Genomic DNA, 57332 nt, shown 5'->3' with positions numbered 1-57332 from the left:
AGAATTCCTTTCTATAATACAAGCGATTTTTCATTCTCATTAGATTTAGATGAGCAATCAATTATCTCAAAGGGAATAAATAGTGAGCCTACTGCAATATTTACGGATGACTTCCCTTCTATCATGGGGGCTCTTGCAAATAATCGCTACTCCTTCCCCACAGCTAATGTTTATGCTTATAACGATAATAAACAGGATATTCAATATTATAAAAATATGCTCAACTATAAAAATTCAGAAATTGCTTACTCACCTGAAATAATTGAATTAATCATTTCAAAACTAAAAGTGGAAAAGATTCTTTATATTCCCGTTCGGGATATAGCTCCAAATGAACTGATTGATGCAATTTCACATCTTTGTGGTGAGCCTATTAAAGGTGAACATGGTGTCTATTTTTGGGATATTCCTAATATTGAGAAAAATTATGATCTTGAAATCTCGGGAGATGTCTGGGATATAGCTAAAATACTGCAAGGTGGTAAAGAGAATCAGCAATGGGTGGGGTATAAATGGAATATAATTATTCAGAGAGAAACGACAATTACTATATCAGCTCCTTCGGAAGAAATGTTGAGTAAGGGGGCTACTGTGGAGTATTTCGAACAGAACCAGGAAACTGCACAAAAAATATATTTAAATCCAAATGAAAGTATTGATATTCATTTAAAAGCAGGGTCATATTTATTTACATCTTTAGATACTTTTATCCCTCAAGAGAAACGAATTAATGATGACACTAGGCGATTAAGTGTTCTGGTTAGCGTTAAACGATGAATTGTTGAAACGAGGGGATAATTATGGACTATAAGAAAGCTACTATTTCTGTTGTAGCTCCAATGTATAACGAGGGTTCCAATATCCAATATTTTTATGAACGTCTATCTGCAGTATTGCTGAGGCTACATATGGAATATGAAATTATCTGCGTAAATGATGGGAGTAAAGACGATACCTGGGATCGTCTGAAACAGCTTTCTCTTCAAGATTCTCGGATAAAAGCCATTGATTTGTCTCGAAACTTTGGGAAAGAAATAGCAATGACTGCAGGCATCGACTTTAGTCGTGGAGATATAGTTGTGCCCATTGATGCTGATCTACAAGATCCACCCGAACTCATTCCCGATATGATTGAAAAATGGCGGGAAGGATATGATGTGGTTTACGCCACACGTATTAAAAGAGAAGGCGAAACTCGTATGAAAAAGCTGACCGCTCATCTTTTTTATAGAACAATAAGGAAGATGACAAAGATTGATATTCCTGCGGATACAGGCGATTTTCGCTTGATGTCTAGACCCGTCGTTGATGCGTTGAAACAGCTTAAGGAACATCATCGATTTATGAAAGGGCTTTTCAGCTGGGTTGGTTTTAAGCAAACAAGCATACCTTATCTAAGGGATTCGAGACATTCTGGGAAGAGCAGTTTCAACTTTTGGAAGTTATGGAACTTCGCCATTGAGGGGATAACGTCGTTTACTTTCGCCCCGCTACAGCTATTTACTTATTTCGGTGTAGCTGTTTCATTTGCAAGCTTCCTCTACGCGATTTTTATGATTATAAGGACAACACTGTACGGAAATCCTGTACCGGGGTATCCATCCCTAATGGTTGCTATTCTATTCTTTAGCGGAGTACAGCTTATGACTCTAGGCATAATTGGAGAATACATCGGACGAATATATAATGAATCCAAGAGAAGGCCTCTATATTTGACGAGAGAATCGGTAGGTATAAATGAAGAAGAATTCCCCCAGAAATTGAAAAAAGTTCAATAAACCTTAAGGAAAGGACTGAATTATCCTGAAAGGCATCATTCTTGCAGGCGGGACCGGCTCCCGCCTGTTTCCTTTAACCAAAGTCACCAACAAGCACTTGCTGCCCGTAGGCAAATACCCGATGATCTTCCATTCCATTGCGAAGCTGAAGGAAGCCGACATCAAGGACATCCTCATCGTCACCGGCAAGGATCATATGGGAGATGTCGTCAACCTTCTCGGCAGCGGCCACGAGATGGGAGTCAATTTCACGTACAAGGTCCAGGACCAGGCAGGCGGCATCGCCCAAGCTCTGGGCTTGGCGGAGCACTTTGTCGGAGATGACCAGATGATTGTCATTCTAGGTGACAATGTCTTCTCCGACACCATCGCCGACTACGTGGAGAACTTCCGCAAGCAGCGCGAGGGCGCCAAAATTCTTATCCAGGAAGTGCATGATCCGCAGCGCTACGGCGTAGCGGAGCTGGACCGAGAGCAGATCGTATCAATTGAGGAGAAGCCCGCGGCGCCGAAGAGCAGCTATGCGGTGACCGGCATCTACATGTACGATAGCCGGGTATTCGACATCGTCAAGACTCTCCGGCCATCCGGGCGTGGAGAACTGGAAATCACCGATGTGAACAATGCCTATATCTCTTTGAAAAGTTTGACATATGATATATTGGAAGGCTGGTGGACAGACGCAGGTACCCATGCCTCTCTGACGCATGCCAACGAACTCTCCAAAGAGATCACACTCGGAGAAGAGTTTGGAAAGCTCAAGCGTTAAGAGGGAAAAGAGAGGAGGGGGCACGGGATGAACGTGCATGACACCAGGCTGCCTGGCTTGAAGCTCATTCAGCCTGTCGTTCATGGAGACCATAGGGGCTTCTTTGTCGAGAGCTACAATGAGGAGCGATATGTCCAGATGGGCATAACGACGAAGTTCGTTCAGGACAACCATTCCTTGTCGGTCGAGGCAGGCGTGCTGAGAGGCTTGCATTACCAGCTGAACCCCAAGGCGCAGACCAAGCTGGTCCGCTGTACGGCAGGAGCCATCTATGACGTCGTTGTCGATATCCGCAAAGGATCTCCGACTTACGGTAAATGGCAGGGATTCATCCTGAGCGCAGCCAACCATCGCCAGTTGCTCGTGCCCAAGGGCTTCGCCCACGGGTTCTGCACGTTGGTCGCGTGCTCGGAGGTCCAATACAAGGTGGATGAGCTCTACTCGGCCGAGAACGACCGAGGCATCGCCTGGAACGATCCGGCGCTGGGCATTGATTGGCCAGCAACCAAGCCTGTCCTGTCGGACAAGGATGGAAAGCATCCGCTCCTGGCAGACGCCGAGACCAACTTCGTCTACGAATAAACGTTTCAGGAAGGAAAGGTGACCATGAAACTGCTCGTTACCGGCGGAGCCGGATTCATAGGAAGCAACTTCGTGCTTTATATGGCGGAGAAATACCCAGACTATGAGTTCATCAACGTGGATGCCCTGACGTACGCGGGCAACCTGGAGAATCTCAAGGCGGTCGAGTCCGCTGCGAACTACAGGTTCGTAAAGGCGGACATCACGAAGCGCGAGAATCTGGAAACGCTGTTCCAGGCCGGCATCGATGTCGTCGCCAACTTCGCGGCGGAGTCCCATGTGGACCGCAGCATCCTGGAGCCGGATGTATTCGTTCGGACGAATGTGCTCGGCACCCAGACGCTGCTGGAGCTGTCCAAGCAATACGGCGTTAAGAAATTCGTTCAGGTGTCGACCGACGAAGTGTACGGAACGCTCGGCGAGAGCGGCCTGTTCACGGAAGAGACGCCGTTGGCGGCGAACAGCCCCTACTCGGCCAGCAAGGCCGGAGCGGACCTGCTGGTGCGCGCGTACCACGAGACGTTCGGGCTCGATGTGAACATCACCCGCTGCTCCAACAACTACGGCCCTTACCAATTCCCGGAGAAGCTGATCCCGCTGATGATTCAAAACGCGCTGCAGAATAAGCCTCTGCCTTTATACGGCGACGGCCTGAACGTACGCGACTGGCTGTATGTCGAAGACCACTGCAGCGCCATTGATCTCGTCATCCACAATGGCGTGAACGGGGAAGTGTACAATGTGGGGGGCCGGAATGAGCGCACGAACATCCATGTCGTGAAGACGATCCTCGAGGAGCTTGGCAAGCCGGAGTCCCTCATCCAGTACGTGAAGGACCGTCTCGGCCATGACCGCCGCTATGCGATCGACGCGGACAAGATCCGGAATGAGCTCGGCTGGAGTCCAAAGCATGATTATGAGTCCGGAATTCGGATGACGATTCGCTGGTACTTGGACAACAAGGAGTGGATGGAAGGCGTCCTGAGCGGCTCCTACCAGGACTATTTTAAGACGCAGTACGGCGAGCGCCTGAGCCCGGAGGAAAGCTCGAAATGAGCGTCCGCGAAGAGACGCCTGCCCGGCTGAAGGTCGTCGTGACCGGAGCCGGAGGCCAGCTGGGATGCGAGCTGGCCCTCTGGTCGCCGTCCGATCGCTATGAGGTCGTGGGGCTGACCCGCCACGAGCTCGACATCACCTCCGAAGCCAGCTGCCGCAAGGTCATCGCCTCGCTCAAGCCGGATGTCGTCATCCACTGCGCCGCCTACACAGACGTGGACCAGGCGGAGTCCGACGAGGAGGGCGCCATGGCGGTCAATGCGGCAGGCAGCGGATTTGTCGCCGAGGCGGCGCAGGCTGCCGGAGCCAAGCTAATCTATATCAGCACGGACTACGTCTTTGGTGGCAACGGCACGAGGCCTTACCAGGTCGATGATCCTGTGGAACCTCGGACGATTTATGGCAAGTCCAAGCTCGCAGGAGAGACGATTTCGGCCGAGCGGAACGAGCGGACGTTCGTCGTCCGTACGTCCTGGGTATACGGCCGCTATGGAGCCAACTTCGTCAAGACGATGCTGAAGCTCGGCAACGAAAGGGACAGCCTTAAGGTCGTGAGCGACCAGAAGGGCTCGCCGACGTACACGAAGGACCTCGCCGCCTTCCTGCTGGAGCTGGCGGAGACAGATGCCTACGGCATCTATCACGCCTCCAACAGCGGCAGCTGCACGTGGTACGAGTTCGCCAAGGCGATCTTCGAGGAGAGCGGGATGGCGACGGAGGTCGTGCCCTGCACTTCGGAGGAGTTCGTGAGGCCGGCTCCGAGGCCGCGCTACTCGGTCATGGACCTCAGCCGCATCCGCGAGGAAGGTCTCAGCGAGCTACCGGAATGGCGTGAGGCGCTGAGAGCTTTCCTTCGGAAAGAGCAGGACTAGAGTAGAATACAGCAAAGGGACCGGCCATCTGCGGATGGCGCGGTCCCTTTTCATGTCTTGTAATTACGGAATGGAGTGCCTGCTCTCCGCCAGTACTTGCTCCAAGTACCTCAGCGTCTCGTCCCTGAGCTCAGGATGCTTCAGAGCATAGTGGATGGTCGTCTGGATGAAACCGTTCTTTTCGCCGACGTCATGCCTCAGACCCTCGAACTGGTAACCGTAGATGCTCTCCAGCCCCAGGAGCCGGGACAGCGCGTCCGTCAACTGGATTTCGCCACCGACGCCTTCCTGCTGCTCGAAGAGGATGTTGAAGATGGCTGGGGTGAGGATGTAGCGGCCCATGATGGCGAGGTTTGACGGAGCTTCGGCCGCGGGCGGCTTTTCTACGAGGCCCTTGGCTTTGTACAAGCGGTCGCCGGCCGGAGCGGCGTCGATGAGCCCATAGCGGGACACCTCGCTCCACGGCACTTCCTTGACCCCGACGACGGACGTCTCGTACTGGTCGTAGACATCTATAAGCTGACGGAGGCAAGGCTTGTCCGACTCGACGATGTCGTCCCCAAGCAACACGGCGAACGGCTCGTCGCCGATGAACTTGCGGGCGCACCAGATCGCATGGCCCAGTCCCTTGGGCTCTTTTTGGCGGATGTAGTGGATATCGGCCATGTTGGACGGCTTGGTGACAGAGTCCAGCAGATCCCATTTTTTTTTGGAAGCCAGATGATGCTCGAGCTCGAAGGAGTAGTCAAAATGATCCTCGATAGCGCGCTTGCCTTTACCGGTGACGATGATGATGTCCTCGATGCCGGAGGCGACCGCTTCCTCGATAATGTACTGGATGGTCGGCTTGTCGACGATCGGCAGCATTTCCTTCGGCATCGCTTTTGTGGCTGGCAGGAACCGCGTGCCGAGGCCGGCTGCTGGGATGATGGCTTTGCGTACGGGCATGGTTCAGGTCCCACTTTCATCTCGATTTGGAAAATTAAGAACTAGTATATCATATAAGTGGTTCGTGCTCATAAAGATAGAATCGTGAGGAAGGAACGGCGGCGAATCAGGGCAGGGTTTTCTTACGCGCCCGCGGGCTGAGAGACCACTTCAATTCGCGGGCCATGACCGTTAGGATAAGGATCAGCATGAGGACATGGGCGTACGCCAATCCCACGGCGAAAGCATGCTCCCAGCCGGACAAGGAGCCGTCTCCGTTGACGAATGGCGAGCCGCTTCCGTGCCTCCCGCCGCGGCTCGCCATGCGGCCGCGGTCTTCTTCCGCATGAAGCCACTTCCCCCCGAACCCTCCATTGAGCACCAACCAGATATTCAGCGCGGTCGACATCGTGAACAGCCCGGCTGAGACCCCCCAGAATAAACGCTCCCTCCCAGGTTTCAGCAGGAACGGAATCAGCAATAGGAATAACATTGCCGGTACTCCGTAGCGCTCATGGATCTCCGTCGGCAGCAGGAAGAAGGCGAGATTGACCATAGCGGCCGCTTTCAGGAGATGAATGGTTTTAAGATCCCGCATAATCAGGATATAGGCCGCCACGAACAGGCAGACAATCCCAAGCAGGATGAATCCGAAGGTCTTGTAACTGACGCCGCCAAAGAAGATCGTATCGTCATGGACGGACGGATTCGTAAAGAGGTGGTACCACAAGTTAAATGCGTTCAGGGAAAGCTGGGGATACATATCCGTCGCACTGAGGTACGCCATGCGGACCATGTCGTCCAGAGCGCCCTTCATAGCGAACCAGCCTGCGGTCAAAGCCGCAGGGATGGCGAAGCCGGCGATGAAGAGCAGCGGACGGCGCCAGTCGCGCCGCAGCAGCTGTCGGAGCAGCAGCGCCCCCAGGACGGGTGCAACGACGATCGCTTGGAACTTGCTAAGCAAAGCGACCGCAATGAGAACACCGGCGGCTAGCGGCTGGGTCAGCACGAGCAGCACGGATATGACCATCAGAGCGCTATGGAAGACATCGATCTGTCCCCAAACCGCTCCATCTGCGAGCAAGGCAGGATTGAAGGCGAGACAGGCGAGAAGCGCCAGACGGCGCTTGTAAGACCAGCGTCGGAATATCAGTAGCAGCGCTGCCATGGTGCCGAGATCGAACAGGATCGGAAGCATTTTGCTGCTCAGATGGGCGGTCCGGATCTCGATGCCGAGGAAGTTCAGGACATGCCCGTACCCTTCCAGAATAGCGATGAATACCGGCGGGTAATTCTGCATGTCGGAGTTGAGGTACGACCCGCGCATCCCATGATGCATGGCGGCTTCCATCCAACGGATGAAATACATCTGGTCTCCGACATACCCTTGGGTGTAGATCCCCAGCAGAATCCTGATGGCAAGTCCCCCTGCAAAAAGGGCGGCAACCGCTGCATAGAATTGCTCAGGCCTCATCCCCTCCGATGGAAGCACGGCCTTGTCTTTCCTGTACTTAAACTCGCTGTCCCGCGGTAGGCTGTCGCTCTTCATCCGTCGGCTCTCCTTTCAGTATCTTTTTTATTGATCCGTCTATCCTGCATGTAACATGCATGTCCGAGGTCTCTTCTTATTCAACTCTGTCAGCCGTTATTACTCCCGCTTGCGGTAGCTGCCTGGCGATAGGCCATAGCGATCACGGAATACCCGGTGTAAATAGGTGTAGGTTCCGAAGCCTGACTCGTCTGCGATCTGCTCCAGCGTCAGCTGGCTGTTGTCCATGAGCCTGAGCGCCATAGCGAGCCGGACCTGCTGGGCGTACTGCATGATGGAGCAGCCGATCTGCTGCTTGAACAGATGCACTGCGCGGGTTTTGCTGATGCCGGCATGGGCGGCCGCTTCATCCAGAGTGAAGGATCCGGTGGCATTGGCTTCGACAAAATGCTTGATTTTCAGCGCTTGCAACGCGGTCGTGCCGCTTTTCGCGGCGGGCGCCTCCGTGATGGCGCGGTCCAGCAGCAGGCAGAGCGCCTGCAGCAGAGCGGTCAGGATGGCCGGACTGCCTCCGTCGAGCCTGCGCCGCTCCAGCATGAGCTGCTGCCAGACGCTGTCGATCTTCCCGTCGTCCGCGATGCGGATCCGGGAAGGGCGTTCCCGCATCCGCCACCACTCATCCAGCCAAGGTCCCGTGGCCATGACGTAATAATCGGAGCTTGGACCGTAGCGGCTGCCGGGGCCGGGAGCCTCGATTTGCAGGTCGTAGGCATCGCCTGGACGATACATCAGCAAATCTCCTGGCAATACGGTCTTCATGGAGCCGCCGATGAGCGCGCGGGCCTCGCCTTCCGTCTGCAAGCGGAGAAGGTAGGTATCCAGGGTCCGGAACGATTGGCGAAAAGGCTGCAGATGCCTGGAGAAGTCGCATAAGGTCATCGTAAGGGGATGAGGATCCATTTAAAAGCACCGCCTCTCCTATTTAGCTTAATACGGAAAGATGAAGCTTGAATGAACGGGATGTTAGCAAATTTTGAACTTCTACAGCAGCTTGCTCGAAATCGGGAGGGATGAAGAGGACATCAATCCGAACGACCAGATCGTTGAGGTTCCTAGCCATATTGTTTCTTCATCCCGAAAGGCCTTTCCTTCTATAATAGAGTCAATTGTACAGGAAGGGATGAGGAGCATGAGCGAAAACTAATTCGACCCAAAGTTCTGTAAGCGCATACGCTTCACTGAAAGTCGGCACGGCAAGGGTGCAGACGAGACAGGACGATGTGGCCTATCAGTTGATTGAAGGCATCGGTGGCGCGCTTACGGAGGCATCTGCCGTTGATCGCCAAGCTGAGTCCGGCCAAGCAGCAGGAGATCATCGACGCGTATTTCGATCCGGAGCATGGATCGAAATACGCTGTGCCTCTCCCATATTCAGAGCTGCGATTTCTCGCTCGGCAATTACGCCTATGTAACAGACGGGGACGAGGGGATGGAAAGTTTCAACATTTCGAAGCTCTTTCGGCTATGCATGACCGTTTTCCGGAAGGCTCTGTTTCTCAGCTAAGGCTGTCAAAAAGGCGGCTTCCATCTCGGCTCCTGAAATACAGGCGAGCGCTACGGCCAGGAGGAACCAACCTCGACTGCTAGTATTCTACTCAATCGGAGGGACTTATATTGGCTAAAATTACTTTCCCCAAAAACTTCGTCTGGGGCACCGCTACCGCATCCTATCAAATCGAGGGCGCCTGGAACGAGGACGGCCGCGGCTTGTCCATCTGGGATACGTTTTCCCGCACGCCCGGCAAGGTCGTGAACGGCGACACGGGAGACGTGGCATGCGACAGCTACCACCGCTACGAGGAAGACATTGCCCTGCTCAAGAAGCTGGGCGTGTCTTCGTACCGCTTCTCCATCGCATGGCCGCGGATATTCCCGCAGGGCACGGGAGAGGTCAATGAAAAGGGACTGGACTATTACGGCCGCGTCATCGACGGCTTGATCGAAGCCGGCATCGAGCCGGCCGTCACGCTGTACCACTGGGATCTGCCGCAGGCGCTGCAGGATCAGGGCGGCTGGGACAACCGCGAGACGATCGATGCGTTCGTGAAGTATGCCGAGGTCGTATTCAAGGCTTTCGGAGGCAAAGTGAAGCAGTGGATCACGTTCAACGAAACGTGGTGCATCTCCTTCCTCTCGAACTTTATCGGCGTGCACGCTCCCGGCCACACGGATCTGCAGCTGGCGACGAACGTCGCCCATCACTGCATGGTCGCTCATGGCAGGACGGTCCAGCTGTACCGCAGCCTGGGGCTGCCCGGAGAAATCGGGACGACGCATAACCTGAGCTGGTCGGAGCCTTACACGACGAAGCCGGAGGATGTGGAGGCGGCACGCCGCTCGCGCGCCTGGGGCAACGAGTGGTTCCTCGAGCCGACGTTCAAGGGCACGTATCCACAGTTCCTGGTGGAGTGGTTCCGCGGCAAAGGTGTCGAAGTGCCGATCCTGCCGGGAGACATGGAGACGATCGCGCAGCCGATCGACTTCATCGGCGTGAACTTCTACACGGGCGGCTACACGCGCTACAAGGAGAACAACGGGCTGTTCGACAGCGAGGATGTCCAGGTCGGCTTCGATCAGACGCATATCGGCTGGAACGTCTATCCGGAGGCGCTCTACAAGGTGCTCAGCTGGCTGCATGAGGAATACGGCGATACTCCGATCTACATCACGGAGAACGGGGCTTGCTGCGATGACCAGCTGGACGCCGACGGCAGCGTCCATGACGCTGACCGGGTCGACTACTACCGCAAGCATTTCATTCAGTGCCAGCGCCTCATCGACTCCGGCGTGCCGCTTGCGGGCTACTTCGCCTGGTCGCTGCTCGACAACTTCGAATGGGCTGAAGGCTACGCCAAGCGCTTCGGAATTGTATACACGAACTATGAAACACTGGAACGCACGCCGAAAGACAGTTATTATTTTATTCAGAAGGTCATTTCGGAAGGCGGGTTCGAAGTATAAATGAACAACCAGGATCCAGCGGCGCATTCGTCGCTGTCTCCGGACAAGGGCGGCAGCGGGGCGTCAGGCTTCGCTGCCGCTCCTGTCCGGGGGACGGTGAGCGTCCATATCGTGACTTACAACAGTGAAGAGGATATCGAGGGCTGTCTGGACTGCGTCCTGGCGCAGTCGTATCCGATCGAGAAGATCGTCGTGCTGGACAATGCGTCGGGCGACAGCACGGTGGAGCGGCTCCGCCGTTATGAGGCGGGGATTGCACGTGAGCGTGAAGTAGAGCCCGGCGCGGCCGAGCTCGTCATCATCGAGAACGCGGTGAATACCGGCTTCGCCGGCGGCCAGAACCGAGCGCTCGCGGCGGCGGGCAGCGATTACGCGCTCGTCCTCAATCCGGATGTCAGGCTGCATCCGGATTATGTGCGCGGGCTGGCGGAGCGGCTGGATCGCATGCCGGCAGCCGGCAGCGCCGCCGGCATGCTGGTCCGCCAGCCGGAGGGAGGCGTCGGCATGCCTGCTGCCGAAGCTCCCGAAGCGGGCGGCATGGCCGCAGCCGAAGCTCCCGGAGCCGGCAGCATGGCCGCAGCCGAAGCTCTCGGAGCGGGCGGCATGCCTGCTGCCGAAGCTCCGGACGCCGGCCTGGCATCGCCGCGCCGCGCGCTGCCGCAGGCGGTCCGAGCCTGGCTGGACCGCCTGCCGCCGGAGGCGGTCATCGACAGCACAGGCCTGTCGATGGATGCCGCGCGGCAGGCCCGCGACCGCGGAGCCGGGGAGCCGGCCTCCCGCTGGCTGGACGGCGGCGAGGCGTTCGGCGTATCCGGCGCCGCCGCGATGTACCGCCGCCGCATGATGGAGCATGTCTCCATCGAGGGCGAATTTTTCGACGAAACCTTTTTCGCGTACAAGGAGGATGTCGATGCGGCATGGAGGGCAGAGCTCCTCGGCTGGAAGTCCCTCTACGCGCCGGAGGCGAGAGCTTTGCATGCGCGAGGCTGGAAGGAAGGCGGGCGCTCGGGAATCTCTCTGTTCGTGCGGAGGCATTCTTACGAGAACCGGTTCTATGCCTTGATTAAAAACGAGAGAAGCCTTTTGAATATTCCTGCTGTTATAGCGATAGAAATCCTCAAAGCGGGGTATATCATAGTGAAAGAGAGAGATTTGATTCCTTGCTGGAAATCCATCTGGAACCGGATTCCGGAGATGCGGCGCAAGCGGCGCGAGCTTCATTCGAAGCCGCGGCGCGATTAACTACCGGCCTGCAATAAGGTTCTCTCTCATTGCCTGCAACATTTTGCCGCGTGATGCGTCCGAATAGATAGCTGGCGTTCTCCTTTTTTGGTACAATTAGCGAGATAGCTAGACTTATAGATTTGCGGTGATGAATATGTTGAGAAGAAACCAGCGTTTTTTGACGCAAATATACATTTTGGCGGATCTGGTCTGCATGCTGGGCGTATTTCTGATCGCCTACTGGATCAAGTTCCATAGCGGACTGCTGCCGTCCTACGAGACGATTCCGTTCAAGACCTATCTGGTCTGGAGCACGGTCTATGCTTTCGCCGCCGTGCTGATCGGGTTCTATACGAGCTTCTATCAGCCCAAGCGCCGGATGAACTTCTCGCGCGACGTGCTCAAGATCTTCCAGGTGCAATGCCTGAGCCTGCTGCTTCTTTTGAGCCTCTTGTTCATCAGCAAGGAAGTACATATTTCCAGGGAATTCCTGGCCATCTTCTTCGCCTTCAACCTGTTCGCGATGATCGTGTACCGGTTCGCGGTCAAACGTCTGCTTACCGTGTTCCGCCGGCGCGGATTCAACAAGCGCTACGTGCTTATTTTGGGAGCGGGCAGCGTCGGCCGGAGCTTCCACGACCAGCTGCGTCTCTACCCGGATCTCGGTTATGAAGTGTACGGCTTTCTGGATGATTTCCAGGTGCGGCACGAATCTGAGGTGATTGCGAGCTATAATGCGGAGCCGCTCAGCCCGATCGTCGGCAAGCTTCAGGATCTGGAGCGGATGCTGGCGGACAATCCGACGATCGACGAGGTCATCATGGCGCTCCCGCTGGATGCCCACTCCAAGTACGGCTCCATCATCAAGATCTGCGAGAAGGCCGGCGTCAAAACGCTGATCATTCCCGATTACTTCGATTTGCTGCCGGCAAAGCCGTTTTTCGACAATTTCGCCGGCGTGCCGCTGATCAACATCCGCGACGTGCCGCTGGACGAGATGGGCAACCGGATCGCCAAACGAACCTTTGATATCCTGTTTTCCCTTTTCGCGATCATTCTGCTGTCCCCGATCCTGCTCGGGATCGCCGCCGGCATCAAGCTGACCTCCCCTGGCCCCGTGTTGTTCCGGCAAGAGCGGGTGGGGCTCAACCGCCGCAGCTTCCACATGCTGAAGTTCAGGTCCATGAAGGTCAGCGCCGGAGTCGCTTCCGATGTCACCTGGACGGTCAAGAACGACCCGCGCCGCACCCGCTTCGGCACGTTCCTGCGCAGCACGAGCCTTGACGAGCTTCCTCAGTTCTTCAATGTGCTCCGGGGAGAAATGAGCGTGGTCGGCCCTCGTCCGGAACGCCCCTTCTTCGTGGAGCAGTTCAAGGAAGAAGTGCCGCGCTACATGGTCAAGCATCATATCCGGCCGGGAATCACCGGCTGGGCTCAGACGAACGGCCTGCGAGGAGATACGTCCATCGACGAGCGGATAAGGCATGACCTGTTCTACATCGAGAACTGGAGCTTCTTCTTCGATATCCGCATCATTTTCAAAACCGTCGTGAAAGGACTCATTCATAAAAATGCCTATTAACAGCAGGGCCGATTCCCCGGCTGCCGGCCTTCCGCATTCGCGGAGTCTGAGTGACAGGGTCTCGGTTATCATTCCGACGCGCAATGCCGGCCCCGGATTCGGCGAGCTGCTGGATCGCCTCAAGCGCCAGACCCTTCCCCCTTGCGAAATCATCGTCATCGATACGGAATCGTCGGACGGAACGCCCGAGACGGCCCGTCGTGCAGGAGCCCATGTCCTGACCATCCAGCGCTCGGAATTCGATCACGGAGGCGCCAGGAATCGAGCTGCCGCGGAAGCAACGGGCTGCATCCTGCTGTTCATGACCCAGGACGCCATGCCATGCGACGACCGGCTGCTGGAACAGCTGACCGTATCGCTTCATGAGGATGGCATAGGGTATGCTTACGCCCGTCAGCTGGCCAGGCCCGAAGCCGATCAGCTGGAGCGCATGTCGAGGGAATACAACTATCCTCCGGAATCCCGGCAGAAGGGAAGGGAGGATCTGGGCGCGCTCGGCATCAAAACCTTTTTCTGCTCCAACGTCTGCTCGGCGATCCGCCGGGGCATGTTCACGGAGATGGGCGGATTCCAGGAGCCGACGCATTTCAACGAAGACCTTTTCATGGCGGCGAAGCTCGTGCTCAAGGGCTATCGGATCGCTTACAATGCCGAAGCCCGAGTCGTTCATTCCCATGACTATACGCCGCTGCAGCAGTTCAAGCGGTTTTACGACAATGGCGTCTCCATGGCGGAGCAATCCTGGATACTCCCTTACGCTTCCGTCGGCAAGGAGGGTGCCGGACTGGTCAAGGCCCAGCTCAAGTCGCTGGCGGAAGCAGGCAAGTGGCTGCGGATTCCCCGTCTTGCGGCAGAAAATGCGGCCAAGCTGATCGGTTATAAGCTGGGCATCCACCACAAGCGGCTGCCGCTCAAGCTTCAGCGCAAGTTCAGCATGTATCGCCCGTAGCCGGACTACAGTCCGCTTGCGGGCCTTCTCTTATTTTGGAGGGACATTGAATGGAACAGCAGGCAGTAAGGCATGCAGAGGAAAGAATACGCACGGAGCTGCTGCCTGGGCTGAGGCTCGAGAGCGGGAGCTTGCGCCATCCGGTGCAGGCGCGGGATATCCCTCCGGGCTGGGAGCTGCTCGGCTGCGGCAACTATGCCGCCGTGCTGGCTCATCCGGAGCTCGAGGGGCTGGCGGTCAAGGTCTATGCCCCGGACCGGGAAGGCTGGGAGGATGAAGTCGAGGTTTACCGCAAGCTGGGGGAGCATCCGGCCTATGGCCGCTGTTATGCATCCGGAGAGCACGAAGGAGCCCGGTATCTGCTCCTCAAGCGGCTGCGGGGAGTGACGCTGTACCGCTGTCTGCTGGAAGGACTTGTCATTCCGGAGCGGGCGATCGCCGACGTGGACGAAGCGCTCGCCTACGCAGCCTCGAGAGGACTGAACCCTCATGATGTCCATGGAAAAAATGTGATGGTCAGCGACGGAAGGGGAATCGTCGTCGACGTATCCGATTTCTTGAAGCCGGAGCCCTGCAGCATGTGGAGGGATTTGAAAAGAGCCTACTACGGTCTTTATCGCCCTTTGTTGTCCAAGCCGGATCGCTCGCTGCGCATTCCGCCCTGGATGATGAACGGAATCCGCCTCGGCTATCGCTTGGTCAGGCGGCAGTCGGGCCGCCGCCCGAAGGGAGCTCCGACCAGACGGTCCTCCCGAGGGACGCCGCCCGAATAGGGGCGGCATGACCTTGCGGACTCCGGCGGGAGCCGGCCCTGAGCCGCCATCAAGGGCCTTCGTCTCCGAAGGCGCCCGTCAGCTGGCGGACCCGCTCAGCTTCTTCGCGCCGGACAAGCAGGCGCAGGCTGCCGGCTTCCTCGCTCAGCTTCGTCTTGATTCCATGATCCCTGAGATAGGCCTGCAGGCGATACAGCCGGTCAGCCCGGACGCTGCTCTCCGACTTGGCCAGAACCCACCCTTTGCCTGCCTTGATGCTGATGAAAATGATTGCTCCCACAACCAGCACGACGATTGCAGCCCATACGAATGTCATCCCGACACCACCCTCGTTAAGTTAGGATGCTTTCGTGGTTATTCTATTCCTATGCGGCTGTCGGGCATGACAGGAAATGCAAGGCTTGCGGAAAGGAGAAGGAGAGCGATGATCACGATAGGACTTGCGGGCTGGGGGGATCACGACAAGCTGTATCCGACCAAGGAAAGCGCCCGGAACAAGCTCCATACCTACGGAACGCTTTTCGGAGCCGTGGAAGTGGACAGCAGCTTTTATGCGGTGCAGCCCAAGCGGAACATGGAGAAATGGACGGCAGACACTCCGGATGCGTTCCGCTTCATCGTCAAGGCTTACCAGGGCATGACGGGCCATTCCCGCGGAAAGATTCCGTATCCGGACGAAGACGCGATGTTCGCCGATTTCAAGCTTGCTCTGACGCCGATGATAGAAACAGGCAAGCTCGGCTGCGTCTTGTTCCAGTACCCGCCCTGGTTCGATTGCACGAGGGAGAACGTCGCCATGCTTCGCGAGGCCAAAGCCCGCATGGACGGATTGCCTTGCGCGCTCGAATTCCGTCATCAGAGCTGGTTCGTTCCGGGGATGAGGGAGAAGACGCTGGCATTCATGCGGGAGCATGGCTGGCATCATTCCGTCTGCGACGAGCCGCAGGCGGGGGAAGGCTCGGTGCCGATCGTCGAGGAAGCGACGGACAGCGGCTTCACGCTCGTGCGGCTGCACGGGCGCAACGTATCCGGCTGGCATGCATCCGGGCGTCCGAACTGGCGGGAGGTCCGCTATTTGTACCGGTATAGCACGGAGGAGCTGGAGGAATGGGCCGAACGGCTGATGAGGCTGGAGAAGCAGTCGGAGCGGATTGTCGTCATCTTCAACAACAACTCCGGCGGCGACGCGGCGGATAACGCCAGGGAGCTCATGACCCTGCTGGGGCAGCCGCTTCCTGCTCTTCCCGCCGATGCTCCCAAGGAAGCTGCGCCGGACGTGGAGCAACTGGAGCTGTTTTGAAGGGCGGATAAGGAACGATGCCGATTCTGATTCCCTTTGGGGATTGCAGGATCGGTTTTTTTTGAGCTCGAGTTCCCGACGGGGGCTGTCCGTTGATGAAGATGGCAGGAGGCTGAACCACATTGCCGGATGATTTCGACAACGATTGAAATTTTATAGGTAGAAATCGGGACGGCGTTTCGTGGTATCATAGCTGTTAGCTTGCAGAATGGAAATCAGCCTAACAGCCTAACAGATGGGTGGGTTCAATATGAATGCCAAAGTGACGATGCAGGATATCGCCGACCATGTCGGGATGTCGAAGTTCGCCGTATCCAAAGCCCTGTCCGGCAAGGGGGGCGTCAAGCCCGAGACGAGGGACCGTATCGTACAGGCGGCCATCCAGCTCGGGTACAAGTTCCCCGCGCGAGACGCGGCGGCCGCGGACGTCATCCAGGCGCCGGCCTATGAGGGCAAGTCCGTCAGCATCAACAAGCAAGTAATCATCCTCGTCCCGAACGTCCGCTTTCAGACCCGGCAGTCGTACTACTGGGGACGCATCATCGAAGGCGCCCAGGAGGAGCTGGACGAGCGCGGGATCGGCACGATGCTGGTGACGGAGCAGATTACGAGCCAGTTCTCCACGATGATCAATCCCAGAGGGGTGATGGGGCTGATCGGGGTCGGTCTCATCTCCTATCCAAGCCTGCTGGAGATCCGCAATCTCGGCATTCCGATGGTGCTGATCGACCATGAGGAGCCGCTTATCCCGACGGATGTGCTGTCGATGAACAACTTCGAATGGATGAGGCGCATCGTCCATTATGTGATCGGTCTCGGCCACCGCAATCTGCAGTTTGTCGGCAACCTGTCGTACTCGCGCAGCTTCTACGACCGCTGGTTCGGCTTCCGCTCCATGCTGGAGGAGCATGGGCTGGACGTCTCGGGCCAGCATGACGGACTGCTGACCGTGCGGGGACATAACCGTTCGGAAATGACGGAAGCGCTGGAGCCGATGCTGCAGGAGCTGGCGAGGGAAGGCAGGATGCCGACTGCATTTTCCTGCGCCAACGACTCCATCGCCATGTGCGTCATGACGCTGCTTGCCCGGATGGGGATTTCCGTGCCGGGAGACGTCTCCGTCACCGGGTTCGACGACATCCAGGATGCAGCGCTCTCGAGCCCGACGCTGACGACGGTCCATGTGCACAAGCACGGGATGGGACGGCGGGCTGTGGAGGCGCTCCTGCGCCGCGCGGAGCAGCCGGCAAACCCCGTGGAGAAGGTGCTGCTGACCGGCGAGCTGGTCATCCGCCGCTCGACGGCGGCATCTCCGAGGCTATGAGCGGCTTGCTGAGCCGCTTGAAGCTCCTGCTCGATCCCCTTTGGCATCGGATGGAGGCAAGGCTGTTCATCGTCTATGTTTTCGTCGTGCTTTTGCCGATCGCGGTCATTACGTATGTATCCGCATCCCACAATTTCCGCACGATCGAGAACAATACGATTACGTTCGCGTCCCAGATTTCCGGCAAAATGATGAACTCGCTGGACGACTACATCCACGATATGAAGCAGATTTCCATCATCCCGGCCTATCTCGACGAAATTCAGAGCGGACTCGAACAGTCCAATCTTTTTTATGAACATCACCGGGGGGAAAATCCGGACAGCGATCCTTCCTATCAGTGGGAAGAACGGAGCTTCAAGCTGAAGATCCAGCGCGAAATCGAAAGCAGCATTTATTTCATGAACAATCTCAAGGAAGGGTCCAGCAACGTGTATCTGTTCGACAAGCTGGGCAATCCCTATACCGCGGTCAAGAGCGGCGGCGTACGCAACGATCTGCGCGAGACCTACTCCCGCTGGAAGCAGCTTGCGCAGGCACGGAACGGAACTCCTGTGCTGGTCAGCACGCAGGCGGTGACGAGCAATTCGCACAACAAGCAATATGTGTTCACGGTCGTCCGGGACATCATCACGACTTCCTTCAACTCGGTGGGCCTCATAGCCGTCGACGCGAACATCGGGGTCATCGAAAACATGGTGACGGATCTCGACGAAGCGACCCGGGGCACGACGATCATCGCCGATGAAGAGGGCAACATCATCTACGACAGCGAGCGCCAGTTCCTGGCCCAGAACCTCGGGCAGACGCCGCTGCTGAAGCAAGCCAAGGGGGCATCGGGAAGCTTCCGGACGGAAGTGGCCGGGGAGGAGAACCTCGTCATTTACCGGCAGTCTCCCGAGACGGGCTGGAAGCTGCTCATTACCGTGCCGCAAAAGCATCTGGTGGAGGACGCGGCGCGCAACCGCATGTACAGCTTGGCCGCAGCCGGGCTGTCCATGGCCGCTGCGCTGGTCATCACGCTGGTTCTGATTCTGGCTCTGACCAAGCCGCTTCGTTCCATCATCGGCCTGATGCGGCAAGTGCAGGGAGGCAACTTCGACGTCCAGTTCCCGGTCAGGCGCCGCGACGAAGCCGGCATGGTCGGACACGCCTTCAACCGCATGGTCGCGAGAATCCGCGAGCTGATCGACAACATCTACCGGATCGAGAAGCGCCGGACGGAGGCGCAGCTGGAGAACCTGCAGCGGCAGATCAATCCGCATTTCATCTACAATACGCTGGAGTCGATCCGCATGACAGCGATTCTCAACGACGATGCGGAAGTAAGCCGCATGGTGCAGCTGCTCGGCGAGCAGCTGCGGTACAGTCTCCATGCGGGGGACAGCCTGGTATCCGTCGCCAGGGAGTGGGAGCATCTCGAGCAGTATATCGAGCTGATGAACCACCGCTACGGAGCCCGGTTCCGGCTGCACATCACGCCGGAGGCCCTGAATGCCGACACGAACGTCATGAAGCTGATCTTCCAGCCGATCGTGGAAAATGCGGTGCTGCACGGCTTCGACGACGAGCGGGAATGGCTGAACATCAAGATCGAGACGCGCATGGAGGGAGCCGACCGCCTGTTCATCATCTGTGATGACGGACGGGGTCTCACGGAGGAGGAGCTGGCGCTTGTACGCAGCCGGCTGCAGCCCGGGGAGCCGGAAGGCGAGCCTGACCCGTACGCGGGTGGAATCGGCCTGCGCAACGTGCAGGAGCGGCTGCAGCTGCGTTACGGACCATCCAGCGGACTTAAAGTGGACGGAGAGCCGTCCAATGGAACCTGCGTCACCATGAGAATTCCGGATACGGCGCATCTCGCGCCGGAGAGCGGAGCCGGAAGAGGGGAGGAAGAACCATGATCAAAGTAGCCGTCGTAGACGACGAGGAGAAGATCCGTCTTGGCTTGGCGAGGATCATCGAGCGGACCAGCTCCGCTTACAGCATTGTCGGCGTCTGGGGAAGCGCGAGGGAAGCGCTCAGCAGGCTGGAGGAATCCGGAGCGGACCTGCTCATCACCGACATCCGCATGCCGCAGATGGACGGCCTCCAGCTGGCTGCGGAGCTGCGCAGCCGGGGAAGCGCCGTTCATATCGCCATCCTGAGCGGCCACAACGACTTCAATTATGCCCGCGAGGCTCTTCGCTGCGGTGTGGAGGACTATCTGCTCAAGCCCGTCAATCAGGAGGAGCTGGAGCGGCTGCTGGAAAGGGTGGAGGGAAAGGTCGGCGAGCAGCGCGGACGACAGCCTGTCCAGCCGGAATCGCTGCTGGAGCTGATGCTGTCCGCAGACTCGTCGCGGATTCCGCGTCCGGTATGGCAGTCGGCATGCGACCAGCTCGACGAGCTGCCGCTGATCCGGGGCCTGTATGCGTTCATGGTGCTGCATGTCCTTCCTGAGCTGGACGGGGAGGAGCTGCGCCGAGCCGCGGCTGAGCTGCGCCGGGACAGCCTCGCCCTCGTGAGGGAGGGAGGAAACGTCGCTCTGCTGATCGGCCTGCGCAAGGGCGACCATGCCGATACGGCCAGAGAGCTTGCGGTGACGCTGCTGGGCAGGCTGCCGATCTCGCTGGAAGCCCGCATCGGGACGGGAGGCGTCTACAGCGGCGGATCCGGCTTGGGCCAAGCGTACAGGGAAGCGGAGGCCGCCTGCCATTCCGCCTGGTATGCTCCGTCCGGGCAGCCCGTTGCCGCTTACGCCCCCGCGCCTCAGCGGCAGGCCGATCCGGAGCCGCTCCGCAGGTGGCTGGACAATGCCAAAGGAGCCGTCAAAGCAGGCGATCTCGACGGAGCGTCCGTAGCGCTGGACGAATGGATCCGGGAGGCTGGAAAGCTGCGCATGGCATGGAGCTTCCTTGTGGATGCCGCTGCGGAAGCAGCCGCCTCCATGGAGGAGGGGCTGACGGAACGGAAGGAATCCGCGAGCCATTCCATGCCGCAGCCCGGCAGCTTCCCCGAGTGGCAGCGCTACGCGGCGGCGCTGCGGGAGATTTTCCAGGAAGGGCTGCGCCGGGTCAAGGACCAGCGGCATGAAAGCCGGTCGGTCGAAACCGTCAAAGCTTATTTGCATGAGCATTACAGCGAGGAGCTCGACCTGCAGACGCTTGCCGATCTGGTGCATCTGACGCCGAGTTATCTCAGCAAGCTGTTCAAGAGCGAAACGGGAGAAACCATAACCGATTATGCGATTTCGGTGCGGATCGAGCAGGCCAAGAAGCTGCTGAAGGAACGCCCGGAGCTGAAAACCTACGAGGTCGGCGAGCTGTCGGGCTACACGGATCCCGCCTATTTCACCAAGGCATTCAAACGGGCCACGGGGAAAACGCCCAAGGAATACAGGGACAGCGCGAGATAGCGGGAAGACGCATCTGCCGCGTCGTTGCCGCCCTCGGTTGGCAGCCGTTGCTTTCGGTGCATCAGCATCAGCAGCATAATCCGGTTGAGGGAATCCAATTCCGGCAGGCGAGTGGAACAGGCATCTGCATCCGTGCAGATGCCTGTTTGCTGCATAAGCTAACGCAGCTAACAGAGTTAGCACAATAGAAGACAACAAAACCAAACACCGTCCATTCGCAAAGTCCAGGGAAGGGCCTATAATTACCTATACTGAAAGCGGTATCAATCCCCGCAAATGAAAGTGAGGGAAACTTCGTGAATCGGCTCAACTACAAAACGCAGCGATTACTGATCTTGTTCGGCTTTCTGACCATACCGGTCTTGCTCAGCCTTACATTCTCGTACTATCCGGCCGTTTCCCTGATTTACTACAGCTTTACGGACTGGACCGGCACCGGCTGGGACATGAACTGGGTGGGCCTGGACAACTACAAGCAGATCTTTTCCGAGCCCGAGGTGTTCAACGCCCTCAAGAACAACGCCTACTATTTCGTGGGCGGCTTGATCCAGGTGGCCTTCTCCTTGTGGTTCGCCGTTATCCTGACCGGACGCCTGAAGGGGAAATACGGCTTCCGCGTCGCGCTGTTCCTGCCGTATGTGCTGCACAGCGTCGCGACGGTCATCATGTTCAAGAACGTGTACCATCTCGACTATGGAGCCTTGAACGGCCTTCTGCGCGCAGTCGGACTGGATTCCTGGCAGCAGAGCTGGCTCGGCAATCCGCATCTGGTCAACGTCTCTCTGGCGTTCATCTCGATGTGGAAATACATGGGCCTCAACATGGTGATTTTCATCGGCGCCCTGCAGTCCATTCCCGGGGACATCTACGAGGCGGCATCGATCGACGGCGCGTCCGGCTGGCAGAAGTTCCGCTTCATTACCGCCCCAAGCATCAAAAGCGTCCTCTCGCTCATGCTGCTGCTGACGCTGACCGGCGCCCTCGAGGCCTTCGATATTCCTTACGTCATGATGCTCGGAGCCAACGGAACGCAGACCTTCGTCATCCAGACCGTGGACACGGCCTTCAAGTATCAGAGCTTCGGCCTCGCATCGGCAATGGCGGTCGTGCTGCTCATCATCGTACTGATCTTCATCGTCATCCAGCGCAAAGTCTTGTTCAGGGAGGGGAAATAAATCATGGATCAAGAGAAAAGCTCGCCGCTGTTCGCGGCTTTCAAATATCTCACGATCGTGCTCGCCCTGTTCGTCGTGTTCTTCCCGATCTACTCGGTATTCGTCGGCGCTTTCAAAACCCAGATGGAGTACTACCAGTCCTCCTCCCTGGCGCTGCCGCATGACTTCTTCAACTTCGACAACTTCAAGAAAGTATACGATGTCGGGGATCTCGGCCTCGGCTTCAAGAACACGCTGATTATCCTCGTAGCGGCTGTCGCCGGCAACGTCGTGCTCGGCACGATGGTCGCGTACGCCCTGGGCCGCTTCGACTTCAAGCTGAAAAAGCCGATCATGGGCATGTACCTCGTCGCCCAGGTCATCCCGATGGTGACGACCCAGGTGGCCACGTTCTCGATCATCCAGAAGCTCGGCCTGTACAACACGATGGGCGCTCCGATCATTCTGTACATCGGCGCCGACGTGCTGCAGATCGTCATCTACCTCCAGTTCGTCAACAGCATTCCGAAAGACCTGGACGAGAGCGCAATGATGGAAGGGGCTTCGCTGTTCAAGATATACCGCTCCATCATCTTCCCGCTGCTGGCCCCGGCTACGGCGACGCTCATCATCCTGAAGACGATTTCCATCTACAACGACTTCTACACGCCTTATCTGTACATGCCGAGCCAAAAGCTTAAGGTCGTCTCCACCGCGATCTACTCGTTCGTGGGGCCGAATGCCGCCCAGCTCAATGTCATCTCGGCCGGCATCCTGATCATCTTCATTCCGACGGTCGTCTTGTTCCTCTTCCTCCAGCGCTACATTTTTGCGGGGGTTACGAACGGAGCGGTCAAGTAAAAAATCGCAGAGGCGGCTTGAGGGCCGCCTTTGCTGTTTCCGCAGAGGGTGAACAGGCTGCGCTGCGGAGTCCATCGGAGGAGAAGGGCAAGCTGCGCTGCGGAGTCCATCGGAGGAGAAGGGCAAGCTGCGCTGCGGAGTCCATCGGGGGAGAAGGGCCAAGCTGCGCTGCGGAGTCCATCGGGGGAGAAGGGCCAAGCTGCGCTGCGGAGTCCATCCGATCCTCCAATCGCTGTTGAAGCCGGATTGCTCTGATTTTACACCCCCTTACAGGGTCGCAATCCGTCTTCAAAGGCGAACGCTGCCGCTTTTCCGGATTCGGATGGCCTCCTCCGCTCCGCTTGGAGGGAGAACAACAGGTAGGGTCACCTCCGCTCCGCTTGGAGGGAGAACAACAGGTAGGATCATCCCCGCTCCGCTTGAGGGAGAACAACGAGGTAGGTCAGCCTCCGCTCCGCTTGGAGGGAGAACAACAGGTAGGATCGTCCCCGCTCCGCTTGAGGGAGAACAACGAGGTAGGTCAGCCTCCGCTCCGCTTGAGGGAGAACAACAAGGTAGGGTCGCCCCCGCTCCGCTTGGAGGGAGAACGACGAGGTAGGGTCGCCTCCGCTCCGCTTGGAGGAGAGTTGGAGGAAGTATCACCGATGAAGTCTTGGAGCCAAAACGGTCGTCTCTGTTTTGGAATTTATCGGACATACGATCCGCTATTCGGCTCGAAATCAAGGATTTCATCATTTATCGGACATACTGGACCTACGTCAAGAAAGTAGACAGTCGGTAACGGACGCCTTTAGGAAATCTGCTTAAACGTAGCTGCAAAACGTGCAGGTGAAAGATACCCAAGCGAACCGTGGATTCGCTTCCGGTTATAAAAAAACTCAATGTAGTGGTAGAGGTCACGGTAAGCCTGCTCCCGGGTCTTAAAACGGGTACAGTAAATGAATTCTTTCTTCAGAATACTGTGAAAAGACTCCATGCTGGCGTTGTCATAGCAGTTGCCTTTACGGCTCATACTCGCCTTCATGTTGTACTGAGCGAGTTGGCTACGGTATTCGTGGGAAGCGTACTGGCTTCCTCGATCTGAGTGGTGCAAGAGTCCCTGCCGGGGTCGCTTGGCGTCGTGAGCCATCTTCAGCGCGTCGAGCACAAGATCCGTTTTCATTTGAGGAGCCAGCTTCCAGCCTACAATTTCACGCGTACAGAGATCCATGACGCTAGCTAGATAAAGTCGTCCCTCGCGACAGGGGATATAGGTAATGTCAGCAACCCAAACCTGGTTCGGTTTCTCAACCGTAAATTGCTGGTTGAGTGTGTTGGGGGCGATCGCAAGGTCATGATTGGAGTCGGTTGTCGTGACTTTAAACGTGCGGGAGACACAAGAGCGGAGACCAAGTTCGGCCATGTACATGCCTACGGTTCGTTCGGTGATGCGGTGCCCTTCCTGGTGAAGCATGTGTGTAATTTTCGGCGCACCGTAGCGCTGTTGGGCATCGTGAAAGAAGAACCGAATTCGCTCCTGCAGCTTGGCTTTGCGCAGCGCTTGAGCACTAGGCTTTGTACAGCGCCACTTGTAATAACCGCTCCGAGACACCTCAAGGACACTGCACATCTTCTCCAGGCGGAACTCGGAGCGATGATCTTCAATGAACTGAAAATTCAGTTCCGTGGTTTGCTGAAGATGTGCACGGCTTTTTTTACAATGGCCAGTTCCTCTTCCACATCGGCAATCCGGCGCTCTTTTTCTTTCAGCTGCTGTTCAAGTTGGCGTATGCGTTCCGCGCTGTTAACCGGCTCTGTTTCGAATTGTCGGTACTGAGAAAGCCATTGATTTAACGTGCTCTTGGGGATGTCGAGCTCCTCTGCGATCTCTCGGACTGACTTGGTCTGTTCTTGAATGAACTTCACGGTTTGTTTCTTGAATTCTTCATTGTACCGCTGCCGTTGCTCGCTCATGAGAACACCTCCATCTACGGTTATTATTGGCTGTCCGTTATTTGGTGTCCACTTTTTATTCTAGCTGCATACGATCCGCTATTCAGCGATTTTAGCCCTCATACGGTCTCATTTTAGCGAAATAACGGATCTCATGTCCGATACTAAGCTGTCTAGGCAGTAAAATGACAAAATAACGGATCGTATGTCCGATAACAAGCGACGCTCGGGCGCACAGGAATTACAATGGGCCAAGCAGCCAGGATTGAGATCACACGATAAGAAAGCAATTAAAGCGAACGCATTAGAGGCCAGAATACGCCAAGCACCCAGCCAGAACAGTTCACAATTAGTTGGATGGTTCGGTTCATGAACGCCCAGCGAGAATAGCGCACGACTAGTACGATGGATCACAATACGCCTGGCGAAAAAGTGCCAATCTGCGTTGGATGTTCATGATCGCGCAGAGAGAATAGTGCAGTATTAGTTGGATGGTTCATAATCGCGCAGCGGAATAGTCAGGAATTAGTTGGATGGGTATCGTATTGCCTGGCGAGGATAGCGCCAATCTGTGTTGGATGTCATGATTGCGCAGCGAAATAATCCGGAATTAGTTGGATGGTTCACGTAACGCCCGGCGAGGATAGCGCCAATCTGTGTTGGATGTTCATGGTCGCGCAGCGACAATAGCCCAGAATAAATGCTGTTCTGGAGCCAAGCGAGCAAGTCGAAAGCTGCTTTCAAATACGAGGCTACATCGGAAAACCTTGCCGAGGCCCAGAAATGGCAAAACGGATTTGTTTTTTTGAAGCCTATACGAGGAGGAACTGCAAAATGAGCAAACCCGAACTTGAAATGATTACCGGCATGACCTGGGGATGGACCGGAGTAAGAGGGACCTGGGAAGGCCCAGAGGCCGAGCATTCCATGAACGAAATGGCCAAGCTGAACGTCGGCTGGGCCGGCATCACGCTGGGAGCGATGCAGGCGACGGCGCAGTCGACCGAAATCGCGTACTGGCAGGAGCCGACCGTCACGGACGGCGAGGTCCGCGCCGCTATCCGCCGGGCGAAGGAACTGGGCATGAAGGTGGTCATGAAGCCGGTAGTCAACTGCGCGGACGGCACATGGAGGGCGCATATCAACTTCTTCGACATGGACATCCCCGGCGAGCCGACCTGGAGCCAGTGGTTCGCTTCCTACGGGAAGTTCATCCTCCACTACGCGGAGATCGCCGAGCAGGAGGGCTGCGAGATGCTCTGCATCGGCTGCGAGATGGTGCAGACCGACAAGCGCGAAGCCGAATGGAGGGCGCTGATCGCCGAAGTCCGCAAGGTGTATGGCGGCTTGATCACCTACAACTGCGACAAGTACCAGGAAGGCAACGTGAAATGGTGGGATGCGGTCGACATCATTTCCTCCAGCGGCTACTATCCGATCGGCGAGTGGGAGCAGCATCTGGACCGGATCCACGAAGCCGTGTCCCCTTACGGGAAGCCGTTCTTTTTCATGGAAGCCGGCTGTCCGAGCCGCGAAGGCTCCCCGCTGCGGCCGAATGACTGGTCGCTTCCCGGAGCTCCCTCCGGCGAAGCGCAGAAGGACTATTACGAGGCGATGTTTAGCGCCTGCGAGAAGCGCCGGTGGGTGAGGGGCTTCATGCTGTGGGATTGGCCGGCAAGGCTGTACAACGAAGAAGATGCCGCGGCTAACGACGATTACTGCATGTACGGCAAGCCTGCCGCGGCAGTCGTGAGGGATTACTACGGACGGGTTTGAACGCAGGCTTCTATTTTTACGAAGGAGGATATATACGATGATCGAATCCATGAACGCCGAGTGGCGCGCAGAGCTGGAGAAGGAACTGAAGGAGAACATTCTGGGCTTTTGGAAAGAGCATACGCTCGACAAAACGAACGGAGGCTTCATCGGCGAGATGAACGGAGCCGGTGAAATCGTGCCCGGAGCGCACAAGTCGCTTGTGCTGAACGCCCGCATTCTATGGACGTTCGCGGCTGCCTACCGCCGCTACGGCCAGGAAGACGATCTGCGCATGGCGGAGCTCGCACTCGAGCAGCTGGAGACCCGCTTCAAGGACGAAGAGCATGGCGGCTTTTACTGGATGATTCATCCCGAAGGAAGCCCTTCCGAGGATAAAAAGCAGGTGTACGGCCAGGCCTTCGTCATTTATGCGCTGGCGGAATATGTCCGTGCGACGGGCAATCGCGAGCCGCTCGGACTCGCCGAGGAGATTTACCGTCTTCTGGAGCGTTACGCCTATGATCCGGTCCATACCGGCTATATCGAGGCTCTTGCCAGGGATTGGAGCGAAACGGACGATCTCAGCCTGAGCGGCAAGGACCTCAATGAGCGCAAATCCATGAATACCCATCTGCATGTGTTGGAAGCCTATACGAACTTATACCGGATCTGGAAGCCGGAAGGGCTTCGCTTGAAGCTCAAAGAGCTGATCGAGGTGCATCTGGACCGGATCTTGGACAGCAGCGGCAGCCATTTCCTGCTGTTCTTCGACGACGAATGGAATTCGCAGGCCGCCGACGTTTCCTACGGCCATGACATCGAAGGCAGCTGGCTGCTGTGGGAAGCGGCGGAAGTTCTCGGAGATCCGGAGCTTGAAGCCCGCGTCCATAAGGCCGCGCTGGCGATGGCGCATGCGACGCTCGAGGAAGGAACGGATGCGGACGGAGCTGTTTTCAACGAGCTGCATGGAAATGGAAAGCTGGACGACAGCAAGGATTGGTGGCCGCAGGCCGAGGCGATGGTCGGGTATCTGAACGCTTACCAGCTCTCCGGCGAAGAGAGATATCTGGAGGCTTCGCAGCGCAGCTGGCGGTTCATCCAGGAGAAGATCAGCGACCGCGAAGGCGGCGAGTGGCACTGGCAGGTTACCCGCGAGGGCGTGCCGAATCCCTTGCAGCAAAAGGTGGGAGCCTGGAAATGTCCTTACCATAACAGCCGCGCCTGCCTGGAAGCGGTAGAGCGTTTGGAATCGCTAACAAAAAGGTCTCGTTAGCATAAGAGATGACAATAAAAACAAACGCAGTTCATTTTTTTGCAGGACCGCAAGGGCTAGAATAGGTCATGTAAGCGATAACAGAAAACGATTCCGAGACAAAGACCGCAAAACCCGCATAATTCCGCACACTATATTTTAGGGGGCAACAAAACATGAAAAAACCTCTTTTGGTCACGATGACAGCCGTCCTCTCCCTGTCCATGCTTGCCGCATGCGGCAACAACAACAACAGCGGCAACGCCGGGAACACAGGCGACACGGGCGCGGCCAATACGGGAACGGCATCCAATACGAATGCCGGCGGCACGGGCGAAGCAAGCGGGCTTAAGGGCACGCTCAAAGTGCTGACGCACCGCACCGACTATATCAACGACGGCACGATGGACAAATACGTCAAGAAGTTCCAAGAGAAAAACCCGGACGCGAAGGTTGAATTCGAAGGTCTGACGAACTACGCGACCGACATCAAGACACGCCTGACGACAGGCGAAACGGGCGACGTGCTGATGGTGCCTGCGGGCATGCCGGCTACGGACTATCCGAAATATTTCGAGCCGCTTCCGGACTCGATGTTCGACGACGTCTACTTCGCGGACAACAACGCCTTCGAAGGCAAGCGCTACGGCATCACGACAGGCGTCAATACGCAAGGCCTCGTGTACAACAAGCAGGCGTTCAAGAAAGCCGGCATCGACAAGGCGCCGACGACTCTCGACGAGCTGTACGCTGACGCGCAGAAGCTGAAAGACGCCGGCATCATCCCGCTCTACATGAACTTCGGCGCTCAATGGCCGATGGGCGCGTGGGGCGACGGCTCCGCGTTCTATGTTGCAGGCGAAGCGGACCTCTCGACCAAAATGGCTGCCGATCCGGCTCCGTTCCAAATGGACAACGCCTGGGGCCAGCTGGCTCAAATCGGCCGCGAATTCATCAGCAAGGGCTGGGTCGAGAAAGACCTGTACACGAACAACTGGGAAATGTCCAAAGGCGAAGTGGCCAGCGGCAAAGCCGCCATGTACTTCCTCGGCAACTGGGTCATTCCGCAAGTCGAGGCAGCCGGCGCTTCCTCCGACGACATCGGCTTCGTGCCGTTCCCTTACGACAACAGCGGCAAGCTGAACGCGCCTCTGGGCTCCGACTACATGATCGCCGTCAGCAAAAACAGCAAGAACAAAGAGCTCGCTGCCGCATGGGTCGACTTCTTCGTCAAAGAATCCGGTTATGTGAAAGACTCCGGCTTCATGCCGATCATCAAATCGGAAAAAGCGGAATCCCCGCAGCTGGCCGAGTTCCAGGCGACGAACCCGACGTTCATCGAAGGCCTGCCTAACGATCCGAAATTCGCGGAAATCGCGAACAAAGCGCAAATCGGCATCGGCACGGGCAACTACATCCAGGATCTGCTGATCTCCAAGGATCTGAAAGCCGGCCTGGACGACCTCAACAAAAAATGGGCGAAAGCCAAAACGGATCTGGGCTACTAAAACCGGATCGTTCCAAGCAGGCTCCCTTTTCGGGAGCCTGCTTTTTTTCCGTCATCTTCGCCCGCCGGTTCTGCCCGAGCCGGATGCGCCTGTCTTGCCGTATTGCCCCGTTGTTCAACCGGCGACGATACAATCGGCTCATCAGCCCTTGCAAGGCTTGTTTGTTTGACGGGGGGGCCGGGTGGTAAAATAAGTAGTGTAAAGGGTTGAATAACGATGTGGAGGCGATGTTCGGAATGACGATACAACTGCAGGGACTTCAAGATACGGCCGAGCTGCATAACGGCGTGCGCATGCCGCGCCTGGGACTTGGCGTCTGGAAAGTCACGGAGGAAGGTCAGGTCGAGCAGGCGATCAAGGATGCCGTGAACGCCGGCTACCGCAGCATCGACACCGCGAAGATCTACGGCAATGAAGAAGGCGTCGGCCGTGCGATCGCGGACGTTTCCGTGCCGCGCGAAGAGCTCTTCATCACGACCAAGGTTTGGAACGCGGAGCAGGGCTACGACAGCACCCTTGCCGCTTATGAAGAGAGCCGCCGCAAGCTCGGCCTCGAAATCATCGATTTGTATTTGATCCATTGGCCGGTCAAAGGCAAGTATAAGGAAACCTGGCGCGCCATGGAGCAGCTGTACAAGGACGGCAAAGTCCGCGCGATCGGCGTCTGCAACTTCCATGTGCATCACTTGGAGGATCTCCTCCAGGATGCGGAGATCAAGCCGATGGTCAACCAGGTGGAATACCATCCGCTGCTCGCCCAGACCGAGCTTCGCCAGTTCTGCCAGGATCAAGGCATCGTGCTGGAAGCCTGGAGCCCGCTGATGCAGGGCAACCTTGACCTGCCGCAGCTGAACGAGCTGGCGGTCAAGTACGGCAAGACGCCGGCGCAGATCGTGCTCCGCTGGGACTTGCAGAACGGCGTCATTACAATTCCGAAGTCGACGAACGAGAAGCGGATTCGCGAGAACGCGGACGTATTCGACTTCGAGCTGTCGCATGAGGACATGGCGCTTATCGAAGGGTTGAACCAGAACAAGCGCTTCGGCGCCGATCCCGACAACTTCGACTTCTGATCCATGGCGGGACGGCGGATAGCGGGCAAATCCGAGGCGCACACTAAGGAGGCCTTCCTCTTGACACTCGCAACTGTAACTGGTATTATTACAGTACGAAACGGGGTGGCCGTCTCGCATGAACAGTGAATTTACGATTGCAGTCCACAGCCTGGTGCTGCTGGCTTACTTGCCGGAAGGCAGCGCCTCCAGCGAAACGATCGCCGAGAACGTGTGCACCAATCCGGCCCGCGTCCGCAAGGTCATGGGTTATCTCAAGCGCAGCGGCTATGTCGCCACGCGCGAGGGCTCCGGAGGAGGCTACCGGCTTCTGATGGATCCAGCAGAGGTGACGCTGAAGGACGTATACCGGACGATTGCGCAAGGGTCGCTGATGCCGAGCTGGTGCTCGGGCGATCCGGATTGCGATTGTCTCGTCGGATCCAACATGAACGAGGTCATGAATCGTATCTTCTGCACGGCCGAGCAGCAGCTGGAGGATTACTTCTCCGGCCTGACCATCGCCGGCGTGCTCAAGGACATCCATAGCTGCGATTCATGTTGAGCGGCATCGGGTCAGATGGATTTAACTATTTAACCGAGAGGATGATTGAACATGGCAGTAGCACTGACGAAAGAAAACTTCAATGAATCCGTGCAATCCGGCGTAGCCCTGGTAGACTTCTGGGCTCCTTGGTGCGGACCTTGCAAAATGCAGCTTCCGATCGTCGAAGAGCTCTCCACGGAGCTTGCCGGCACGGCAACAATCGCCAAGATCAACGTCGACGAACAGCCTGAGCTGGCTTCCCAATTCGGCGTCATGAGCATCCCGACGCTGATCCTGTTCAAAGACGGCCAGCCGGTCGACAAAATGGTCGGCGTGCAAAGCAAAGACGCCCTGAAAAACAAAATCCAAGGCCAGCTGTAAGCTTCCGCCTTGCGACTTGCGCCGCCGCTCTCTTCGGCACCAGCCGCGATGCGGCGGCATCAGCGCAAAAACAACCCCGGTCCAGCGCCTCGCGGCGAAGACCGGGGTTTTTGCTGTCTTTTTCACCTTGGGCTTCTTTTCGTGCCTGAAGATATCGCTCCTTCCTCTGCCGCATAAGCTTGCCAAAAAGCCTTGCTTCTCCGCTGAAGGAGGGCAAGGCTTTTCGCATGCGTCGGTCTAGGCCAGAGGGCTGCGCTGCAGCAGGCGGCGGATGGAGCGGTCCGCCTCGCGGAGCGTCACGTCCTTGTCGACAGTCAGCATGACGCCTCGGTCCATAAGCACCTTGCCGTCGACGATCGTCGTCTCGACATCCGCACGGGTCGCGGAGTAAACGATGCGGGAGATGATGTCCACATCGAAGGAAGGGAACGTGTGGAACTGGTTCAGGTTGAGGATGGCCAGATCGGCTTTTTTGCCGACTTCCACACTTCCGATATCCGAACTCATGCCGACCGCCTTGGCTCCTCCGATCGTCGCCATGCGGAAGACGCTGCGCGCATCCATTGCCGTCGGTCCATGGACGGGCTTCTGAATGAGGGCTGCCAGGCGCATCTCGTTGAACATGTCGAGATTGTTGTTGCATGGCGCGCCGTCTGCTCCAAGGCTCACGCTGATGCTCGTATCGAGCATATCGGGAACCTCGGCGATGCCGGAAGCCAGCTTGAGGTTGGAGCCGGGGCAATGGCTGACATGGACGCCGCGCTCGCGGATGATCCGCTTCTCGTTGTCATCCAGCCAGATGCAGTGGGCCAGAATCAGCCGGTCCGTGGCAAGCCCGATATGATCGAGGTAGGCGATGTTGCGCATGCCGGTCATCTGCTCCACCAGCTCGATCTCGCCGAGATTTTCGGAGGCATGGGTATGGACGTTCACCTGATAGCGATCCGAGAGGCTGGCAACCTCGCGGAGCAGCTCATCCGTGCAGGACACGACAAAGCGCGGGGAGAAGGCGTAGCGGATCCGGCCGTTGTCGTGCTGATGCCATTTTTCCAGCAAGTCGACGCTCTCCTGCAGAGAGGCTTTCGTCTCCTCCTGCAGCGGCAGCGGGATGTCGCTTCCTTTGCGGTCCATCATGACCTTGCCGGACAGCGCGCGGATGCCGCTCGCAGCGATGGCCTGGAAGGCCGAGTCCGTGTGGTGGACGGTCTCCATGTCTACGATCGTCGTCGTGCCGCTCTGCAGCAGCTCGCCGATGCCGAGCATGGCGGAGTAATAGATGGACTCCTCGTCATGGGCAGCTTCCAGCGGCCAGATGCGCTTGCGCAGCCAGTCCAGCAGCTCCAGATCGTCCGCCTTGCCGCGGAACAAGGTCTGGCACAGATGGATATGGGTCTGGACGAAGCCGGGGATGACGGTGCGGCCGGAAGCGTCGATGACGCGGTCGGCGCCGCTGGCGTCGAGATCCGGGCCGATCGCGGCGATCCGGTCGTCCTCGATCCGGATATCTCCGTGCACAATCTCTTCGCTCGCATTCATCGTGACGATCTGGGCGTTCCGGATCAAAATTGTGTGGGGCATGGAATCTCCACTCCTTCAAAACTAAAAATAGCCGCGAATAAAATACGCCGAGGGGCATATTTTTTTCGTAGCTAGAAATTTACGGTTTCCGGTAGAAACCCTGAACCCTATCGTCCAGGATATACGAAATGAGACGTATTTATGCGGTTGTAGGACCAGAATACTGCAATGTCAGCTTCAATGTCAAATCATGTGAGGCCGGGTCAGGACTTGCGGATCGGGAAGGTCCAGCAGGACATCGAGTACCGGAGAGGGGCGGCGGCATGGGGGAAAGCAGGCGCAAGGCGAACCATAGCCAAAGGACAAGCCTATGGCTGAATGTCGGACGGCGAGGGCGGTCGAACGAAGGAGCAAGAAAGGCGGGAGGCGCATTGACGGAGCCTCCCTTGTCGGGACTGGGAGGGTGGCTATGGCTCGTCCAGCTCGGCCTCGCTCTTCAGCTGGCTGTGTTCGCGGCGCAGCTTGCCGGGCTGATCCGCTATTTGTTCGCGGATGGAGGGTGGCCTGCGATCGCCGACAGCCAGGCGGCCGACTATCATCCGCTGATGGTTCCGCTTGCCGTCTACGAGCTGGCGGAGCTGGCCGTGCTGCTCCTGGCCACGGCGATGATGCTGGCCGGCTTCTATCGGAGGCTGCAGGCCTTCCCCGCCTGGATCGCCATGTATCTGCTCGCCTGCTTGGCCGCGGTCGTGCTGGAATGCGGGTTCATCCTGCTCATCCCTTCCACGAGGGAAAGCGGCCTGCAGAATTCGCTCCCGGCCCTGCTGCGGACGGCCGTCCTGGCCGCGGCCTGGATTCCCTACTTCAGGCGGTCTCTCCGGGTGAGGAACACGTTCGTCCATTGAACAGCCTTTGCCGAGAGCGTCGGATGCCTTTGCCCGGGGTATATAGAGCTATAAGAACGATTCGAACGAAGGAGGAATTTCCTTATGCGCATCCTAGCCGTCATCCTCATTATCGCCGGCCTTATTTTCGGCATATCCGGGCTGTTCGATCTTGTCGTCAACTCGGTCAAATTCGTCTTCTACATTCTGGCCATCCTGCTCCTCGTCGGAGGCATCGGAATGATGTTCAGAAGGATCAAGTCCTGACCCCGCGATTCCGGAGATCGCGGCTTTCCGAAGAAACGAGGCCGATCGACGGCTTCGTTTCTTTTTTGCTTTCCGGCTGCCGAAACGCCGTCCGGCCTGTCGGATCAAGGCGGTAAATATATCCTTTTCCCATATATTCAGAGGCAAATCCAAATGGTAGAATAGAGGGGATTTACTAGAGAGGAGCGTTTCTCATGAAAAAACCCCAACTATCGCTGAAGGGCCGCCTCGCCTTCGCCCTCGCTTTCCTGCTGCTTTTCAGCGGCGGCGCGGGCGCCGCTTATGGCGCAGAGACAGCGGTTCAGCCCGATGACTATCATATCGTTGCCCTGGGAGATTCCATTACCGTCGGGTACGAGCCCAAGGTGGAATACACGGTCGCTTCTCCTCCTTACGGCTACGCCGAGCGCCTGTACGAGCAAGCGCTGCTGCACGGACGCGCCTCGCTGTCCAATTACGGAATCGCCGGCTTGAAAAGCTCCGGACTGAAAGCATTTGTAAGCGCCATCGGTTCGGGGACGCCGATAACGGCCGATGCCATACAACCGAGCCTTCCTGATCCGAGGACGAACGAGTTCGGAGCGGCTGCCGCAACGATCCGCAAGGAGCTTGCGTCCGCCGATCTCGTCGCCATCACGATCGGCGGCAACGATGTCTCCGCGCTGCTGACGAGCGCGTCCGCCTTGTCGGATGCCGATCTGGCGGCGCAGGTCGCCTCCCTTCTGACCGAATACACCGGCAATATGACGGCTGTGATCGACGCTCTTCACGAGATCAATCCCGATGCGGCCATCGTCATCGCCGATCAGTACCAGCCGCTTCCGGTCATCGGAGGCAAGGAGCTGTACGCCAAGCTGACGGGCGCGACGGATGCTTTCACGGCCAATCTGGACAAGCTCGCGGCGGGCTACTCCGCCCAGGGCGCGGACGTCAAGGTCGCCCATGTCGCCAAGGAATTCGTCGGGCGCGAAGGCGTCCTCACCCATATGATCAAGGACCGGGATTTCCATCCGACCCAGGAAGGGTACGCGGTCATCGCCAGCAGCTTTGCGGCGGCGATATGGGGAGCCGGCATCGATCTGGCTGCTCCCGCGGCCGGTTCGCCGATGAACATCTATGCCGTCGGCAAGAAGCTCGACACTCCCTATAAGCCGGTGCTCAAAAAAGGCGTCAACTACATCGCCATCCAGGATATCGTGCAGGCAGTAGGCGCGAAAACCGTATGGGATGCCAAAACGTCGACGGCCAACATCAAGTACGGCAGCTTGACGGTCGGCGTGAAGATCGGCGCCGCGACCGTGACCGTCAACGGAGTCGCCGTGCCGGTCGATTCTCCGGCCTACCTGCAGCAGGTAGGCAAGGAGTCCAAGACGTATGTGCCGCTGGCTACTGTGGCCAAAGGGCTTGGCTTCGGAGTGACCTATATTGCTCATCTCAAAACGGTATTTATCAATCCATAGCTTTTTTGTCCCGGCCATTCTGCGGTCCGTCCAGCGTGTTTTCCTTCCGGAAGCGCCCTGCGGCGGGCCGTTTGGCTTGAAGAATGATGTCCATATCAAGGAACAGGATTCCAACGATGGCGCGGACGCGTCATCCAACGAAGAATGCCGGAAGTGCACCTGAAGAGAAGCAATTGCCGATAGGAGGCCGAGGAATGGGGAACTGGCTGGCAACGCTCCGCAAAGGCTATGGCCGCAAGCTCGCCGGGATCCATTCGCTGAACGGATGGATCGTCTTTCTGCTGGCGGTGTCGGGGCTCATGCTGTTCGGAGGCTACTGGAGAGGCGTGCTTGGAGAAGGCCGCGTCTGGCTGAAAGGAATCCATATCGTGCTCGGCCTTGCGTCCTTGCTGCCGATGGCGGCCTATGCGCTGCTCGCCCCCAAGCACTGGAAGCAGTTGCGAGGCAAGCCGTGGCAGAGAGCGAACGTAATCGTCGTGCTGGCTCTGCTCGGCGGCTGGCTGCTGTCGGGAATCGTGCTCTGGCTGCACCGGCAGCTTGGTCCCGGCTGGGCGAATCCGGCTCTGACCTGGCATGACTTGCTGACCTGGATCGGCCTGCCCTATGTGCTGTACCATTCCATCACCCGATTGAAATGGCTCAAGCAGGCTGGCCGCCGCACGGTCCGCACCGGCAAGGAGGACGGACTGCATCCGGCCGCCTCTCCGGAAGCGCTCATGTCCAGACGGACGTTCATTCGCACAGCCGTAGGGGCGGGCATCGCGCTGGCGGTCGGGCCATCCTTCCTGCAGTGGGCGGGGATGGCGCTCGGCAGCGCCGGCGGAGCGACCTCGGAAGAGCTGGCGAGCCGCGATGCCAACCGGCTCATCCCCGCTCCGCAGCCGCTGCCGGCATCGCTGCCTCCGCAAGGCGGCGGGGCCAAGGGGAATTTTCGCGTCTACACGGTCACGCCGATTCCGTCCTTCACGAATGCGGACTGGTCGTTCACGGTAGACGGGCTGGTGGAGAAGAGCTTCATCTGGAACTGGGAGCAGTTCGTCGAGCTGAAGCGGACCGTCCAGGTCAGCGACTTCCACTGCGTGACGGGCTGGTCGGTGTACGGCAATACGTGGGAAGGCATCCCGCTGAAGCTGCTTCTGGAGCAGGCGGGCGTGAAAGCGGGGGCGGCGACGGCGAAGTTCTACTCCGGCGACGGGGTCTACACCGACTCGCTGACTCTCGAGCAGGCGGTCATGGACGATGTCATGGTGGCCGTCCTTCATGACGGCAAGCCGATCCCGAGCGATCTCGGCGGTCCTGTCCGGCTCATCGTGCCGCGCATGTACGCCTACAAATCGGTGAAGTGGCTCAATCGCATCGAGCTGATCAAAGGCGACCATACAGGGTACTGGGAGGAGCGGGGCTACAGCAAGGACGCCTGGGTGTGACGGGAGCGCCGAAAATAAAGAAATAGGGAAATATCCGCTCAAGCCATCCGATTTCGATTGGCAAGATGTCGTTTGGGATGGGCAGCAATTCGTTGCGGCAGGCATGACCCAATTCAAGATAGCCTCCTATTCGTACACGTTTCCTGTCGCTGCCATATCCAAGGAAGGGACCCAATGGTCGCTGAAGCCCATCGAAACCTCTGCAAGAGGCGATAATATCCTTATTTATAAATCAATCAAAAATGGCTTGTCGCTATGGGGAGAAATATCCTGAGCTCGGCTTCAAAGGGCAAGCCGATTATTATACATCCATCGATGGGGCAGCATGGAAAAAAACGAGCGCGCGACCATAGACGGTTCCAGCGGTTATTTTCCGTAATCTGGGATGGAACACGCTTCATCGCCGTCGGCTTGGAGGGCGTTGTGCTGACAGCTGCGCCGGTTGGCAAATGACAGCAATTAAGATGCCTGTCCTCTCCTGCCATTTTGCTCTGGGTGCATAGGGGGATTGCATTGTCTTGCCATCGCATGAGCTTTCGTTCTCTTTATGTATGCAGCGAAAAGCCGCCTTTCGGCGGCTTTTCGCTTTGAGACGGGTTTCCTTGCTCGGCAATTGGAATCGCGGCTGATTGCGGATGGTCGGAAGACGATGCCGGCTTCAGTCGGTTTTCTTCTTTTTGCCCGTAAAATTAGTGACGGATTTGACATCCTCCACCACGTCGTTGACGAATTCCATATTTTGGTTCTTTGCATGGCTGTGCGACGTTCCTTTATAGTTACCTTGATGGGACTTGTTCTCCATGAGCGGTTCACCTCCCGCCGTTAGTATGGTTCGGGACGGGCCTGCCGATACGGCAGAGGGCCGCGGACAGCCCATCCGGAAAGGAGCATGACAGCATGAATCTAATCTCGAATCCATTCCGCAGCCGCCCGGAGCGGCGGCAGCGGCATCTGATAGCCGGCTTGATGCTCGGCTCCCTGCTCATCGCCGCCGGCTGCGCGGGACCGCAGGACCAAGGGGATCCGGCGCCGTCAGCCGCTCAGGCGACCGGAACGCCGTCTCCATCGCCCGCCGGACAGGATGACGCGGGTCCTTCGCCTGCCTCCATGCTGGAGCGCGGCAGCAAGGCGCTGGCGGAAGTCCGGAATTTCGATCTGGACATGGAGCTCAAGCAGCAGATGGTGACGGACGGGGACACGACGTCCATGTCCATGAGCAATAAAGGCTCTATTTTCCTGGAGCCGCTCGTCCTGAAGCAAGTCACGGTCAATGATTTCATGGGCGACCAGGCGACCATCGACTCGTACCTGAACAAGGACGGCTACTACATGTACGATCACTCCAATTCGTCCTGGAGCCGGATGCTGGCCTCCGAAGTGCCGAAGATCAAGGCGACGCTGTCGGACTTCCAGATCGCACCCTCCAAGGAGCTCGACAAGATCAAGCCGCATGCAGCGAGCTTCAAGGCTTCCTCCAAGGAAGGTGTCATAACGCTGGCCTACAGCGGCGACGGCAAGGACGAGGCCGCCGAGGCGCTCGTGCGCGATCTGCTTCGCAGCACGATGGGAACCGACGAGATGGATGCTGCGATCCGGGATTCCATCCAGGTCGCCTCGCTTGCGTATACGCTTGAATTCGATGAGAAGACGGGACTGCTGAAGCGGCTGAAGGCCGATGCGGATGTCACGATTGAATATGATGAAGGCAATCCCTCCAAGCTCCATCAGGAGCTGACCTTGGATTACGGCAGCTGGAACGAGGCGAAGGCCGTGCAGGTGCCGAAGGAGGCTCTGACCGCTCCGGAGGTCATGCCTGCCGACCAGGGACTTCTGGATGCGCTTGGCGTGGAGGAAGGCGAGCAGCCTTAGATCGGAAGGAATGGGTGTTTTGTTCGATCCGGGATTCGCGGCCTGGCCGAGCGGTGAAGATGCCTTCAAAGCGCAGGGCGGTCCGGCATCCAATAAACCGTACCATTCATTGTTGGAATTCTTGATGGATCATATCCAAGATGGACCCTATCCAAGATGATCATATCCATGTGAATCATATCCAAGATGATCATATCCATGTGAATCATATCCAAGATGAATATATCCAAGATGAATCATACACAAGATGAATCATACACAAGATGAATCATATCAAAGATGAATCATGTACAAGATAAATCATATCCAAGATGAATCATATCCATGATGGACCCTATCCAAGACGGACCCTATCCATGATTCCTGCCTATTCTCAGGCTTCCGGCGCTTCTGCCCGGAAGCTTTTTTGCATCTCCTACCCGAGCCGGCGGCCATCTCGGGGGTTGGGAATAATTTTCATTGCACAAGAACATACATTCTCGTTTATAATAAAATAAGAATATATGTTCCTATATCGAGGGGGTCAAGGCATGGAATTCCGGAAGTGGATCGGACGTGAAGTGGAGATGATTTACGAGGACGCGAAGGGCAGCTTGAGCCGCCGGCTCGTACGCGTGGAAGGGCTTAGCGGCAAGCATTTGAAGGCTTTCGATCTGGCCAAGCGGCAGCCGCGCACGTTCCGTACGGATGGAATTCTGGCGCTGATGCCGGCCGCCCGCCGCGCGGTCTGAGCAGGGCGTCCATGGCCCGCCTCCTTTCGCTTCCATTTCTGCAAGTCCGAGGGGCCGCCCAAGCCGCGGCTTTTCTTTTTAAATTGCACGATGTCATGTATAATGGCTCCTAGAGATCAAGCCTAACGGTTTCCCCGCCTTATGCGGCGGAGAACGTTCGCGTAGAGAAGAGAAGAAGGGATGCGCGCTTGATATCCTTTCTTATCGGACAAGACTTTGAAGGAGTTGTTTTCATTGGCGCTCTCATGTGGCATAGTCGGTCTTCCCAACGTGGGCAAATCGACGCTTTTCAACGCAATTACTCAGGCTGGAGCGGAATCCGCCAACTATCCGTTCTGCACGATCGACCCTAACGTCGGCGTCGTGGAAGTTCCCGACGAGCGGCTGGATAAATTGACCGAGCTCGTCGTGCCGAAGCAGACCGTGCCGACCGCATTCGAATTCGTGGACATCGCGGGCCTCGTCGCCGGCGCCAGCAAAGGCGAAGGCCTCGGCAACAAATTCCTCGCCCATATCCGCGAAGTGGACGCCATCTGCCATGTCGTGCGCTGCTTCCAGGACGAGAACATCACCCATGTATCGGGCAAGGTCGATCCGCTGGGCGACATCCAGACGATCAACCTGGAGCTTATCCTCGCGGACATCGACTCCGTCGACCGCCGCATCGACCGCTCCCGCAAAAACATGAAGGGCGGCAACAAGCAGTACGCCCAGGAAGTCGAAGTGCTGGAGCGAATCAAGGAAGCTCTCTACAACGACCAGCCGGCGCGCAGCGTCGAGCTGAACGATGAAGAGAAGACGCTGATCCGAGACCTTCACCTGCTGACGATGAAGCCCGTGCTCTATGCGGCCAACGTGAGCGAGGAAGAAGTCGCCGATGCCGAAGGCAATCCGTATGTGAAAATCGTGCGCGAGTTCGCCTTGGCGGAAAATGCCGAAGTCGTGCCGATCAGCGCGAAGGTCGAAGCCGAGATCGCGGAGCTCGAAGGCGAAGACAAGGCGATGTTCCTGGAGGAGCTCGGCATGGAGGAATCCGGCCTGAACCGCCTGATCAAGTCCGCGTACAAGCTGCTCGGCCTGTACACGTACTTCACGGCCGGCGTGCAGGAAGTCCGCGCCTGGACGATCCGCAAAGGCATGAAGGCGCCTCAGGCTGCCGGCGTCATCCACACGGACTTCGAGCGCGGCTTCATCCGCGCCGAGGTCGTGTCCTATGACGATCTCGTCGCCGCAGGCTCCATGAACACCGCCCGCGAGCGCGGCCAGCTGCGCCTCGAAGGCAAGGAGTACGTCGTCAAGGACGGCGACGTCATGCATTTCCGCTTCAACGTCTAGCGCGGATTCAAGAACCGAGGGAAGCCGATTCGTCCGGCCACGCCCTTGGCGCAGCCAGCCCTGCCGCCGATTATCGGCGCGCAGGGCGTTTTGCGGTGCGCCGGGAATTTGGACAGGCCGCGCGTTTTTCCACGGCTTAACCATTTATGAATAAGTCTCATATATGGTATAATGGATGTCAGGACTTTTTTTACAGAATATTACTAGGGGTGAAGTCAGGTGTTGGACCGTTTACAAGCGCTTGCGGACCGGTACGAAAAACTGAGCGAGCTGCTGTGCGATCCTGATGTAGCCAGCGATCCCAAGCGGCTCCGGGATTTGTCGAAGGAACAATCGGATCTTCAAGGCGCTTACAGCGCTTATACGGAATATAAAGAAGTGCATGCCCAGTACGAGGACGCCAAAGCGATGCAAGGCGAGAAGCTCGACGACGAGATGCGCGAGATGGTCAAGATGGAGCTCGAGGAGCTGGGCGAGCGGCTCGCCGGGCTTGAGGAGCAGGTTCGCGTCCTCTTGCTGCCCAAGGATCCCAATGACGACAAGAACGTCATCGTGGAGATCCGCGGCGCGGCGGGCGGCGACGAGGCGGCGCTGTTCGCTTCCGATCTGTACCGCATGTACACCCGCTTCGCGGAGACCCAAGGCTGGCGCGTCGAGCTGATGGATGCGAGCGAGAACGATCTTGGCGGCTTCAAGGAAGTCATCTTCAAGATCACCGGCAAGGGCGCGTTCAGCAAGCTGAAGTTCGAGAGCGGCGCGCACCGCGTGCAGCGCATCCCGGTGACGGAATCCGGCGGCCGGATCCATACGTCCACGTCCACCGTGGCCGTCATGCCGGAAGTCGAGGAAGTCGAGATCGAGATCCACGACAAGGATATCCGCGTCGACACGTTCTGCTCCAGCGGAGCGGGCGGCCAGTCGGTCAACACGACCAAGTCCGCCGTGCGCGTGACGCATGTGCCTACCGGCATCGTCGCCACCTGCCAGGACGGCAAGTCGCAGAACGACAACAAGGCCAAGGCGCTGCAGGTTCTGCGCGCCCGCATCTATGATATCCACCGCCAGGAAGAAGAAGCCAAGATCGCCGGCGAGCGCAAGAGCAAAGTCGGCACGGGCGACCGCAGCGAGCGGATCCGCACGTACAACTTCCCGCAAAGCCGCGTGACCGATCACCGCATCGGCCTCACGCTGCATCGCCTCGATTCCGTCATGAACGGCGACATGGGCGACATCGTCAATTCCCTTTCGCTCGCCGAGCAGGCCGAGCTGCTGGAGCGCGAAAATCTCGCCTAAGCGGGATTGAGACGGCTTCGGCTGCGGATTGCGATTGCAGTTTTAGCATCGGAATTGCAGTGCAAAGCGCATCGCAGCATGCACAGTGCATCGCGGCACACAGCGCATAGCGGCACAAAGCGCAGCGCATAGCGGCATGCATAGAGTATCGCAGTGCACAGTGCATCGCAGCATGCACAGCGCATCGCGGCACACAGCGCAACGCAGTGTACATGGCATCGCAGCATGCACAATGGCCAACATACGCCCCAAGCCCGCCGATCGGGATGGGGCTTTTTTTCATCAATGCGCAGGTCATCACCCTTCAGGAGGCTCGAAAACATGAGCGATAACGATCAAGGCCGGGCAGCGGAGCTTTTCCGCCAAGAAGCAGGGACTTCGATCCAGGCCGCCCGCAAGCTGGCTGAAGCCTATCTGGACCGCTGCGGCGTGGAGGAAGCGGGGGACAACGCCTCCCTTTTGCTTCAGCATCTGCTCGGCTTGAACCGGGCGGAGCTGCTGCGCGACGGCCGGGAGACGTTCCCGCCGGAGCGGCTGGCGGCTTGGGAGGAAGCCATCACCCGCAAGGGGCGGGGAGAGCCCGCGCAGTATATAGCCGGGGAGCAGTGGTTCTACGGCCGGCCGTTCGCCGTCACGCCGGCCGTGCTGATTCCGCGCCCCGAGACAGAGCTGCTCGTGGAGGCGGTGCTGGAGGCGGCGGACCGGCTGTGGCCGCATGCGGCAGGTTCGGCTGCCGCGGCCGGGGCATTGCCGGGCAGCGCCAAGCCTGCCGCATCCACTTTGCGGTCTGCAGGCCTGGAAGCGACGGCTGCCGCTGCCGCGCCTGTCGTCCTCGACGTCGGCACGGGCAGCGGCGCGATCGCCGTCACGTTGGCCGCGGAGCGCCCAGCATGGCGGGTGCATGCCTCCGATCTGTCTCCTGATGCGCTGCGTACAGCCGAGTGCAACGCTCTCCGTCTCGGAGCTGCGCTGAGCGCGTTTATAGAGGGAGACCTGCTGCAGCCTTTTTTGGCTTCCGGCGGGGGGAGCATGGAGGGACTCGAAGTCGACGTACTTGTGTCTAATCCCCCTTACATTCCGGCCGGCGACTTGCCGGGGCTGCAGCGGGAAGTCAGGGAATTCGAGCCGAGGCTTGCTCTCGACGGCGGGGAGGACGGCCTCAATCCGTATCGCGCGATGGCTGAGCAGCTCAGATCTTTGACGCGGCTTCCGTCCGTCGTGGGCTTCGAGCTCGGCATCGGACAAGCCCGGCAGGTCGCTGCGCTGCTTGAGGAAATCGGGCATTGGGACGACATCTCGATCGTGACCGATTATGGCGGCATCGAGCGCCATGTCGTTGCAGTCAGGACGATAGGCTCTGAAATGTAGAAGCCGATGCCATTTCCATGCGATCAGGGACGGAGCTGCCGCGCTGCAGCTCTGCCCTGCGTCCGGTGCTGCGGGAGTCGAGCGCTGATCATGACGCCGATTTTGCGGCTAATGCAGGAGGGCGCTGCCGCACGGAGAGATGACAATCCGGACAGAATGCTTGGTTGCAGAGAACGGCCTTCGCAACCGAGGCTTATAAATGGCTAGGGGAGGGCAGCTCACGCTGTCTTCGGCACCTTGCCTCCTCGTTACAGGCCAGCCTTCCCCGATTCAAGCCCTCTTAATCTCGCAATCTTCGAAATTCAGATTCGCAGGCAAGGTATAGAAGAGCAGAGAGCGGACATACTGGAGCATAGAGACGTTCCGGAACGCAAGCGGCGGTGCCGACGGGTGCCCGAGAGGAGCTTGTGCAATGTCCGTTCATTCCTATACTTCGGTGTCCCGCCCTTATCCGTCGGCAGCTTCCCGTCCTTATTCGGCATCAGCCCATTCGTACCGGTTCCCGTTCCGCCTGTCCTACCTGTACCTCATTGTCTGTGTCGCCTTCCTGATGATGAGCTGGGAAAATGTCCGCAACGATGCCGCTCTGGCTCAAAGCTCCATTCCTAGCGAGGCCATCCGGCTGCGCATCCTCGCCAACTCGGATTCCGCCGTCGACCAGGCTACGAAGCGCGTCGTGCGCGATGCCGTCGTGCAGGCGATGAACGGCTGGGCCGCAGGGCCTCAGACGATCGAAGAAGCCCGTGCCACGCTGCATTCCCGCATGGGGGAAATCGAAGGAATCATAGCCCGCACGCTGCAGGATCGCGGATTCTCCTACAGCTACAAAGCCGAGCTCGGCCAAGTGGCTTTCCCCACTAAAGTCTACGGCGAGCAGGTTTATCCGGCAGGCGACTATGAAGCGCTCCTCATCACCCTTGGCGAAGGAAAAGGCCAGAACTGGTGGTGCGTCCTTTTCCCTCCGCTGTGCTTCCTGGACTCATCGTCCGGCGACGCGTCTCCTAAGGCAGAGGCTGCTGCTGCGGTTGAGGACAGCAAGCCGGACCGGCTGTCGAAGGCCGATGCCGGCAAATCTGCCTCGGCCAAAACCGATGCTCCTGCAGAGGCAGGGCAAGCCCCAGAAGCCAAATTTTTCATCTGGGAGCTGATTGAGTCGTTCTTTTCCTTCCTGCGCGGCCTCTTTGCCTGATGGGCTGGGCGGGAGCTACTCGGCGTCCGAGAATGCAAGAGGCGCCTTTGGCGGACAACGATGTCCGTTCAGCCGGAGTCCGTCTCTACTGCCGGATGGCGCGCCATCCAAACGGCTTGATATCTACGTTTACCCCTTATCAATGACGATGGGATCTGCCTGCCGGCGGCCGTTAGCAGTCTTTGCAAGGGGTGTTTTCATTTCCTGCCTGCATGGACGGAAGGCATCGGAAGGTTGGTAACGCGGCTGCGCGAGAGGTATACTGAAGCTATATCGCCGGGGGCTTCCGCGGCAATCCCGGATGAGAAGGAATGGAACCGAATGACGACGACAAGCACGATTTATTGGAGAAGCGGAGCGGCGGGAGCTGTTTCGGCAAAAGAATTGCAGGAAGCGGCCGATCTGCTGCGTTCCGGCGGAACGGTGGCTTTTCCGACGGAAACGGTGTACGGCCTCGGCGCGGATGCCCGCAGCACGGCGGCGGTAGAAAGCGTGTTTCAAGCGAAAGGCAGGCCGTCCGACAATCCGCTGATCGTCCATATCGCCGATGAGCGGCAGCTGGAAGGGCTCGCTGCAAGCCTGACGGAGACGGAGCGCGGCTTGATGAGGTCCTTCTGGCCCGGTCCGCTGACTCTCGTGCTCCCGGCGCTTCCGGATGCCGTATCGCCGCGCGTGACGGCGGGGCTGGATACGGTCGCGGTCCGCATGCCGGACCACCCGCTGGCGCTGGCTCTGATCCGTGAAGCGGGCTGTCCCGTCGCGGCGCCGAGCGCGAACCGCTCGGGCCGTCCAAGCCCGACTGCTGCCTCGCATGTGCTGGAGGATCTGGCCGGACGGATCGGCGGCGTGCTGGACGGCGGAGCGACCGGAGTCGGGCTGGAGTCGACGGTTGTCGAGGCTATCGGAGAGCGGTCGGTCCGCATCCTGCGGCCCGGCGGCGTAACGCCGGAGCAGCTGCGGGCGGCGGGGTACGCCGTCGAGTTCGATGCCGGAGCCGGCATCCCGGCCCTTGGGCGGCCGGCGTCCCGGACGGCGGTCTCCGGGACCGCTGCTTCCCAGCCGACGGCGCCCCGCTCGCCCGGCATGAAATACGCCCACTATGCGCCGCGCGGGGAGATGACCCTCGTATCCGGCTCGCCGGAAGAGGTGCGCGCATATATCCAAGCCGAGGCCGATGCGGCGTCTGCGCAGGGGCTGCGCACCGGCATTCTCGCCTACGAGGAGACGGAGGCTTCCTACCGGGCCGATGCTGTTCTAGCCTGCGGCTCTCTCGGGAAGCTGGAAAGCGCCGCCCGATCGCTCTATTCCGTTCTGCGAGAGTTCGACGAGCTTGGCGCCGAGCGGATTTGGGCCGAAGCCTGCCCGTCGGAAGGCATCGGTCTTGCTCTGCTTAACCGGCTGGCCAAGGCCGCCGGCGGCAGGCAGGTCGATGCGGGCTAAAGGCAGCTCCATCTGCGGGCTGGCCTCAGCTTGATTTATTTTCCTGATGCTTCATAGGCTATCGGACATACGATCCGTTATTTCACACAAATCGTGCGTTAAAATAATTTTAACGGACATAGGATCCGCTATTTCAAGGAAAGACATAGAAAACAGCGGGTTTCTGCACAAATAGCGGAACGTATGTCCGATAATTGCAAGGAAACCGGCTTTCGGGCGAAATAGCGGAACGTATGTCCGATAAAACGGTGGGTTCCCCGCTATGTGCTGAAATGCGAAGGGCAATAATCCCTGCTGCTCGTATGGCTGCAGTCCATGCGTCAGACCTCGTCCCGCTCTGCGAGCCAGGTCCAGCGCGTCACCTCGCCCCGCTCTGCGAGCCAGGTCCAGCGCGTCTGCTCGTCCCGCCCAGCGAGCCAGGTCCAGCGCGTCTGCTCGTCTCGCTCTGGCGTCTGCTCGTCCCGCCCAGTGCATCTGACCAAGCCAGGTCCAGCGCATCTGACCTCGCCCCGCTCTGCGAGCCAGGTCCAGCGCGTCACCTCGCTCCGCTCTGCGAGCCAGGTCCAGCGCGTCACCTCGCCCCGCTCTGCGAGCCAGGTCCAGCGCGTCACCTCGCCCCGCTCTGCGAGCCAGGTCCAGCGCATCTGACCTCGCCCCGCTCTGCGAGCCAGGTCCAGCGCGTCACCTCGCCCCGCTCTCCGGGACAGGTCATATTCTCTCTCCTTGTCCGCATAAGCTGGATAGAACAAGCCAGCGTAGGTAAGGAGAGATTGCGCAAATGTTGGAAGCGGGACTGCATGAAGGACAGCTGCTCACTTTATTGATCATGGCGCTAGCTCTCGGGATGGATGCCTTTTCGCTGGGAGTCGGCATCGGAATGAGAGGCATCCGGATCCAGGACATCTTGAAGCTGAGTCTGATTATCGGCATTTTCCATGTCGTCATGCCGCTTCTGGGCTTGTACACGGGCCATTACATGAGCTTTCTGCTTGGTCACGTGGCGACGGCCGCGGCGGGAATCCTGCTCATTCTGCTCGGCGGCCATATGCTTCTCGCCGCTTGGAGAGGCGATGGCGAATCGCCGTCCTTCACGGACCACAGGACCGCGGGGGGCATGCTGCTGTTCGCTCTGAGCGTCAGTGTCGATTCCTTCTCCGTCGGAATTTCGCTGGGTATGTTCGCGGCCGACCTGATTCTCACCATCCTTCTGTTCGGAATGGCCGGAGGGCTGATGTCGGTAGCCGGACTGCTGGCCGGCCGGCGCATCGGGAGAAGCATGGGGAGCTACGGGGAAGCGGCTGGCGGGGCGATTTTACTTACTTTCGGCATCCTCTTCCTGCTGTAGGGATATCCCGGCGGCAGGGGAAGCCGCTCAAGGGAAAAGGAGAGGGAGTCCATGCGCATCTTGTTTGTCTGTACCGGAAACACTTGCCGTTCCCCGATGGCAGAGGCATTCCTGAGGGAGCTCTCGGTTGAGAGGGGGCTGCGGCTTGAAGTCCGCTCAGCGGGAGTATCGACCGTGGACGGATTGCCTGTATCGCGCCATGCGCTTCAGGTGCTGGAAAATAACGGCATCGCTCATAAAGGCGCATCGACGCCTGCGAGCGAAAGCCTGCTTGAATGGGCCGATCTCGTGCTGACGATGACTTCCTCCCATAAGCAAGCGCTTCTGAGGTATTGGCCGGGAGCTTCCGGAAAAGTCCATACCTTGAAAGAATACGCCTCGCCGGGACAGGATGGAGCGGCCGGAGAACTGGACAGGCACTATAGCGAAAGAATGATCGCCCAGTCGCTTGGCCGCCGTCCCGACGACGCAGTGGAACGGCGGATCCGGGAGCTGGAACGGCAGCTTCCCCTTCCGGACATCGCCGATCCGTACGGAGGCTCCTACGAGGATTACGCCCGCTGCGCGGAGGAAATCCGCGAGGCGCTGTCGAGCTTGCTGGAGCGTCCGGAATTCCAATCCGGATCATCCGAAAGGAATGAAGGATAGCGGGATCGGCCGCGGCAGCGCGCCTTTTTTCGGATCGCATTCATTGGGAAAAAGAGGCCTTGCAGAAGGCTTATCCATCATTGACTTTCCCTTTTCGTGTAAGCTATGATGAAAGCAAGAAACACGGTTTCCGGTGTAACTGGCGACGAAGTGGGAATAACCACGATGGAGCATCGGAACATACGGCCGGTCGCCTGGGCAGAGAGCAAGCACGCAATCTTTTTTGCGCGCGTTGCTCTCTTTGTCATTTTGGGTAGTCTCGTCTAAAAGGCCTTCGGTCCGGTATAATAGAACCGAAACGGTGAACTTGTCCTTTCTTCCGGGAGCCGCTTGCAGCGGAGACGGAAAAGGGGCTGAGACAGGAGGATGCTGGGATGACGAATGGATCGAAGCCGGAGGCGGCAATAACAGCCGGGGTCGAAACGCTTGTGCGCGAGCTCACTGGCGGCGGACGCCTGCGGGAAGGGCAGCTGCTCGTTCTCGGAGTCAGCACGAGCGAGGTGCTCGGCAGGCATATCGGCACCTCGGGCAGCACGGATGCAGCAGCGGCGATATTTGCCGGCGTGGAGGCGGCGCGCAAGGAGATCGGCTTCACGCCGGTGTACCAGTGCTGCGAGCATTTGAACCGGGCGCTCGTTCTGGAGCGTGCCGTTGCCGAGAGGCTCGGACTGGAGCAAGTCGCCGCCGTGCCGGTCCCTGGCGCCGGCGGCTCGATGGCCGCTTATGCCTACCGTCACCTGGCGGATGCTTGCCTCGTGGAGACGGTGCAGGCTCATGCCGGCATCGATATCGGCGAAACGCTCATCGGCATGCATTTGCGCCGGGTTGCCGTGCCTCTGCGTCCTTCCCTGAAGCAGATCGGCGAAGCGCGTGTGACGATGGCGTTCACCCGGCCGAAGCTGATCGGAGGCTCCCGCGCCGTCTACGAGCTGCCGCCTGGGGATGATTTGTCCGGCTCTGCCGGAAGCTGCGACTGAAAGGCGAGCCTGCCTTAAGCACTGATGTTCTAAACACTGATGTTCTAAACACTGATGTTCTAATCACTGATGTTCTAATCACTGATGCATCCATTATGAGGGAGGACTTGATCCAACATGGAAAATCTCCGCAAGCAGGATCCTGAAGTATTGAAGGCAATGGGGCTCGAGCTGCAGCGCCAGCGCGACAACATCGAGCTGATCGCATCGGAAAACATCGTCAGCGAAGCCGTCCTTGAAGCGATGGGCAGCGTTCTGACGAACAAATACGCTGAAGGCTATCCGGGCAAGCGCTACTATGGCGGCTGCGAGCATGTCGACATCGTGGAAGACATCGCGCGCGACCGCGCGAAGGAGCTGTTCGGCGCCGAGCACGCCAACGTCCAGCCGCATTCCGGCGCTCAGGCCAACATGGCGGTTTACCTGGCTGCCCTTAAGCCTGGCGACACGGTTCTCGGCATGAACCTGGCCCATGGCGGCCATCTGACGCACGGCAGCCCGGTCAACGCATCCGGCCTCTACTATAACTTCGTCGCATACGGCGTCGAGGAAGACACGTTCACGATCGACTACGACAACCTCCGCAAGGCGGCCTTCAAGCATCGCCCGCGCATGATCGTAGCCGGAGCGAGCGCTTATCCGCGCATCATCGACTTCGAGAAGATCGGCCAGATCGCCAAAGACGTCGGCGCGCTCTTCTTCGTCGACATGGCGCACATCGCCGGCATGGTGGCCGCCGGCCTGCACCCGAGCCCGGTGCCGCACGCGCATTTCGTGACGACGACGACGCACAAGACGCTGCGCGGACCGCGCGGCGGCCTGATCCTCACGACCAAAGCCTGGGCGGCTGCCATCGACAAGGCCGTCTTCCCGGGATCGCAGGGCGGCCCTCTGATGCACATCATCGCGGCCAAAGCCGTGGCATTGGGCGAGGCACTGCAGCCTGAATTCAAAACCTACGCCAAAAACGTCATCGACAACGCGAAGGTGTTGGCCGATTCCCTGTCGGGCAAAGGCCTGAACATCGTCTCCGGCGGCACGGACAACCACCTCATGCTGCTCGACACCCGCAATCTGAACATCACGGGCAAGGAAGCCGAGCATGTGCTTGATTCCGTCGGCATCACGGTGAACAAAAACGCCATCCCGTTCGATCCGACCAGCCCGTTCGTTACGAGCGGCATCCGGATCGGAACGCCGGCCGCGACTTCGCGCGGCATGGACGCGGACGCGATGCGCACGATCGCCGACGTCATCGACATGACCCTCCGCAGTCCGAAGGACGAGGCCGTCCTGGCCAAGGCCAGCGCCATCGTACGCGAGCTCACGGGCCGCTTCCCGCTCTATACCGATATCAAGTATTAATAGGCAAGAAACCCCCGTCCGGCGATTCTCCGCTGGACGGGGTTCTTTGCGTGGACAGCCGTTCAGCCGCCTTGTTCTGACGAGCCGGGCACAGCTTATCTCTCCGTATGCCTGCGATGGAACCGGGGGCGGATCCGGCCGGCCAGCCAAGGAAATACGGAAGCAAGGAGGCAAGGACAAGGCCTGCCTGGAGCCATCTGCTTCCGCAGCGATATTTCGCCTTCTACAATGCTTGATGCGCTCGCTCTTGGGGAATGCTATAATAGTTGGGATTATGCTCCGATGCTGTCGGAGAAAAGCAAATTTTAGCGAAATTCAGGAGGGCAACCCCCATGGGCAATCTGGTCATATGCGACCATCCGCTTATCCAGCACAAGCTGACGTATATTCGGGACAAAGACACCAAGACCAAAGACTTCCGCGAGCTTGTCGACGAAGTAGCCACGCTGATGGCCTATGAGATCACGAGGGAAATGCCCCTGGACACGATCCGGGTGGAGACTCCCGTCGCCGTGGCCGAATCCAAAGTACTGTCCGGCAGGATGCTCGGCATCGTGCCTATTCTGCGCGCCGGCCTGGGCATGGTCGACGGCATCCTCAAGCTGATTCCGGCCGCCAAGGTAGGGCATATCGGCCTCTCACGCGACCATGACACGCTGCTGCCGACGGAATATTACATCAATCTTCCTACAGACGCGACGGAGCGGCTGCTCATCGTCGTCGACCCGATGCTGGCGACCGGCGGCTCGGCCAACGCCGCCATCGAAGCGCTCAAGAAGCGCGGCTGCACCCAGCTCAAGCTGATGGTGCTGATCGCTTCTCCGGAAGGGATTCGCGCCATTCAGGAAGCGCATCCCGAGATCGACATTTACGCCGCGGCCGTGGACGAGAAGCTCAACGAGAAGGGCTACATCATTCCGGGCCTGGGCGACGCCGGCGACAGGATGTTCGGAACGAAGTAAGGGGGAGAATTAACCGCATGGAGAAACTGAAAGTGATGACCGTCTTCGGCACGAGGCCGGAGGCGGTCAAGATGGCTCCGCTTGTGCTGGAGCTGCAGAAGCATTCGGAGCAGATCGAGCCGATCGTCTGCGTGACGGCCCAGCACCGCCAGATTCTGGACCAGGTGCTGGAGCTTTTCCGCATCAAGCCGGACTATGATCTCAACGTCATGAAGGACCGCCAGACGCTGACGGAGACGACCGTCCGCGTGCTGGAGGGAATCGAGCCCGTGCTGAAGGAGGCCCGTCCGGATATCGTGCTCGTGCACGGAGACACGCAGACGACGTTCCTGGCCAGCTATGCTTCGTTCCTGCAGCAGATCCAGGTGGGCCATGTCGAAGCGGGCCTGCGCACCTGGAACAAGATGTCCCCGTATCCGGAGGAGATGAACCGCCAGCTGGCCGGCGTTCTGTCGGACGTGCACTTCGCGCCGACGGACTGGTCCGCAGGCAATCTGCGCCGGGAGAGCAAGCCGGAATCCGCGATCTATGTGACGGGCAATACGGCGACGGACGTCTTCCAGTATACGGTGGATCCGGAATTCACCCACCCGATGCTGGACTGGGCTGCCGGCAAGCGCCTCATTCTGATGACCGCCCACCGGCGCGAATCGCTCGGCGAGCCGCATCGCAACATCTTCCGCGCCGTCAAGCGCATCGCCGATGAGTTCGACGACATCGCCATCGTGTACGCCGTGCACCCGAATCCCGCCGTGCGCGAGCCGGCGCAGGAGCTTCTGGGCAATCATCCGCGGATCAAGCTGATCGAGCCGCTGGACGTGTTCGAGATTCACAATTTCTTCCCGCATACGTATCTGCTGCTCACCGACTCCGGCGGCATGCAGGAGGAAGCTCCTTCCTTCGGCATTCCGACGCTGGTGCTGCGCGACACGACCGAGCGGCCGGAAGGGATCGAGGCCGGAACGCTGGAGCTGGTCGGCACGGACGAGACCCGCGTCTACGAGCGGACTCGCGTGCTGCTTACCGACCAGGGAACGTATGAGCGCATGAGCCAGGCGGCCAATCCTTACGGAGACGGGGCTGCATCGGAGAGAATCGTCGCCGCCATCCTGCATCATTTTGGCAGAGGCGAAAGACCTGAGCCGTTCACACAACGTTCATAGTTTTCGGGGGAAGAGCGTCAACTCCAACAACGACACAGCATACAGTTCAACTGTATGGTTTGCCAAAGCGAAAAATCCCGTCATTTCAAGGTTTTTTTGCCCAAGTTCACGGAAAGTTTGCTATTATCAAAATTGACAAACCTTCGATTGCTTGGATAAAATAATGAGGGTTGATAGGGGACAAACCATGGCCAGGAAGAGCAAGGGAGAAGACCCGCTGAAGGCGCTTGCGCTTGTAGGCGCGCTTGGCATCGATGTCGCCATATGCACGTACATCGGTTATTGGCTCGCTGCCCGTTACGGGGGAACTCCAGGATGGATCATCGCCGGGGTGTTCGCCGGGCTGGCGGCAGGAATTGTTTCCGTCATCTTTATCGTCAGAAAGGTTCTGGAGGACAGCAATGAATGAAGTGCTCAAGATGACCAAGTCAGCGGTCTTGCTGCTTGCAGCCGCGCTGCTGCTCGTCTGGGTTCTGCTTCCGGACTGGCGCACGGTTGCCGCAGGCTGCCTGCTTGGCATGGCGGCAGGATCGTTCAACGCCTTTCTTCTGCGCAGGCGGGTCCAGTGGATCGGGGTCATGGCTTCCGGGGAGGCTCCCAAAAGGGCAGGCACCGGAATGGCCGGCAGAATCGCGATGGTGCTGCTCGTCGTCATGATCGCACACCGCAAGCCGGACTATTTCAATCTTCCCTCCGCCTTGGCCTCATGTTTTGCGGTGCCTTTTGTTATACTGGTATGCGCTTTCTTTGTCAATCTCCGGCTACGCCGTGGAAAGGGGTGAAATTTAAGGTATGCATGAATTTCCGATTTACCATTGGAATGGACTTAACATCGACGTTTCAGCGTTTATCGCGATTACGGTATCGGTCATCGCGACGTTCGTCCTGGTCAAGCTGCTGACGCGAAAACTGTCGATTGCCAATCCTTCCAAGGCGCAGAACTTCATGGAATGGGCGGTTGACTTCGTTCACTCGACCATTGCAAGCACGATGCCGCTGAGCCGGGTTCGTCCGTTTCTTGGTCTTGGCTTGACGTTGATTCTTTTCATCTTCGTCTCCAACCTGCTCGGTCTTCCGTTCGGCATCGTGACCGAAATCCACCATCCGGGCTGGGGGGTTGCCGCCGAAACGCTCGCCAAGCATGACGGCCATGCGGAGCTGGCGTGGTGGAAATCTCCGACAGCAGACCTATCCGTTACTTCCGGACTGGCGCTGATCGTTTTCCTGCTCGTCCATTTCCTCGGCATGAAGATGAACGCCAAGCATTATTTCCAGCATTACTTCAAGCCTTATCCGATTTTCTTCCCGCTGAACATCATCGAGACGATCGCGAAGCCGGTCACGCTGGCTCTCCGTTTGTTCGCGAACATCTTCGCGGGCGAGGTGCTGATCGCCACCATCCTCATGCTTGGCGTCATCGGTACGCCGTTCATGATTATCTGGCAGGGCTTCAGTATTTTCGTAGGCGCCATCCAGGCGTTCCTGTTCACGATCCTCACCATGGTGTACATCTCGCAAGCCGCCATTCACGACGAAGACGGCGCGCACTGATCCACAGCAGTTCGTACTGATTCCGAGGACGTCGCGTACGGCTTCGGTCGGTGTTGAAATAACCCACACTCACCCAATTTAGAGGAGGATTTTAAACAATGGAAGTATTGGCAGCAGCAATCGCAGTTGGTCTCGGCGCAGTAGGCGCGGGCGTAGGTAACGGTCTTATCGTCAGCAAAACAGTAGAAGGCATCTCCCGCCAGCCGGAAGCGGCAAGCAAGCTTCAAACGACGATGTTCATCGGCGTAGGTATCGTCGAAGTCGTGCCGATCATCGGCGTTGTTATCGGCTTCCTCGCTTTCTTCAAATAATAGCAGCAGAATCTGCTGAACTCGACATGGCGGGGAAGGCCATTGCCCTCCACGCCATCGTCATAAAAATCGGGGTTTGCCCTAAAGCTTGAAGCTTAGTCGGCATTCCGATTGTCCGAGCAGCAGCGCCGCGTCGCCTGACCGGCAGCGGGCTGCACGGCATGAATGTGAATGGCAAGTGAAAGGAGAGCGGTCATGTCCTGGCATTGGGAGTCTTTTGTGTACGCGATCGTCGCGTTCCTCATTCTGTACTGGCTGCTGAACAAGTATGCGTTCGGTCCCCTGTTCGGAATCATGGAACAGCGCCGCCAAATGGTACTTGAGCAGATGAATGCGGCCGAGAACAGCCGCAAGGAAGCTTCCGCCGAAATGGAAGCCCAGAAGCAAGCTCTGGCGCAAGCGCGCCAAGAAGCAAACGATATCATCGAAAAGGCTCGGATCACGAGCACGAAGCAGGCCGACAGCATCATCGACACGGCCCGTTCCGAAGCATCCCGCCTCAAAGACGATGCCGTCCGCGACATCGAGAGCGAGAAGAACAAAGCCATCGCTTCCCTGCGCAGCGAAGTCGGCAGCATGTCCGTCGCGATTGCATCCAAGATCGTCGAGAAGCAAATCGACGAGAAATCGCAGGAGCAAATTGTTGACAACTACCTCAAAGAGGTAGGAAGCAAATGAGCCGCGACACGGTAATCGCAAAACGTTACGCGCAGGCGCTGTACGATGTTGCGAGCACGCAAAACCTGGTGGCGGAAGTGCGCCAGCAGCTTGAGCTGATTGCCGGAGCCTTGGCATCCGACGGAGACGTATCCCGTTTCCTGTCGACGCCTGGAATTGAGCCGTCGGTCAAGCTGGACATCATCAAAAAAGCAATCGGGGACCGCGTGTCCTCTATTGTTCTGAATACGGTCACGCTCCTGATCGAACGCGGCCGCCAGTCGGCGGTCGGCAGCGTCAGTGAAGCCTATGGCCGAATTGCCGACGAAGCCTCCGGCGAATCGCGCGCGACCGTTTATACGGCGGTCGCGCTCAGCGAAGCCGAGCTCGCAAAGGTGCTCCAGCAATTCGGAGTCATCTCGGGGCGGCGCATCATCGGCGAACAGGTCGTCGAGCCTTCCCTTCTGGGCGGCATCAAGGTCCGCATCGGAGACAAGATCTATGACGGATCCCTCTCCACCAAGCTGGATCGCCTGAGCAAGCAAATCAATTCCCAAGCACTGTAGACAGGGGTGAAGAAGTTGAGCATCAGACCTGATGAAATCAGCACGCTGATTAAGCAGCAGATTGAACAATATAAATCCGAGATCCAAGTCGACGAGGTCGGAACGGTTATCCAAGTCGGCGACGGCATCGCTCGCGTGCACGGCCTTGAGAACGCTATGGCCGGCGAGCTGCTCGAGTTCTCCAACGGCGTTGTAGGCATGGCGCTCAACCTTGAGGAGAGCAATGTCGGTGTCGTTATCCTTGGACCTTACACGGATATCCGTGAAGGCGACCAAGTGAAGCGCACGGGCCGCATCATGGAAGTGCCTGTGGGCGACGCCCTTCTGGGCCGCGTTGTCAACGCTCTGGGCCAGCCGCTTGACGGCAACGGTCCGATCGCGACGACGGCTAGCCGTCCAATCGAATCGCCGGCACCGGGCGTCATGGCCCGTAAATCCGTATTCGAGCCCATGCAGACGGGCATCAAGGCGATCGACGCCATGATTCCGATCGGCCGCGGCCAGCGCGAGCTCATTATCGGCGACCGCCAAACGGGTAAAACGCAAATCGCGATCGACACGATCGTCAACCAAAAGGGCAACGGCGTGGTTTGCATCTACGTCGCTATCGGTCAAAAGCAATCCACGGTTCGTACGGTTGTCGAATCCCTCCGCCGCCAAGGCGCGCTGGATTACACGATCGTCGTAACGGCGAGCGCTTCCGAGCCGTCCCCGCTGCTTTACATCGCTCCTTACACAGGCTGCTCCATGGGCGAGTACTTCATGTACAACGGCAAGCATGTTCTCGTCATCTACGATGACCTGTCCAAGCAAGCCGCCGCTTACCGCGAGCTGTCCCTGCTGCTTCGCCGCCCACCGGGCCGGGAAGCATATCCGGGCGACGTCTTCTACCTGCACTCCCGTCTGCTGGAGCGCGCGGCCAAGCTGAACGACGAGCTCGGCGGCGGATCCCTTACGGCGCTTCCGTTCATCGAGACGCAAGCCGGGGATATCTCCGCTTACATCCCGACGAACGTCATCTCCATCACGGACGGACAGATCTTCCTGGAGGCCGACCTGTTCTACTCCGGCCAGCGTCCGGCTGTCAACGTCGGCAACTCCGTATCCCGCGTAGGCTCCTCCGCTCAAACGAAGGCGATGAAAAAGGTAGCCGGCACGCTGAAGCTTGACCTTGCCCAGTACCGCGAGCTGGCGGCATTCGCCCAATTCGGCTCCGATCTGGACAAAGTAACCAAGTCCCGCCTTGACCGCGGCGAGCGCACGCTGGAAATCCTGAAGCAAGGCATCAACCAGCCTATGCCTCTGGAGCGCCAGGTGGTCTCCCTGTTCGCGGTAACGCGCGGCCATGTGGATGATATCCCGGTTCAGGACGTCAGTCGCTTCGAGGGCGAGCTGCTGAGCTTCGTGGATGCCAACAAGCCGGAGATTCTGACTTCCATCCGTGATACCAAAGACCTCTCCTCCGACAACGAGAAAGCTCTTGTAGCTGCCATCCAGGACTTCAAGAAAGGCTTCTCC

The 57332-nt window shown here is 58.2% G+C and carries 56 protein-coding genes and 2 riboswitches (2 of these 58 cut by a window edge); of the genes, 47 read left to right on the top strand and 9 right to left on the bottom strand.

Annotated features, from left to right (window positions below):
- The 6 genes in view from ACLBWT_RS10570 to rfbD are tightly spaced (at most 27 nt apart) and all read left to right on the top strand, a layout consistent with a single transcriptional unit that may run on beyond the window.
- Positions 1-777 carry the final stretch of a hypothetical protein gene (locus ACLBWT_RS10570; protein ID WP_447663037.1) on the top strand. Its footprint begins 1266 nt before the window's first position, so the window shows 777 of its 2043 coding nt (coding positions 1267-2043); its start codon lies beyond the left edge, outside the window; its stop codon occupies positions 775-777.
- 23 nt (positions 778-800) lie between these two features.
- Positions 801-1778, top strand: coding sequence for a glycosyltransferase family 2 protein (locus ACLBWT_RS10565; RefSeq protein ID WP_447663035.1), 978 nt, complete (start codon positions 801-803; stop codon positions 1776-1778).
- Positions 1779-1803: 25 nt separating this feature from the next.
- Positions 1804-2547 carry a sugar phosphate nucleotidyltransferase gene (locus ACLBWT_RS10560; RefSeq protein WP_447663114.1) on the top strand — a complete coding sequence of 248 codons (744 nt, stop codon included), beginning with the start codon at positions 1804-1806 and terminating at the stop codon, positions 2545-2547.
- A gap of 27 nt (positions 2548-2574) precedes the next feature.
- A complete protein-coding gene (gene rfbC / locus ACLBWT_RS10555) occupies positions 2575-3129 on the top strand; it encodes a dTDP-4-dehydrorhamnose 3,5-epimerase (RefSeq protein ID WP_447663033.1) in 555 nt (184 codons plus the stop codon).
- A gap of 24 nt (positions 3130-3153) precedes the next feature.
- A complete protein-coding gene (rfbB, locus tag ACLBWT_RS10550) occupies positions 3154-4185 on the top strand; it encodes a dTDP-glucose 4,6-dehydratase (protein ID WP_447663031.1) in 1032 nt (343 codons plus the stop codon).
- Between the two features lie 26 nt (positions 4186-4211).
- The gene (rfbD, locus tag ACLBWT_RS10545) at positions 4212-5057 is read left to right on the top strand and encodes a dTDP-4-dehydrorhamnose reductase (RefSeq protein WP_447663112.1); all 846 of its coding nucleotides are present in this window, start codon (positions 4212-4214) and stop codon (positions 5055-5057) included.
- A gap of 63 nt (positions 5058-5120) precedes the next feature.
- Here rfbD and galU read toward each other — a convergent pair whose 3' ends face one another.
- The 3 genes from galU to ACLBWT_RS10530 form a co-directional block, all read right to left on the bottom strand.
- Entirely contained in the window at positions 5121-6005 is an 885-nt protein-coding gene (gene galU / locus ACLBWT_RS10540) for a UTP--glucose-1-phosphate uridylyltransferase GalU (RefSeq protein WP_447663029.1), read from the bottom strand.
- Positions 6006-6111: 106 nt separating this feature from the next.
- Positions 6112-7533: a hypothetical protein gene (locus ACLBWT_RS10535; protein WP_447663027.1), complete on the bottom strand. Its 1422-nt coding sequence runs from the start codon at positions 7531-7533 to the stop codon at positions 6112-6114.
- A gap of 99 nt (positions 7534-7632) precedes the next feature.
- Complete coding sequence (locus ACLBWT_RS10530; RefSeq protein ID WP_447663025.1) at positions 7633-8433, bottom strand: helix-turn-helix domain-containing protein; 801 nt, start codon at positions 8431-8433, stop codon at positions 7633-7635.
- A 714-nt stretch (positions 8434-9147) separates the two neighbouring features.
- Here ACLBWT_RS10530 and ACLBWT_RS10525 point away from each other — a divergent pair.
- The 5 genes from ACLBWT_RS10525 to ACLBWT_RS10505 all read left to right on the top strand — a co-directional run bounded on the left by ACLBWT_RS10525 (position 9148) and on the right by ACLBWT_RS10505 (position 15022).
- On the top strand, positions 9148-10494 hold the full coding sequence (locus tag ACLBWT_RS10525) for a GH1 family beta-glucosidase (protein WP_447663023.1): 1347 nt from the start codon (positions 9148-9150) through the stop codon (positions 10492-10494).
- A complete protein-coding gene (locus tag ACLBWT_RS10520) occupies positions 10495-11736 on the top strand; it encodes a glycosyltransferase family 2 protein (RefSeq protein ID WP_447663022.1) in 1242 nt (413 codons plus the stop codon).
- A gap of 136 nt (positions 11737-11872) precedes the next feature.
- Positions 11873-13300 (top strand): undecaprenyl-phosphate glucose phosphotransferase, encoded by a 1428-nt coding sequence (locus ACLBWT_RS10515; RefSeq protein WP_447663020.1) that lies wholly within the window; start codon positions 11873-11875, stop codon positions 13298-13300.
- Entirely contained in the window at positions 13290-14249 is a 960-nt protein-coding gene (locus ACLBWT_RS10510) for a glycosyltransferase family 2 protein (RefSeq protein ID WP_447663018.1), read from the top strand. The genes ACLBWT_RS10515 and ACLBWT_RS10510 overlap by 11 nt, the downstream gene beginning before the upstream one ends.
- Before the next feature lie 50 nt (positions 14250-14299).
- On the top strand, positions 14300-15022 hold the full coding sequence (locus tag ACLBWT_RS10505) for a serine/threonine protein kinase (protein ID WP_447663017.1): 723 nt from the start codon (positions 14300-14302) through the stop codon (positions 15020-15022).
- Positions 15023-15071: 49 nt separating this feature from the next.
- Here ACLBWT_RS10505 and ACLBWT_RS10500 read toward each other — a convergent pair whose 3' ends face one another.
- The gene (locus ACLBWT_RS10500; RefSeq protein WP_447663015.1) at positions 15072-15338 is read right to left on the bottom strand and encodes a hypothetical protein; all 267 of its coding nucleotides are present in this window, start codon (positions 15336-15338) and stop codon (positions 15072-15074) included.
- A gap of 108 nt (positions 15339-15446) precedes the next feature.
- Between ACLBWT_RS10500 and ACLBWT_RS10495 the strand changes: the two genes are divergently transcribed.
- The 6 genes from ACLBWT_RS10495 to ACLBWT_RS10470 all read left to right on the top strand — a co-directional run bounded on the left by ACLBWT_RS10495 (position 15447) and on the right by ACLBWT_RS10470 (position 23058).
- Positions 15447-16322 carry a DUF72 domain-containing protein gene (locus tag ACLBWT_RS10495; protein ID WP_447663013.1) on the top strand — a complete coding sequence of 292 codons (876 nt, stop codon included), beginning with the start codon at positions 15447-15449 and terminating at the stop codon, positions 16320-16322.
- 250 nt (positions 16323-16572) lie between these two features.
- Complete coding sequence (locus tag ACLBWT_RS10490) at positions 16573-17646, top strand: LacI family DNA-binding transcriptional regulator (RefSeq protein ID WP_447663012.1); 1074 nt, start codon at positions 16573-16575, stop codon at positions 17644-17646.
- Complete coding sequence (locus ACLBWT_RS10485) at positions 17643-19550, top strand: cache domain-containing sensor histidine kinase (protein ID WP_447663011.1); 1908 nt, start codon at positions 17643-17645, stop codon at positions 19548-19550. The genes ACLBWT_RS10490 and ACLBWT_RS10485 overlap by 4 nt, the downstream gene beginning before the upstream one ends.
- Positions 19547-21043: a response regulator gene (locus tag ACLBWT_RS10480; RefSeq protein WP_447663010.1), complete on the top strand. Its 1497-nt coding sequence runs from the start codon at positions 19547-19549 to the stop codon at positions 21041-21043. Before ACLBWT_RS10485 ends, ACLBWT_RS10480 begins: the two co-directional genes overlap by 4 nt.
- 296 nt (positions 21044-21339) lie before the next feature.
- Positions 21340-22218, top strand: coding sequence for a carbohydrate ABC transporter permease (locus ACLBWT_RS10475; protein ID WP_447663009.1), 879 nt, complete (start codon positions 21340-21342; stop codon positions 22216-22218).
- 3 nt (positions 22219-22221) lie between these two features.
- Positions 22222-23058, top strand: coding sequence for a carbohydrate ABC transporter permease (locus ACLBWT_RS10470; RefSeq protein ID WP_447663008.1), 837 nt, complete (start codon positions 22222-22224; stop codon positions 23056-23058).
- Positions 23059-23848: 790 nt separating this feature from the next.
- Here the strand turns inward: ACLBWT_RS10470 and ACLBWT_RS10465 are convergent.
- Both ACLBWT_RS10465 and ACLBWT_RS10460 read right to left on the bottom strand, forming a co-directional pair.
- Positions 23849-24703: an IS3 family transposase gene (locus ACLBWT_RS10465; RefSeq protein ID WP_447663111.1), complete on the bottom strand. Its 855-nt coding sequence runs from the start codon at positions 24701-24703 to the stop codon at positions 23849-23851.
- Positions 24704-24714: 11 nt separating this feature from the next.
- The gene (locus ACLBWT_RS10460; protein WP_076360304.1) at positions 24715-25011 is read right to left on the bottom strand and encodes a transposase; all 297 of its coding nucleotides are present in this window, start codon (positions 25009-25011) and stop codon (positions 24715-24717) included.
- An 813-nt stretch (positions 25012-25824) separates the two neighbouring features.
- On the opposite strand from ACLBWT_RS10460, the gene ACLBWT_RS10455 reads away from it, so the two are divergent.
- The 6 genes from ACLBWT_RS10455 (at position 25825) to trxA (ending at position 31488) form a co-directional block, all read left to right on the top strand.
- The gene (locus ACLBWT_RS10455) at positions 25825-26766 is read left to right on the top strand and encodes a glycoside hydrolase family 113 (protein ID WP_447663007.1); all 942 of its coding nucleotides are present in this window, start codon (positions 25825-25827) and stop codon (positions 26764-26766) included.
- 37 nt (positions 26767-26803) lie between these two features.
- Positions 26804-28021: an AGE family epimerase/isomerase gene (locus ACLBWT_RS10450; RefSeq protein WP_447663006.1), complete on the top strand. Its 1218-nt coding sequence runs from the start codon at positions 26804-26806 to the stop codon at positions 28019-28021.
- Positions 28022-28176: 155 nt separating this feature from the next.
- Entirely contained in the window at positions 28177-29508 is a 1332-nt protein-coding gene (locus ACLBWT_RS10445) for an ABC transporter substrate-binding protein (protein WP_447663005.1), read from the top strand.
- Positions 29509-29744: 236 nt separating this feature from the next.
- Entirely contained in the window at positions 29745-30581 is an 837-nt protein-coding gene (locus ACLBWT_RS10440; protein WP_447663003.1) for an aldo/keto reductase, read from the top strand.
- Positions 30582-30699: 118 nt separating this feature from the next.
- On the top strand, positions 30700-31125 hold the full coding sequence (locus tag ACLBWT_RS10435; protein WP_447663002.1) for an Rrf2 family transcriptional regulator: 426 nt from the start codon (positions 30700-30702) through the stop codon (positions 31123-31125).
- A gap of 51 nt (positions 31126-31176) precedes the next feature.
- Positions 31177-31488 carry a thioredoxin gene (gene trxA, locus ACLBWT_RS10430; protein WP_447663001.1) on the top strand — a complete coding sequence of 104 codons (312 nt, stop codon included), beginning with the start codon at positions 31177-31179 and terminating at the stop codon, positions 31486-31488.
- Between the two features lie 237 nt (positions 31489-31725).
- Here trxA and ACLBWT_RS10425 read toward each other — a convergent pair whose 3' ends face one another.
- The gene (locus tag ACLBWT_RS10425) at positions 31726-33066 is read right to left on the bottom strand and encodes a 5'-deoxyadenosine deaminase (RefSeq protein ID WP_447662999.1); all 1341 of its coding nucleotides are present in this window, start codon (positions 33064-33066) and stop codon (positions 31726-31728) included.
- A gap of 48 nt (positions 33067-33114) precedes the next feature.
- Positions 33115-33213: riboswitch (purine riboswitch) on the bottom strand.
- 224 nt (positions 33214-33437) lie between these two features.
- Here ACLBWT_RS10425 and ACLBWT_RS10420 point away from each other — a divergent pair.
- The 4 genes from ACLBWT_RS10420 to ACLBWT_RS10405 all read left to right on the top strand — a co-directional run bounded on the left by ACLBWT_RS10420 (position 33438) and on the right by ACLBWT_RS10405 (position 37044).
- The gene (locus ACLBWT_RS10420) at positions 33438-33911 is read left to right on the top strand and encodes a DUF2569 family protein (RefSeq protein WP_447662997.1); all 474 of its coding nucleotides are present in this window, start codon (positions 33438-33440) and stop codon (positions 33909-33911) included.
- Positions 33912-33995: 84 nt separating this feature from the next.
- Positions 33996-34157 carry a hypothetical protein gene (locus ACLBWT_RS10415; protein WP_447662996.1) on the top strand — a complete coding sequence of 54 codons (162 nt, stop codon included), beginning with the start codon at positions 33996-33998 and terminating at the stop codon, positions 34155-34157.
- 194 nt (positions 34158-34351) lie between these two features.
- Positions 34352-35617: a GDSL-type esterase/lipase family protein gene (locus tag ACLBWT_RS10410; protein ID WP_447662995.1), complete on the top strand. Its 1266-nt coding sequence runs from the start codon at positions 34352-34354 to the stop codon at positions 35615-35617.
- 194 nt (positions 35618-35811) lie between these two features.
- Positions 35812-37044, top strand: coding sequence for a molybdopterin-dependent oxidoreductase (locus tag ACLBWT_RS10405; RefSeq protein ID WP_447662994.1), 1233 nt, complete (start codon positions 35812-35814; stop codon positions 37042-37044).
- 658 nt (positions 37045-37702) lie between these two features.
- On the opposite strand, the gene ACLBWT_RS10400 is transcribed toward ACLBWT_RS10405, so the two are convergent.
- Positions 37703-37846, bottom strand: a complete 144-nt coding sequence (locus ACLBWT_RS10400; protein ID WP_021881336.1) for a hypothetical protein — start codon at positions 37844-37846, stop codon at positions 37703-37705.
- Between the two features lie 95 nt (positions 37847-37941).
- On the opposite strand from ACLBWT_RS10400, the gene ACLBWT_RS10395 reads away from it, so the two are divergent.
- The 7 genes from ACLBWT_RS10395 to ACLBWT_RS10365 all read left to right on the top strand — a co-directional run bounded on the left by ACLBWT_RS10395 (position 37942) and on the right by ACLBWT_RS10365 (position 46269).
- Positions 37942-38913 (top strand): DUF6612 family protein, encoded by a 972-nt coding sequence (locus ACLBWT_RS10395; protein ID WP_447662993.1) that lies wholly within the window; start codon positions 37942-37944, stop codon positions 38911-38913.
- Positions 38914-39443: 530 nt separating this feature from the next.
- Positions 39444-39644 carry a hypothetical protein gene (locus tag ACLBWT_RS10390; RefSeq protein WP_076357767.1) on the top strand — a complete coding sequence of 67 codons (201 nt, stop codon included), beginning with the start codon at positions 39444-39446 and terminating at the stop codon, positions 39642-39644.
- Between the two features lie 234 nt (positions 39645-39878).
- Positions 39879-40979: a redox-regulated ATPase YchF gene (gene ychF / locus ACLBWT_RS10385; RefSeq protein WP_447662992.1), complete on the top strand. Its 1101-nt coding sequence runs from the start codon at positions 39879-39881 to the stop codon at positions 40977-40979.
- Positions 40980-41198: 219 nt separating this feature from the next.
- A complete protein-coding gene (gene prfA, locus ACLBWT_RS10380; protein ID WP_076357768.1) occupies positions 41199-42272 on the top strand; it encodes a peptide chain release factor 1 in 1074 nt (357 codons plus the stop codon).
- 321 nt (positions 42273-42593) lie between these two features.
- Entirely contained in the window at positions 42594-43640 is a 1047-nt protein-coding gene (gene prmC / locus ACLBWT_RS10375; protein ID WP_447662991.1) for a peptide chain release factor N(5)-glutamine methyltransferase, read from the top strand.
- Between the two features lie 412 nt (positions 43641-44052).
- A complete protein-coding gene (gene spoIIR / locus ACLBWT_RS10370) occupies positions 44053-44829 on the top strand; it encodes a stage II sporulation protein R (RefSeq protein WP_447662990.1) in 777 nt (258 codons plus the stop codon).
- Between the two features lie 321 nt (positions 44830-45150).
- Complete coding sequence (locus tag ACLBWT_RS10365) at positions 45151-46269, top strand: L-threonylcarbamoyladenylate synthase (protein WP_447662989.1); 1119 nt, start codon at positions 45151-45153, stop codon at positions 46267-46269.
- 320 nt (positions 46270-46589) lie between these two features.
- On the opposite strand, the gene ACLBWT_RS10360 is transcribed toward ACLBWT_RS10365, so the two are convergent.
- The gene (locus tag ACLBWT_RS10360; RefSeq protein ID WP_447662988.1) at positions 46590-47018 is read right to left on the bottom strand and encodes a hypothetical protein; all 429 of its coding nucleotides are present in this window, start codon (positions 47016-47018) and stop codon (positions 46590-46592) included.
- A gap of 29 nt (positions 47019-47047) precedes the next feature.
- Here ACLBWT_RS10360 and ACLBWT_RS10355 point away from each other — a divergent pair, with 29 nt between their 5' ends.
- The 13 genes from ACLBWT_RS10355 to atpA form a co-directional block, all read left to right on the top strand.
- On the top strand, positions 47048-47614 hold the full coding sequence (locus ACLBWT_RS10355; RefSeq protein ID WP_447662987.1) for a manganese efflux pump MntP: 567 nt from the start codon (positions 47048-47050) through the stop codon (positions 47612-47614).
- 51 nt (positions 47615-47665) lie between these two features.
- On the top strand, positions 47666-48262 hold the full coding sequence (locus ACLBWT_RS10350; protein ID WP_447662986.1) for a low molecular weight protein arginine phosphatase: 597 nt from the start codon (positions 47666-47668) through the stop codon (positions 48260-48262).
- A gap of 125 nt (positions 48263-48387) precedes the next feature.
- Positions 48388-48469, top strand: a riboswitch (ZMP/ZTP riboswitch).
- Between the two features lie 167 nt (positions 48470-48636).
- On the top strand, positions 48637-49239 hold the full coding sequence (locus ACLBWT_RS10345; RefSeq protein WP_447662984.1) for a TIGR01440 family protein: 603 nt from the start codon (positions 48637-48639) through the stop codon (positions 49237-49239).
- Positions 49240-49356: 117 nt separating this feature from the next.
- A complete protein-coding gene (locus tag ACLBWT_RS10340) occupies positions 49357-50604 on the top strand; it encodes a serine hydroxymethyltransferase (RefSeq protein WP_447662983.1) in 1248 nt (415 codons plus the stop codon).
- A gap of 332 nt (positions 50605-50936) precedes the next feature.
- A complete protein-coding gene (gene upp, locus ACLBWT_RS10335) occupies positions 50937-51566 on the top strand; it encodes a uracil phosphoribosyltransferase (protein ID WP_447662981.1) in 630 nt (209 codons plus the stop codon).
- 17 nt (positions 51567-51583) lie between these two features.
- Entirely contained in the window at positions 51584-52729 is a 1146-nt protein-coding gene (gene wecB, locus ACLBWT_RS10330) for a non-hydrolyzing UDP-N-acetylglucosamine 2-epimerase (RefSeq protein WP_447662980.1), read from the top strand.
- A gap of 187 nt (positions 52730-52916) precedes the next feature.
- Positions 52917-53138: an AtpZ/AtpI family protein gene (locus ACLBWT_RS10325; RefSeq protein ID WP_447662979.1), complete on the top strand. Its 222-nt coding sequence runs from the start codon at positions 52917-52919 to the stop codon at positions 53136-53138.
- Positions 53131-53511 (top strand): ATP synthase subunit I, encoded by a 381-nt coding sequence (locus tag ACLBWT_RS10320; protein ID WP_447662977.1) that lies wholly within the window; start codon positions 53131-53133, stop codon positions 53509-53511. Before ACLBWT_RS10325 ends, ACLBWT_RS10320 begins: the two co-directional genes overlap by 8 nt.
- Positions 53512-53521: 10 nt before the next feature.
- Positions 53522-54280 carry a F0F1 ATP synthase subunit A gene (gene atpB / locus ACLBWT_RS10315; protein ID WP_447662976.1) on the top strand — a complete coding sequence of 253 codons (759 nt, stop codon included), beginning with the start codon at positions 53522-53524 and terminating at the stop codon, positions 54278-54280.
- A 98-nt stretch (positions 54281-54378) separates the two neighbouring features.
- A complete protein-coding gene (gene atpE / locus ACLBWT_RS10310; protein WP_076357776.1) occupies positions 54379-54591 on the top strand; it encodes a F0F1 ATP synthase subunit C in 213 nt (70 codons plus the stop codon).
- Between the two features lie 195 nt (positions 54592-54786).
- The gene (gene atpF / locus ACLBWT_RS10305) at positions 54787-55269 is read left to right on the top strand and encodes a F0F1 ATP synthase subunit B (RefSeq protein WP_076357777.1); all 483 of its coding nucleotides are present in this window, start codon (positions 54787-54789) and stop codon (positions 55267-55269) included.
- Positions 55266-55814, top strand: coding sequence for a F0F1 ATP synthase subunit delta (locus ACLBWT_RS10300; protein WP_049868380.1), 549 nt, complete (start codon positions 55266-55268; stop codon positions 55812-55814). The genes atpF and ACLBWT_RS10300 overlap by 4 nt, the downstream gene beginning before the upstream one ends.
- A 15-nt stretch (positions 55815-55829) precedes the next feature.
- Positions 55830-57332: the 5' portion of a F0F1 ATP synthase subunit alpha gene (gene atpA, locus ACLBWT_RS10295; RefSeq protein ID WP_447662973.1), read on the top strand. It continues 12 nt past the right edge of the window; the window shows 1503 of its 1515 coding nt (coding positions 1-1503); it begins with the start codon at positions 55830-55832; its stop codon lies off the right edge, out of view.

This window comes from Paenibacillus sp. D51F (genome assembly GCF_053345695.1).
The sequence above is the reverse complement of the archived record's forward strand: the minus strand, read 5'-3'. Positions and strand labels throughout refer to the sequence as shown.

Coding starts and splice junctions, on each gene's coding strand:
- ACLBWT_RS10565 (WP_447663035.1), top strand. CDS start 801: ATGGACTATAAGAAAGCTACTATTTCTGTTGTAGCTCCAATGTATAAC.
- rfbC (WP_447663033.1), top strand. CDS start 2,575: ATGAACGTGCATGACACCAGGCTGCCTGGCTTGAAGCTCATTCAGCCT.
- rfbB (WP_447663031.1), top strand. CDS start 3,154: ATGAAACTGCTCGTTACCGGCGGAGCCGGATTCATAGGAAGCAACTTC.
- galU (WP_447663029.1), bottom strand. CDS start 6,005: ATGCCCGTACGCAAAGCCATCATCCCAGCAGCCGGCCTCGGCACGCGG.
- ACLBWT_RS10535 (WP_447663027.1), bottom strand. CDS start 7,533: ATGAAGAGCGACAGCCTACCGCGGGACAGCGAGTTTAAGTACAGGAAA.
- ACLBWT_RS10530 (WP_447663025.1), bottom strand. CDS start 8,433: ATGGATCCTCATCCCCTTACGATGACCTTATGCGACTTCTCCAGGCAT.
- ACLBWT_RS10520 (WP_447663022.1), top strand. CDS start 10,495: ATGAACAACCAGGATCCAGCGGCGCATTCGTCGCTGTCTCCGGACAAG.
- ACLBWT_RS10515 (WP_447663020.1), top strand. CDS start 11,873: ATGTTGAGAAGAAACCAGCGTTTTTTGACGCAAATATACATTTTGGCG.
- ACLBWT_RS10510 (WP_447663018.1), top strand. CDS start 13,290: ATGCCTATTAACAGCAGGGCCGATTCCCCGGCTGCCGGCCTTCCGCAT.
- ACLBWT_RS10505 (WP_447663017.1), top strand. CDS start 14,300: ATGGAACAGCAGGCAGTAAGGCATGCAGAGGAAAGAATACGCACGGAG.
- ACLBWT_RS10500 (WP_447663015.1), bottom strand. CDS start 15,338: ATGACATTCGTATGGGCTGCAATCGTCGTGCTGGTTGTGGGAGCAATC.
- ACLBWT_RS10495 (WP_447663013.1), top strand. CDS start 15,447: ATGATCACGATAGGACTTGCGGGCTGGGGGGATCACGACAAGCTGTAT.
- ACLBWT_RS10490 (WP_447663012.1), top strand. CDS start 16,573: ATGAATGCCAAAGTGACGATGCAGGATATCGCCGACCATGTCGGGATG.
- ACLBWT_RS10485 (WP_447663011.1), top strand. CDS start 17,643: ATGAGCGGCTTGCTGAGCCGCTTGAAGCTCCTGCTCGATCCCCTTTGG.
- ACLBWT_RS10480 (WP_447663010.1), top strand. CDS start 19,547: ATGATCAAAGTAGCCGTCGTAGACGACGAGGAGAAGATCCGTCTTGGC.
- ACLBWT_RS10470 (WP_447663008.1), top strand. CDS start 22,222: ATGGATCAAGAGAAAAGCTCGCCGCTGTTCGCGGCTTTCAAATATCTC.
- ACLBWT_RS10460 (WP_076360304.1), bottom strand. CDS start 25,011: ATGAGCGAGCAACGGCAGCGGTACAATGAAGAATTCAAGAAACAAACC.
- ACLBWT_RS10455 (WP_447663007.1), top strand. CDS start 25,825: ATGAGCAAACCCGAACTTGAAATGATTACCGGCATGACCTGGGGATGG.
- ACLBWT_RS10450 (WP_447663006.1), top strand. CDS start 26,804: ATGATCGAATCCATGAACGCCGAGTGGCGCGCAGAGCTGGAGAAGGAA.
- ACLBWT_RS10445 (WP_447663005.1), top strand. CDS start 28,177: ATGAAAAAACCTCTTTTGGTCACGATGACAGCCGTCCTCTCCCTGTCC.
- ACLBWT_RS10440 (WP_447663003.1), top strand. CDS start 29,745: ATGACGATACAACTGCAGGGACTTCAAGATACGGCCGAGCTGCATAAC.
- ACLBWT_RS10435 (WP_447663002.1), top strand. CDS start 30,700: ATGAACAGTGAATTTACGATTGCAGTCCACAGCCTGGTGCTGCTGGCT.
- trxA (WP_447663001.1), top strand. CDS start 31,177: ATGGCAGTAGCACTGACGAAAGAAAACTTCAATGAATCCGTGCAATCC.
- ACLBWT_RS10425 (WP_447662999.1), bottom strand. CDS start 33,066: ATGCCCCACACAATTTTGATCCGGAACGCCCAGATCGTCACGATGAAT.
- ACLBWT_RS10415 (WP_447662996.1), top strand. CDS start 33,996: ATGCGCATCCTAGCCGTCATCCTCATTATCGCCGGCCTTATTTTCGGC.
- ACLBWT_RS10410 (WP_447662995.1), top strand. CDS start 34,352: ATGAAAAAACCCCAACTATCGCTGAAGGGCCGCCTCGCCTTCGCCCTC.
- ACLBWT_RS10405 (WP_447662994.1), top strand. CDS start 35,812: ATGGGGAACTGGCTGGCAACGCTCCGCAAAGGCTATGGCCGCAAGCTC.
- ACLBWT_RS10400 (WP_021881336.1), bottom strand. CDS start 37,846: ATGGAGAACAAGTCCCATCAAGGTAACTATAAAGGAACGTCGCACAGC.
- ACLBWT_RS10395 (WP_447662993.1), top strand. CDS start 37,942: ATGAATCTAATCTCGAATCCATTCCGCAGCCGCCCGGAGCGGCGGCAG.
- ACLBWT_RS10390 (WP_076357767.1), top strand. CDS start 39,444: ATGGAATTCCGGAAGTGGATCGGACGTGAAGTGGAGATGATTTACGAG.
- prmC (WP_447662991.1), top strand. CDS start 42,594: ATGAGCGATAACGATCAAGGCCGGGCAGCGGAGCTTTTCCGCCAAGAA.
- spoIIR (WP_447662990.1), top strand. CDS start 44,053: ATGTCCGTTCATTCCTATACTTCGGTGTCCCGCCCTTATCCGTCGGCA.
- ACLBWT_RS10365 (WP_447662989.1), top strand. CDS start 45,151: ATGACGACGACAAGCACGATTTATTGGAGAAGCGGAGCGGCGGGAGCT.
- ACLBWT_RS10355 (WP_447662987.1), top strand. CDS start 47,048: ATGTTGGAAGCGGGACTGCATGAAGGACAGCTGCTCACTTTATTGATC.
- ACLBWT_RS10350 (WP_447662986.1), top strand. CDS start 47,666: ATGCGCATCTTGTTTGTCTGTACCGGAAACACTTGCCGTTCCCCGATG.
- ACLBWT_RS10345 (WP_447662984.1), top strand. CDS start 48,637: ATGACGAATGGATCGAAGCCGGAGGCGGCAATAACAGCCGGGGTCGAA.
- ACLBWT_RS10340 (WP_447662983.1), top strand. CDS start 49,357: ATGGAAAATCTCCGCAAGCAGGATCCTGAAGTATTGAAGGCAATGGGG.
- upp (WP_447662981.1), top strand. CDS start 50,937: ATGGGCAATCTGGTCATATGCGACCATCCGCTTATCCAGCACAAGCTG.
- wecB (WP_447662980.1), top strand. CDS start 51,584: ATGGAGAAACTGAAAGTGATGACCGTCTTCGGCACGAGGCCGGAGGCG.
- ACLBWT_RS10325 (WP_447662979.1), top strand. CDS start 52,917: ATGGCCAGGAAGAGCAAGGGAGAAGACCCGCTGAAGGCGCTTGCGCTT.
- ACLBWT_RS10320 (WP_447662977.1), top strand. CDS start 53,131: ATGAATGAAGTGCTCAAGATGACCAAGTCAGCGGTCTTGCTGCTTGCA.
- atpB (WP_447662976.1), top strand. CDS start 53,522: ATGCATGAATTTCCGATTTACCATTGGAATGGACTTAACATCGACGTT.
- atpE (WP_076357776.1), top strand. CDS start 54,379: ATGGAAGTATTGGCAGCAGCAATCGCAGTTGGTCTCGGCGCAGTAGGC.
- atpF (WP_076357777.1), top strand. CDS start 54,787: ATGTCCTGGCATTGGGAGTCTTTTGTGTACGCGATCGTCGCGTTCCTC.
- ACLBWT_RS10300 (WP_049868380.1), top strand. CDS start 55,266: ATGAGCCGCGACACGGTAATCGCAAAACGTTACGCGCAGGCGCTGTAC.